General features: G+C 67.3%; 54 protein-coding genes (1 of these 54 running past the window's edge). 24 read left to right on the plus strand and 30 right to left on the minus strand.

Translation table 11 applies throughout. From position 1 onward, the window contains the following. Positions 1-1502 (minus strand): glycerol-3-phosphate dehydrogenase (glpD, locus tag E8M83_RS16235; protein ID WP_137174388.1); only part of this gene is annotated, 1502 nt, incomplete at its 3' end. 114 nt (positions 1503-1616) lie between these two features. Here glpD and E8M83_RS16240 point away from each other — a divergent pair. Together E8M83_RS16240 and E8M83_RS16245 are read left to right on the plus strand one after the other, a co-directional pair. Next, positions 1617-2255 carry a phosphohydrolase gene (locus tag E8M83_RS16240; RefSeq protein WP_229491570.1) on the plus strand — a complete coding sequence of 213 codons (639 nt, stop codon included), beginning with the start codon at positions 1617-1619 and terminating at the stop codon, positions 2253-2255. Next, positions 2248-3063, plus strand: a complete 816-nt coding sequence (locus E8M83_RS16245) for a Sir2 family NAD-dependent protein deacetylase (protein WP_137174389.1) — start codon at positions 2248-2250, stop codon at positions 3061-3063. The genes E8M83_RS16240 and E8M83_RS16245 overlap by 8 nt, the downstream gene beginning before the upstream one ends. A gap of 266 nt (positions 3064-3329) precedes the next feature. Here the strand turns inward: E8M83_RS16245 and E8M83_RS16250 are convergent, their stop codons facing one another. Together E8M83_RS16250 and E8M83_RS16255 are read right to left on the minus strand one after the other, a co-directional pair. Next, positions 3330-5414, minus strand: a complete 2085-nt coding sequence (locus tag E8M83_RS16250; protein WP_137174390.1) for an ATP-dependent helicase — start codon at positions 5412-5414, stop codon at positions 3330-3332. A gap of 378 nt (positions 5415-5792) precedes the next feature. After that, on the minus strand, positions 5793-6011 hold the full coding sequence (locus tag E8M83_RS16255; RefSeq protein ID WP_137174391.1) for a hypothetical protein: 219 nt from the start codon (positions 6009-6011) through the stop codon (positions 5793-5795). Between the two features lie 176 nt (positions 6012-6187). On the opposite strand from E8M83_RS16255, the gene E8M83_RS16260 reads away from it, so the two are divergent. The 4 genes from E8M83_RS16260 to fghA all read left to right on the plus strand — a co-directional run bounded on the left by E8M83_RS16260 (position 6188) and on the right by fghA (position 8548). Further along, positions 6188-6364 carry a hypothetical protein gene (locus E8M83_RS16260; protein ID WP_229491572.1) on the plus strand — a complete coding sequence of 59 codons (177 nt, stop codon included), beginning with the start codon at positions 6188-6190 and terminating at the stop codon, positions 6362-6364. 61 nt (positions 6365-6425) lie between these two features. After that, positions 6426-7055, plus strand: coding sequence for a chromate transporter (locus E8M83_RS16265; RefSeq protein WP_137174393.1), 630 nt, complete (start codon positions 6426-6428; stop codon positions 7053-7055). Beyond that, entirely contained in the window at positions 7052-7642 is a 591-nt protein-coding gene (locus E8M83_RS16270) for a chromate transporter (RefSeq protein ID WP_137174394.1), read from the plus strand. The genes E8M83_RS16265 and E8M83_RS16270 overlap by 4 nt, the downstream gene beginning before the upstream one ends. A 63-nt stretch (positions 7643-7705) precedes the next feature. Then, positions 7706-8548, plus strand: coding sequence for an S-formylglutathione hydrolase (gene fghA / locus E8M83_RS16275; protein WP_137174395.1), 843 nt, complete (start codon positions 7706-7708; stop codon positions 8546-8548). A gap of 11 nt (positions 8549-8559) precedes the next feature. On the opposite strand, the gene E8M83_RS16280 is transcribed toward fghA, so the two are convergent. Then, positions 8560-8748 carry a hypothetical protein gene (locus E8M83_RS16280; RefSeq protein WP_137174396.1) on the minus strand — a complete coding sequence of 63 codons (189 nt, stop codon included), beginning with the start codon at positions 8746-8748 and terminating at the stop codon, positions 8560-8562. Positions 8749-8756: 8 nt separating this feature from the next. On the opposite strand from E8M83_RS16280, the gene E8M83_RS16285 reads away from it, so the two are divergent. Genes E8M83_RS16285 through E8M83_RS16295 form a run of 3 tightly spaced genes read left to right on the plus strand, consistent with a single transcriptional unit; the run spans position 8757 to position 12152 of the window. After that, the gene (locus E8M83_RS16285) at positions 8757-9482 is read left to right on the plus strand and encodes a phosphoribosyltransferase (RefSeq protein ID WP_137174397.1); all 726 of its coding nucleotides are present in this window, start codon (positions 8757-8759) and stop codon (positions 9480-9482) included. Next, entirely contained in the window at positions 9479-10801 is a 1323-nt protein-coding gene (locus tag E8M83_RS16290) for an SRPBCC family protein (RefSeq protein WP_137174398.1), read from the plus strand. The genes E8M83_RS16285 and E8M83_RS16290 overlap by 4 nt, the downstream gene beginning before the upstream one ends. A gap of 1 nt (position 10802) precedes the next feature. Then, complete coding sequence (locus tag E8M83_RS16295) at positions 10803-12152, plus strand: erythromycin esterase family protein (protein WP_170976840.1); 1350 nt, start codon at positions 10803-10805, stop codon at positions 12150-12152. Positions 12153-12159: 7 nt separating this feature from the next. On the opposite strand, the gene E8M83_RS16300 is transcribed toward E8M83_RS16295, so the two are convergent. Beyond that, positions 12160-14151, minus strand: a complete 1992-nt coding sequence (locus tag E8M83_RS16300; protein ID WP_137174400.1) for a diguanylate cyclase domain-containing protein — start codon at positions 14149-14151, stop codon at positions 12160-12162. 183 nt (positions 14152-14334) lie between these two features. Here E8M83_RS16300 and E8M83_RS16305 point away from each other — a divergent pair, with 183 nt between their 5' ends. Then, positions 14335-14814 (plus strand): (2Fe-2S)-binding protein, encoded by a 480-nt coding sequence (locus E8M83_RS16305; protein ID WP_137174401.1) that lies wholly within the window; start codon positions 14335-14337, stop codon positions 14812-14814. After that, the gene (locus E8M83_RS16310) at positions 14811-17054 is read left to right on the plus strand and encodes a xanthine dehydrogenase family protein molybdopterin-binding subunit (RefSeq protein WP_137174402.1); all 2244 of its coding nucleotides are present in this window, start codon (positions 14811-14813) and stop codon (positions 17052-17054) included. Before E8M83_RS16305 ends, E8M83_RS16310 begins: the two co-directional genes overlap by 4 nt. 13 nt (positions 17055-17067) lie before the next feature. Here the strand turns inward: E8M83_RS16310 and E8M83_RS16315 are convergent, their stop codons facing one another. From E8M83_RS16315 to E8M83_RS16335, 5 genes are read right to left on the minus strand one after another with little or no spacing between them, the layout of a single operon-like run. Further along, entirely contained in the window at positions 17068-17406 is a 339-nt protein-coding gene (locus tag E8M83_RS16315; RefSeq protein ID WP_137174403.1) for a hypothetical protein, read from the minus strand. A 59-nt stretch (positions 17407-17465) separates the two neighbouring features. Further along, complete coding sequence (locus tag E8M83_RS16320; RefSeq protein WP_137174404.1) at positions 17466-17858, minus strand: RidA family protein; 393 nt, start codon at positions 17856-17858, stop codon at positions 17466-17468. Positions 17859-17879: 21 nt separating this feature from the next. Next, complete coding sequence (locus E8M83_RS16325; protein WP_137174405.1) at positions 17880-19034, minus strand: acyl-CoA dehydrogenase family protein; 1155 nt, start codon at positions 19032-19034, stop codon at positions 17880-17882. Further along, positions 19034-19900, minus strand: a complete 867-nt coding sequence (locus E8M83_RS16330) for an enoyl-CoA hydratase family protein (protein WP_137174406.1) — start codon at positions 19898-19900, stop codon at positions 19034-19036. The genes E8M83_RS16325 and E8M83_RS16330 overlap by 1 nt, the downstream gene beginning before the upstream one ends. A 24-nt stretch (positions 19901-19924) precedes the next feature. Next, positions 19925-22306: a bifunctional salicylyl-CoA 5-hydroxylase/oxidoreductase gene (locus E8M83_RS16335; protein WP_137174407.1), complete on the minus strand. Its 2382-nt coding sequence runs from the start codon at positions 22304-22306 to the stop codon at positions 19925-19927. Positions 22307-22493: 187 nt separating this feature from the next. On the opposite strand from E8M83_RS16335, the gene E8M83_RS16340 reads away from it, so the two are divergent. The 5 genes from E8M83_RS16340 to E8M83_RS16360 all read left to right on the plus strand — a co-directional run bounded on the left by E8M83_RS16340 (position 22494) and on the right by E8M83_RS16360 (position 31399). Further along, positions 22494-23648: a pyridoxal phosphate-dependent aminotransferase gene (locus E8M83_RS16340; RefSeq protein WP_137174408.1), complete on the plus strand. Its 1155-nt coding sequence runs from the start codon at positions 22494-22496 to the stop codon at positions 23646-23648. Then, positions 23645-25882: an ATP-binding protein gene (locus E8M83_RS16345; protein WP_137174409.1), complete on the plus strand. Its 2238-nt coding sequence runs from the start codon at positions 23645-23647 to the stop codon at positions 25880-25882. Before E8M83_RS16340 ends, E8M83_RS16345 begins: the two co-directional genes overlap by 4 nt. 191 nt (positions 25883-26073) lie before the next feature. After that, complete coding sequence (locus E8M83_RS26530) at positions 26074-28368, plus strand: EAL domain-containing protein (RefSeq protein ID WP_137174410.1); 2295 nt, start codon at positions 26074-26076, stop codon at positions 28366-28368. Between the two features lie 102 nt (positions 28369-28470). Continuing rightward, the gene (locus E8M83_RS16355; protein WP_137174411.1) at positions 28471-30117 is read left to right on the plus strand and encodes a Na+/H+ antiporter; all 1647 of its coding nucleotides are present in this window, start codon (positions 28471-28473) and stop codon (positions 30115-30117) included. 103 nt (positions 30118-30220) lie between these two features. Beyond that, positions 30221-31399 carry a DNA topoisomerase IB gene (locus E8M83_RS16360; RefSeq protein WP_137174412.1) on the plus strand — a complete coding sequence of 393 codons (1179 nt, stop codon included), beginning with the start codon at positions 30221-30223 and terminating at the stop codon, positions 31397-31399. Positions 31400-31422: 23 nt separating this feature from the next. Here the strand turns inward: E8M83_RS16360 and E8M83_RS16365 are convergent, their stop codons facing one another. From E8M83_RS16365 to E8M83_RS16445, 17 genes are all read right to left on the minus strand, one after another. Next, positions 31423-31719 (minus strand): DUF4019 domain-containing protein, encoded by a 297-nt coding sequence (locus E8M83_RS16365; RefSeq protein ID WP_137174413.1) that lies wholly within the window; start codon positions 31717-31719, stop codon positions 31423-31425. 480 nt (positions 31720-32199) lie between these two features. Further along, on the minus strand, positions 32200-32637 hold the full coding sequence (locus E8M83_RS16370) for a hypothetical protein (RefSeq protein WP_137174414.1): 438 nt from the start codon (positions 32635-32637) through the stop codon (positions 32200-32202). Between the two features lie 87 nt (positions 32638-32724). Continuing rightward, complete coding sequence (pncB, locus tag E8M83_RS16375) at positions 32725-33921, minus strand: nicotinate phosphoribosyltransferase (protein WP_137174415.1); 1197 nt, start codon at positions 33919-33921, stop codon at positions 32725-32727. Positions 33922-33957: 36 nt separating this feature from the next. Continuing rightward, the gene (locus tag E8M83_RS16380; RefSeq protein ID WP_170976841.1) at positions 33958-34479 is read right to left on the minus strand and encodes an SET domain-containing protein; all 522 of its coding nucleotides are present in this window, start codon (positions 34477-34479) and stop codon (positions 33958-33960) included. Between the two features lie 73 nt (positions 34480-34552). Continuing rightward, positions 34553-35044: a VOC family protein gene (locus E8M83_RS16385; RefSeq protein ID WP_137174416.1), complete on the minus strand. Its 492-nt coding sequence runs from the start codon at positions 35042-35044 to the stop codon at positions 34553-34555. A gap of 24 nt (positions 35045-35068) precedes the next feature. Next, on the minus strand, positions 35069-36751 hold the full coding sequence (locus tag E8M83_RS16390; RefSeq protein ID WP_137174417.1) for an AMP-binding protein: 1683 nt from the start codon (positions 36749-36751) through the stop codon (positions 35069-35071). Positions 36752-36862: 111 nt separating this feature from the next. Continuing rightward, the gene (locus E8M83_RS16395; protein ID WP_137174418.1) at positions 36863-38551 is read right to left on the minus strand and encodes a 4Fe-4S binding protein; all 1689 of its coding nucleotides are present in this window, start codon (positions 38549-38551) and stop codon (positions 36863-36865) included. Next, positions 38548-39030 carry a DUF3306 domain-containing protein gene (locus tag E8M83_RS16400; protein ID WP_229491574.1) on the minus strand — a complete coding sequence of 161 codons (483 nt, stop codon included), beginning with the start codon at positions 39028-39030 and terminating at the stop codon, positions 38548-38550. Before E8M83_RS16400 ends, E8M83_RS16395 begins: the two co-directional genes overlap by 4 nt. After that, on the minus strand, positions 39027-39470 hold the full coding sequence (locus E8M83_RS16405; RefSeq protein WP_137174419.1) for a DUF3305 domain-containing protein: 444 nt from the start codon (positions 39468-39470) through the stop codon (positions 39027-39029). Before E8M83_RS16405 ends, E8M83_RS16400 begins: the two co-directional genes overlap by 4 nt. Before the next feature lie 10 nt (positions 39471-39480). Next, on the minus strand, positions 39481-40020 hold the full coding sequence (locus E8M83_RS16410; protein WP_137174420.1) for a hypothetical protein: 540 nt from the start codon (positions 40018-40020) through the stop codon (positions 39481-39483). After that, a complete protein-coding gene (locus tag E8M83_RS16415; RefSeq protein ID WP_137174421.1) occupies positions 40017-40469 on the minus strand; it encodes a hypothetical protein in 453 nt (150 codons plus the stop codon). The genes E8M83_RS16410 and E8M83_RS16415 overlap by 4 nt, the downstream gene beginning before the upstream one ends. 9 nt (positions 40470-40478) lie before the next feature. Next, positions 40479-41573 carry a formate dehydrogenase subunit gamma gene (locus tag E8M83_RS16420; RefSeq protein ID WP_137174422.1) on the minus strand — a complete coding sequence of 365 codons (1095 nt, stop codon included), beginning with the start codon at positions 41571-41573 and terminating at the stop codon, positions 40479-40481. 9 nt (positions 41574-41582) lie between these two features. Then, positions 41583-41801: a hypothetical protein gene (locus tag E8M83_RS16425; protein WP_137174423.1), complete on the minus strand. Its 219-nt coding sequence runs from the start codon at positions 41799-41801 to the stop codon at positions 41583-41585. Beyond that, a complete protein-coding gene (fdh3B, locus tag E8M83_RS16430) occupies positions 41798-42469 on the minus strand; it encodes a formate dehydrogenase FDH3 subunit beta (RefSeq protein ID WP_137174424.1) in 672 nt (223 codons plus the stop codon). The genes E8M83_RS16425 and fdh3B overlap by 4 nt, the downstream gene beginning before the upstream one ends. A 29-nt stretch (positions 42470-42498) precedes the next feature. Next, a complete protein-coding gene (locus tag E8M83_RS16435; RefSeq protein ID WP_137174425.1) occupies positions 42499-45318 on the minus strand; it encodes a formate dehydrogenase subunit alpha in 2820 nt (939 codons plus the stop codon). An 18-nt stretch (positions 45319-45336) separates the two neighbouring features. Then, positions 45337-45558: a formate dehydrogenase gene (locus E8M83_RS16440; protein WP_137174426.1), complete on the minus strand. Its 222-nt coding sequence runs from the start codon at positions 45556-45558 to the stop codon at positions 45337-45339. Beyond that, positions 45545-46192 (minus strand): molecular chaperone, encoded by a 648-nt coding sequence (locus E8M83_RS16445; RefSeq protein WP_229491583.1) that lies wholly within the window; start codon positions 46190-46192, stop codon positions 45545-45547. Before E8M83_RS16445 ends, E8M83_RS16440 begins: the two co-directional genes overlap by 14 nt. 266 nt (positions 46193-46458) lie before the next feature. On the opposite strand from E8M83_RS16445, the gene fnr reads away from it, so the two are divergent. The 4 genes from fnr to E8M83_RS16465 all read left to right on the plus strand — a co-directional run bounded on the left by fnr (position 46459) and on the right by E8M83_RS16465 (position 49609). Continuing rightward, complete coding sequence (fnr, locus tag E8M83_RS16450) at positions 46459-47220, plus strand: fumarate/nitrate reduction transcriptional regulator Fnr (protein ID WP_137174428.1); 762 nt, start codon at positions 46459-46461, stop codon at positions 47218-47220. Between the two features lie 4 nt (positions 47221-47224). Then, complete coding sequence (locus E8M83_RS16455) at positions 47225-47983, plus strand: AraC family transcriptional regulator (RefSeq protein WP_137174429.1); 759 nt, start codon at positions 47225-47227, stop codon at positions 47981-47983. A gap of 61 nt (positions 47984-48044) precedes the next feature. After that, positions 48045-49001: a DMT family transporter gene (locus E8M83_RS16460; protein WP_137174430.1), complete on the plus strand. Its 957-nt coding sequence runs from the start codon at positions 48045-48047 to the stop codon at positions 48999-49001. Further along, the gene (locus E8M83_RS16465) at positions 48953-49609 is read left to right on the plus strand and encodes a hypothetical protein (protein ID WP_229491585.1); all 657 of its coding nucleotides are present in this window, start codon (positions 48953-48955) and stop codon (positions 49607-49609) included. The genes E8M83_RS16460 and E8M83_RS16465 overlap by 49 nt, the downstream gene beginning before the upstream one ends. Positions 49610-49750: 141 nt before the next feature. Here the strand turns inward: E8M83_RS16465 and E8M83_RS16470 are convergent, their stop codons facing one another. Next, a complete protein-coding gene (locus E8M83_RS16470) occupies positions 49751-51175 on the minus strand; it encodes a PLP-dependent aminotransferase family protein (protein WP_137174431.1) in 1425 nt (474 codons plus the stop codon). A gap of 85 nt (positions 51176-51260) precedes the next feature. Here E8M83_RS16470 and E8M83_RS16475 point away from each other — a divergent pair, with 85 nt between their 5' ends. The 4 genes from E8M83_RS16475 to E8M83_RS16490 all read left to right on the plus strand — a co-directional run bounded on the left by E8M83_RS16475 (position 51261) and on the right by E8M83_RS16490 (position 55226). Continuing rightward, on the plus strand, positions 51261-51692 hold the full coding sequence (locus E8M83_RS16475; protein WP_137174432.1) for a GNAT family N-acetyltransferase: 432 nt from the start codon (positions 51261-51263) through the stop codon (positions 51690-51692). A gap of 55 nt (positions 51693-51747) precedes the next feature. Continuing rightward, a complete protein-coding gene (locus tag E8M83_RS16480) occupies positions 51748-52182 on the plus strand; it encodes a carboxymuconolactone decarboxylase family protein (RefSeq protein ID WP_137174433.1) in 435 nt (144 codons plus the stop codon). Beyond that, positions 52179-52811 (plus strand): FMN-dependent NADH-azoreductase, encoded by a 633-nt coding sequence (locus tag E8M83_RS16485; protein WP_137174434.1) that lies wholly within the window; start codon positions 52179-52181, stop codon positions 52809-52811. Before E8M83_RS16480 ends, E8M83_RS16485 begins: the two co-directional genes overlap by 4 nt. Before the next feature lie 120 nt (positions 52812-52931). After that, positions 52932-55226, plus strand: a complete 2295-nt coding sequence (locus tag E8M83_RS16490; RefSeq protein ID WP_229491587.1) for a penicillin-binding protein 1A — start codon at positions 52932-52934, stop codon at positions 55224-55226. Here E8M83_RS16490 and E8M83_RS16495 read toward each other — a convergent pair whose 3' ends face one another. Together E8M83_RS16495 and E8M83_RS16500 are read right to left on the minus strand one after the other, a co-directional pair. Continuing rightward, a complete protein-coding gene (locus E8M83_RS16495; protein ID WP_137174435.1) occupies positions 55227-56060 on the minus strand; it encodes a metallophosphoesterase in 834 nt (277 codons plus the stop codon). An 81-nt stretch (positions 56061-56141) separates the two neighbouring features. After that, positions 56142-56183 carry the end of a catecholate siderophore receptor Fiu gene (locus E8M83_RS16500; protein ID WP_137174436.1) on the minus strand. Its footprint extends 2244 nt past the window's final position, so 42 of the gene's 2286 nt are visible here — the last part of the coding sequence; the start codon falls outside the window, past its right edge — the gene reads right to left on this strand; it ends in the stop codon at positions 56142-56144.

Below are 56183 nucleotides of genomic sequence, written 5' to 3' on the forward strand. Positions count from 1 at the left end.
GCGTCGATCTGGTCCGCCACGCCGGGCCGCAGGTGCAAGCCCAGCTTGGTGCGGCGCCACAGCACATCGGTCGCATCCATCGCCCATTCATGCGCCATCAGGTAACGCAGCTCGGCCTCATGCAGGCCCGGCGCCACCTCGGCGCCCAGGTCAGGCAGCGCCCGGCAGCCGTCCAGCAACACTTCCACCCGCGTTCCATAGGCACGCGCATAGCGCAGCGCCAGCGGCTTGGGCAGCCAGGCATGGCGCCGCTGCAGCGCCGCCACCCAGCGGTCGAATTCGAGCACGCCGCGGCTGTCGGGCTGCGGCCCGAACAGGTCGCCGCCAGGCAGCACGGCGTTTGCGGTCCAGGCGCCGCCCGGCGCCTTGCCCAGCAACGGTGCGATCCAGTCGACGGCTTCCTCGGCCAGCTTGCGGTAGGTCGTGATCTTGCCGCCGAAGACGGACAGCAGCGGCGGACCATCGGCGTCGCGCTCCAGATAATAGTCGCGCGTGGCCGCCGCCGCGCTGGTGGCGTCGTCTTCGAGCAGCGGCCGCACGCCCGAATAGCTCCACACCACGTCGCTCGGCGCCAGCTGACGCTTGAAGTAGCGGTTGGCCAGCTCGCACAGGTAACGCGTCTCGCCCTCGCCGATCGCGGCCGTGCCTGGGTCGCCTTCGAAATCGAGGTCGGTGGTGCCGACCAGGGTGAACGTTTCTTCATAGGGAATCGCGAACACGACCCGGCCGTCGGCATGCTGGAACAGGTAGGCGCAGCCGTGCTCGAACAGGCGCGGCACGACGATATGGCTGCCCTTGATCAGGCGCAGCGCGCGGTGCGGGGCCACGCGGTTGGCGCGCTGGGCGAAGCGGGCCGCCCATGGCCCGGTCGCGTTGACCAGGCCGCGGGCGCGCACGGCCAGTTGCGCGCCGCCCTGTTCGATACGCGCTTGCCAGTGCGCGGCGCGCCTGGTCACCTCGTCGCATGACGCATGGGTGAGCACCGTCGCCCCGCGTTCGTGGGCGTCGAGGGCATTGAGCACCACCAGCCGCGCATCGTCGACCCAGCCGTCGGAATAGGCAAAGGCACGCGAAAACTCGGGCTTGAGCGGCGCGCCGGCGCGGTGGCCGGCCAGCTCGATCGCGCTGGAAGCAGGCAGGAAGGCACGCGGCGCCAGGCGGTCGTAGAGGAACAGGCCGGCGCGGATCAGCCACGCCGGCCGTTGCCCGGGCACGTGCGGCATCACGAAGCGCAGCGGACGCATGATGTGCGGCGCGCTCTTGAGCAGGGTCTCGCGCTCGGCCAGCGCCTTGCGGACCAGGCCGAACTCGCGGTATTCGAGATAACGCAGGCCGCCGTGGATCAGCTTGCTGGAAGCGGACGATGTGTGGGCGCCCAGGTCGTCCTTCTCGCACAGAACGACCTTCAAGCCGCGCCCGGCCGCGTCGCGCGCGATGCCGGCGCCGTTGATGCCGCCGCCGACCACCAGCAGGTCGCAATCGATCGTCTTGTTCGCTTGCATATGCCTCCCTCACGGCATGACGCCATCCGGACCAGTGTAGGCAGCCGGGGGCGAACCAGCTTCGCCTGGCTCAATTATGCTGGGAATGGACGGGTCGATGTGTAAAATCGCCACATGCACATCCACCCGAAACAAGACCGGACCCGCGCCTGGGTCCGCATGCCCTCCGGCCGCCGCCTCGACCTGCTCGATCCAACGCCCCTCGACTGGGACGACGCCGACCTGGCGCTCGGCCTGGCCCGCACCTACCGCTGGGGCGGCCATTCGGCCTGGCCCCTGCCCCTGTCGGTGGCCCAGCATTCGATCTCGGTCATGCTGTTGCGCCGCGCCGCCGCGCCCGCGATCACGCCGCTCGAGGAATTGCGCGAACTGCTGCACGACGCCGAGGAAGGCCTGCTCGGCTTCGATGCGATTTCGGTCATCAAGCCCTTCCTGGGCGACGCCTTCCGCGCGCTCACCAAACGGCTGGAGCATATGGTATTTTTGCGCTACGGCCTGCCGGCCTGGGATACGCGCTCGCACGCCGCGCACAAGCGCGCCGACCGCCTGGCCGCCGCCACCGAGGCGGTGCACGTGGCCGGCTGGTCGCGCGAGGAAGTGCGGCGCACGCTCAAGATCCGGGCCGGGGTGCTGGCCGACGATCCGCTCGCCGCCCACTACGATTGCCGGCCGTGGGAGCCGTGGCCGCCGGCCGTGGCCTGCGAACGCTTCTTGCGCGAACTCGACCGGCTCAAGGACAGCGCCCATGCATGAGATCGCACGCGCCTGCGAATTGCTGAGCGAGGCCGACGGTCTCCTGATCGCGGCCGGCGCCGGCATCGGCGTCGATTCGGGCCTGCCCGATTTTCGCGGCAATGCCGGTTTCTGGAAAGCCTATCCGCCGCTGGCCGAGCGTGGCCTGCCGTTCAGGGAGATGGCCAATCCTGCGAGCTTCGCGCGCGATCCGCGCCAGGCCTGGGGTTTTTATGGCCACCGGCTGGACCTGTACCGGCGCACCGCGCCACATGCGGGGTTCGCGATCCTGCGCGCGCTGGGCGAGCGCATGCGGCATGGCAGCTTTGTGTTCACCAGTAATGTCGACGGCCAGTTCCAGCGCGCCGGTTTTGCGAGCGACCGGATCGCCGAATTGCATGGCACCATCCACCACCTGCAGTGCAGCCACCCCTGCGTCGATGCGACCTGGCCGGCCGACGGGGTCGAACCCGAGGTGGACCTGGCGCGCTGCGCGCTGACGTCTCCGCTACCGGCCTGCCCGCACTGCGGGGCGCTGGCGCGGCCGAATATCCTGATGTTCAACGATGTCGCCTGGGTCGATGCGCCGAGCGAGGCCCAGCTCGCCCGGCTGGAGGACTGGCGCGCCAGCGTGTCGCGCCTGGCCGTGATCGAACTGGGTGCCGGCACCGACCTGCCGTCGGTGCGCCGGTTTACCGAGTCGCAAGGCGTGCCCGCTATCCGTATCGACCCGCGCGAACACCGGATCGTGCGCGGCGTGGGACTTTCCATGGGCGCTTTGGCGGCGATGCAGGCAATCGCCCGGGAAATGGATATTACATACGGTTAATTTGAACACTAAGTGGCTGATTTCATTCAGTCTTTTGGCCTATCCACAAGAATTGTGGATAACTGTGTGGAAAAGCGCCACTTGACAAGCCGCAAGCGCAGTATTGATGCGGGTTTCAACAAAATGCCCGTTCTGAAGGCAAAAAAATACCCTCATAAAATCAGTCACTTGCACGTGCACCACTTCTGCGCGTTCATGTCATATGCGGCAAACTCCTACAAAAGTGGCGCATGGGGGATAAGTCGTCAATTTGCCCGCATCTGCCGTCATTTCCACGCGTTCCGGGCCCGGTCGCGCACCATCATGCGGACACTGTCGGGCATCGGCGTGCGCAGCTCGCGCTTGTCGGCGCTGAGCCAGGGAGATTCTTCGAAATGCTTGAGCATGACCGGGGTGATGAACCGCGTGCGCGCCGCATACACATGGCGGTCGCCCATGCTGGACTGCTGCTTGATGAAGAAGCGGTTCGGCACCACCAGGTGCAGGTTTTCGCGTGCCCGCGTCATCGCTACGTACAGCAGGCGCCGCTCTTCTTCGATGTCTTCCTGGCTGCCGGTCGCCATGTCCGACGGGATGCAGCCGTCGACCACGTTCAGCACGTGCACCGAGTTCCATTCTTGCCCCTTGCTCGAATGGATGGTCGACAGGATCACATAGTCTTCGTCGAGCAGCGGGGCGCCGGCGCGGTCGCTGGTCGCCTCGGGCGGGTCGAGCGTGATCTCGGCCAGGAAGCTCTCGCGGTTGCCGTAGCCGCCGGACAGCGCCACCAGTTGATCGAGGTCGGCCGCGCGTACCTGCGCATCGTCGTGCAGCCGCTCCAGGTGCGGCTGGTACCACTGGCGCGCCAGCTCGAGGTCGAGCGGCCAGGACAGGCCCGGCGTGCGCAGGCGCCGGTACAGCGCGCAAAACGCCACCCAGTCGGCCTTGCAGCGCGCCGGCACCGCAAAGGTGTCGAGCGCGCCGATGGGATCGTCGCTGCTGCCGGCTGCCTCGACGATCCGGGTGGCGGTCGCCTGGCCGATGCCGGGGATGAGCTGCAGCGCCCTGAAACCGGCCAGGCGCCCGCTCGGGTTCTGGGCGAAGCGCAGCAGCGCCAGCACGTCCTTGATATGGGCCGCCTCCAGGAATTTCAGGCCGCCGAACTTCACGAACGGGATATTGCGGCGCATGAGTTCGAGTTCGAGCGCGGCGCTGTGGCTGGCGGCGCGAAACAGCACTGCCTGCGATTTCAGGGTCACGCCGGCTTCGCGCTGCTCGAGGATGCGGTTGCAGACCCAGCGCGCCTGCTCGGCTTCGTCGGGGATCAGGACCAGTTGCGGCTTGACGCTCGACACCTTGTCGGTCCACAAGGTCTTGGCATGGCGCTCGAGCGCGGCGCCGATCACCGCGTTCGACGCGTCCAGGATAGTCTGCGTGGAGCGGTAGTTGCGCTCCAGGGTGATCAACTGCGCCGGCTGCGAGAACTGCTTCGGGAAATCGAGGATATTGCGCACCGTGGCGCCGCGAAAACCGTAGATCGACTGGGCGTCATCGCCTACCACCATCACGCCGCGGCCGTCGGGCTTCATGCCGGTGACGATCGCCGCCTGCAGGCGGTTGGTGTCCTGGTATTCGTCGACCAGCACGTGGTCGAACAGCGCGCCGAGCTCGAGCCCCAATACCGGATCGGCCGCCATCTCGGCCCAGAACAGCAGCAGGTCGTCGTAGTCGAGCACGTTCTGCTCCTGCTTGGCGTCGACGTAGGCGCCGAACAAGGTCTTGAGCTGGGCTTCCCACTCGCTGCACCAGGGGAAAAATGCCTGCAATACTACATCGAGCGGCTCGCGGCCGTTGACCACGCGCGAATAGATCGACAGGCAGGTGCCTTTCAGCGGAAAGCGCTTTTCAAGCTGGCCCAGGCCAACGTCGTGGCGCACCATCCCCATCAGGTCTTCGGAATCGCCGCGGTCGTGGATCGTGAACTGGGGGTCGAGGCCGATGCGGCCCGCGAACTCGCGCAGCAGGCGCGCGCCGATGCTGTGGAAGGTGCCGGCCCAGGGCAAGGTGATCTGTGATTGCGTGCCCCTGAGCCCGAACAGCCGGTGCAGCACGCCGCCGGCGCGCTGGGTCATCTCGGTGGCGGCGCGGCGCGAGAACGTCAGCAGCAGGATGCGCTGCGGATCGGCGCCGGACTGGATCAGGCGCGCCACCCGATGCGCCAATGTATTGGTCTTGCCGGAACCGGCGCCGGCCACCACCAGCAGCGGACGCGGCGCCGCCACGCCGACGTCATGCTCGACCGCCGCCCTTTGCTCGGGGTTGAGGCTGGCGAACGGGTCTTCGGTGGCGGGCTGATCGGCGACGGCGGACATGGGCTGGATCTGGAAAATGCCACACTGTACATTTATCCAGTCCCGAGCCGCAAGCGGAAAATGCGCCCTCCGCCGATGCTGTCAAAAGGTTATCGGAAATGACATCAGCCATGACCTCAGCATTCGCTGCCAAGTCACGGATCCGCAAGGCGTTTTTTGGATATCCACAAAGTCTGTGAATAAGTGTGTGGAAAAGCGGGGGCTTGACACGCTGGATGCGGCCTACCGTGCGGGTTTCAACAATTTGCCTATTGGGAAGGCAATCTCGTTTATGCTGAAAATCAAGGGTTTACGTGAAGTTGCCGTGAGCCCACACCGTATCTGCCATAAATAATTCGCCCATCGCATTTGTGCACAACCGGAGGACCTGCGCTCTCCTCAGGCGAGCGTCCGGCGGCGCCCAGGTTCGAGCAACACGCGCTCGATCACCTGCGCCCGCACCCCATGCGACTTGAGGTATTCGACGGCGGGCATGGTGCCGGAATCGCGCAGGGTGGCGATGCCATGCGACACGATGTCGCGCTGTCGGCTATTGCACCTGAGCTCGGATGAAGCGGCAAGGCAGTGGTTGATTTCCTGGGCGCGGAATGGGCTCATGGGGCGTATCTCCGGTGAGTGATGTCGCTGACGCACCACGAGTATTGGCGATGCCAGCTCGAAGTCAATGTCAAACCTGTATCAATACGCGAAAACCGTTTTTGTGGCCTGCGCTGCGCCACCTCACCCGCGTCCTCCCTACAATCGTCGGCAACCACCCCACGATGAGGACTACCATGCGCACCCAGACCGATCCCACCCTGAATCCCGGCGATGAAGCCGCCCCCGGCACCCCTGGCGCCGGCGAAGACATCTGCGACGCCTGCGCGGGCAGCGGCACCCTTGCCGACGGCAAGCCCTGCCCGCAGTGCGGCGGGACCGGCCGCGTGATGGAAGGCATCGGCGGCGGCTGAACGCCTATCCAGCGCGGGTACCTCGTGGACAGGACGCGGGCCGAGCGGCGATAATCGGCGGATGAGCGCTTCACCTTCCCCCGTTCCTCCCGATCTCCCTGTACCGCCAGCCACCGCCTTGCCCACGCCGGACCCCGAGCGCCCGCGGCCGGCCTCGCTGACCGACCTGTTCGTTTCATTCACGCTGATCGCCCTGCAGGGCTTCGGCGGCGTGCTGGCCGTGATCCAGCAGCAGGTCGTCGAGCGCAAGCGCTGGATGAGCAATGAGGAATTCATCGAGGAGTGGTCGGTAGCCCAGATCATGCCGGGCCCCAACGTCTGCAACCTGGCGATGATGATCGGCACCCGCCATTTTGGCCTGGCCGGCGCCATGAGCGCGCTGGCCGGCATCCTCACCGTGCCGCTGATCCTGGTGCTGTGCCTGGCCCTGGTCTACGCGCAGTTCTCGGCCCAGCCCCAGGTGCAGGGCGCGCTGCGCGGCATGGCCGCCGTCGCCGCCGGCCTGATCGCCGCCACCGGCCTGCGCATGTCGGTGGCGCTGTCGAACAACGTGATCCCGCTCGCCGCCTGCGTCGCGATCGCCGCCACCGGCTTCGTGCTGCTGGCCTGGATCCGGGTGCCGCTGGCGGCCGTCATCGCCGTGCTTGGCGGACTGGGCTGCGTGCTGGCCTGGCGCGGGCTCAAGCCATGAACGCGCCTGTGCTCGTGTTCGGCTGGCACGACTGGCTGAACCTGTTCGTCCATTTCCTGATGCTGTCCATGATGTCGCTGGGCGGCGCGATCTCGACCACCTCCGAGATGCAGCGCTACCTGGTCGAGCGCCAGGGCTGGCTGAGCCAGTCCCAGTTCGCCGATTCCGTGGCTTTAGCCCAGTCATCGCCGGGGCCGAACGTGCTCTTCGTGGCCCTGCTGGGCTGGCACGTCGGGCTCAACTCCGGCAGCATGACGGCGGCGCTGGGCGGGGTCGTGTTGTCGATGATCGGCATCATGCTGCCCTCGACCGTCTTTACTTACCAGGTGGCGCAATGGGCACACCGTAACCGCGCGCTGCGCGCCGTGCGCGCCTTCAAGCAGGGCATGGCGCCGCTGGTGATCGCCATGCTGCTGTCGACCGCCTGGCTGCTGGCGACCGGTGGCGGCAAGGGCGGCGAACACATGGACAACTGGCCCCTGTGGCTGCTGACGATCGCGAGCTGCCTCGTCATCTGGCGCACCCGCCTGCACCTGCTGTGGATGCTGGCGGCCGGCGCGCTGCTGGGGGCGCTGGGCGTGGTGTAGTTGGCAAGCTTTGTCGGTAGGCGGCATACTGGCGTCATTCCTGTTACCACGAACGACACGACAATGCCCCAACTCCTGAATGAACATGCCTGCTTCGGCGGGGTGCAGCGCTTCTACCAGCACGACTCGGCCGCGATCGGCTTGCCGATGAAGTTCTCGGTCTACCTGCCGCCGGCGGCGGGCGATAAGAAGCTGCCGGTGCTGTTCTACCTGGCCGGCCTGACCTGCACCGAAGAGACCTTCATGACCAAGGCCGGCGCCCAGCGCCTGGCAAGCGAACTGGGCATCATCCTGGTCGCGCCCGACACCAGCCCGCGCGGCGCCAATGTCCCCGGCGAAAACGACAGCTGGGACTTCGGCGCGGGCGCCGGCTTCTATCTCGACGCCACCCAGGAACCGTGGGCGCGCCACTACCGCATGCACAGCTATCTGCTGGAACTGCATGCGCTGGTGCTGGCGACCTTCCAGGCCGATCCGGCGCGGGTCGGCATCTTCGGCCACTCGATGGGCGGCCATGGCGCGCTGACCATGGCGCTGAAGCATCCAGACCTGTTCCGCTCGGTCTCGGCCTTCGCACCGATCGCCGCGCCGAGCCGTTGCCCGTGGGGCAAGAAGGCCTTCGGCGGCTATCTGGGCGCAGACGAAAGCAGCTGGCAGCAGTATGACGCCAGCGCCCTGATGGCACGCCACGACACGGCGCCCTTCCCTGGTGGCATCCTGATCGACCAGGGCCTGGGCGACAAGTTCCTGGTCGAGCAACTGCTGCCGGAAACCTTCGAGCAAGCCTGCGCCAAGGCCGGCCAGCCGCTCACGCTGCGCCGCCATGCCGGCTACGACCACGGCTATTACTTCATCTCGACTTTCGTCGAAGACCACCTGCGTTTCCACAGCCGCCAGCTCGGCTGATTGTCGGCGGCTCATCCTGTAACTCGTTTTGGTTCGTCACCGGACCATGTAGGGTTGGCAGCTTCGCTGCCGACGCGGTGATGGTTGTCGGTGCCGCTCTCGTTCCGGATGATCTTGCCGCCAACTATCACCGCGTCGGCGGCGTAGCTGCCGACCCTACGCATCATTCCTGACGGCAAAGGAACGACGCCCAGCTTCATCCCTGTGTATGCTGGAAGTTAACAACTTCATCATCATGCAACAGCTCGAACCATTCAAAGACCGCGGCGACGCGGGCCGGCAACTGGCGCAGGCGATGTCCCTTACCCACGCCGGCTACCGCGACGTGCTGGTACTCGCACTGCCGCGCGGTGGCGTGCCGGTAGCGGTACCGGTCGCCCAGGCGCTGCATGCCGAACTCGACCTGATGCTGGTACGCAAGCTCGGCCTGCCGAACCATCCTGAATTCGCGATGGGTGCGATCGGCAGCGGTGGCGTGCGCATCCTGCAGCCTGGCGTGCCAGGCCTGATGGGCGTCACCCAGCGCGAGGTCGATGCGGTCAGCGCCGCCGAGCAGGCCGAACTGGCCCGGCGCGAACGCCAGTATCGGGGCGCGCGGGCACCGGCGCTGCTCGACGGCCGCTGCGTCATCCTGGTCGACGATGGCGTCGCCACCGGCGCCACTATGCTGGCCGCGGTCGAAGTGGCGCGGCGCCGGCATCCGGCGCGGCTCGTGGTGGCAGTGCCGGTGGCAGCGCGCGACGCCTTCGAGGCGCTGTCCGTTGCCGCCGACGAAGTCGCCTGCCTCGCCTTGCCCGCGCGCTTTCGCGCCGTCGGGCAGTGGTACCGCAGCTTCGGGCAGACCACCGATGAAGAAGTGCAGTCCCTGCTGGCGCAGGCGTGGGCGCAGTCGCGCGACGCCGCCAGTCAACCCTACCCAAAGGAGCCGACATGAACGATACGAACAATGAACAAGCAACGAACGTAGGCAAGTGGATCGGCGCAGCAGTCGCAGGCGCATTGCTGATGTATGCATTCGACCCGGAACGCGGGGCCAAGCGCCGCGCCCACGCCCGCGGCGCCCTGCGCGATGCGCGCGACCGCACCGGTGACCGTCTTGAACATGCCTGGCACAACGCCGGCGACCGCCTCGATTCGGCGCGCGTGCGCGCCTCCGTCGCCGCGGCCCGTGCCGGCGAACGCCTGGCCGGCGCCGCCCATGCTGCGGGCGACCGCCTGGCCGAAGCCTCGCACCACGCGCGCGACCGCCTGGAGCACGCCCGCGAGCGCCTGGCCGACGCCTCGTACGAGGCGAAAGACCGCGCCAGCCACCTGGCCCACGAGGCCAAGGATCGCGCCAGGCACGCCGCCTACGAGGCGCGCGACCGCGCCAGCCATGCGGCGCACGACGCGCGCGAGCAGGCCGAATATGCCGCCGACAAGGCGCGCGACCGCGCGGACTACGCCGCCGAACGCGCCCGCGAACGGGCCGACCAGGCGCGCGAGCGCCTCGAACAGACCGCCTACAGCGTGAAGGCCGACGCCCGCTCGCGCTTTAACGCCGCCGGCAACCAGGTGCGCGAATGGACCGACCACCTGGCCCAGGCCTTCGGTTCGCACAGCCCGACGCTGGCCAATTCGGCCCTGCTGGGCACTGGCGCCCTGAGCGTGGTAGGCCTGGCGCGCCGCTCGCCGGTCGCCGCCCTGCTCGGCCTCGGCGCGCTGGCGGTGCTGCTGCGCAGCGACCGTGGCCGCCACCTGGTCGACTCGCTGCGCCAGCGCGGCGCGGCCAGCCAGGTCGACGTCGAAAATTCAATCCACATCGACGCGTCGCCCAGGGAGGTATTCGACGCCTGGTCCGAAGTCGAGAACTTCCCGCGCTTCATGTCGCACGTGACCGAGGTGCGCGACCTCGGCCACCGTCGCTCGCACTGGGTGGTGCGCGGCCCGGGCGGCCTGGAATACGCGTGGAATGCGGTCATGACCGAGCAGTCGCGTCCCGACCGCCTGTCGTGGCGCAGCGAACCGGGCTCGGAAATCGAGCAAGAAGGCACGGTGACCTTCGCGCCGTCGGGTAACGGCACCCGCGTCACGGTGCGCATGAGCTATTCGCCGCCGGCCGGCGCCCTTGGCCACGGCATTGCGCGCATGCTGGGCGCCGACCCGCAGCGCCAGATGGACGACGACCTGGCGCGCATGAAGGAGTTCATCGAACGCGGCGGCGCCCATTATGCCGGCCACCAATCGGCGCCGAGCCACAGCTTCATGCATTGATGTGGCCATCGTCACCAACGCCACCCTCGACGCGGTGCGCGCCAGTGCCCGCCCCCTGACCGGGGGCGCGGATGACTACGACGCACTGCTCGACATGGTCGGCAACGCCCGCTTCGTGCTGCTCGGGGAAGCCACCCACGGCAGCCACGAGTTCTACGCCGAGCGGGCGCGCATCACCCAGCTGTTGATCGAGAAAAAAGGCTTTACCGCGGTGGCGGTCGAAGCCGACTGGCCCGATGCCTGGCGCGTCAACCGCTATGTGCGTGGCGAAGGCGCCGGTGGTCCCCAGGACGGCGACGGCCGCGCCGCCCTCTCGGGCTTCGAGCGCTTTCCGGCCTGGATGTGGCGCAACACGGCGGTGCTCGACTTCGTCGAGTGGCTGCGCGCACACAACGACGGCCTCGCCGCCGGCGCCATCAAGACAGGTTTCTATGGCCTCGACCTGTACAGCATGTATACCTCGATCCACGAAGTGCTGCGCTACCTGGACGCGGTCGATCCGAACGCCGCACATGAGGCGCGCAAGGTCTATGCCTGCTTCGACCACTACGAGCGCGACAGCCAGCAATACGGCTATGAGGCCAGCTTCGGCATGTCGGCGTCGTGCCAGGAGGGCGTGCTCGACACCCTGCGCGCGCTGCAGCAGCGCGCGTTCGACTACGTGCAGGCTGACGGCGCCGACGACGCCTACTTCTACGCCCAGCAGAACGCGCGCCTGGTCAAGAACGCCGAAGAATATTACCGCACCATGTTCAAGGGCCGCATCTCGTCCTGGAACCTGCGCGACAGCCACATGGCCGAGACCCTGGACGCCGTGGCGGGCCACCTGTCGCAGGGCGGCAAGCCGGCCCGCATCGTGGTGTGGGAACATAACTCCCATATCGGCGACGCACGCGCGACCGAAATCGGCCGCCAGGGCGAATGGACGCTGGGCGAACTGGCGCGCAAGGCCCATGGCCAGGATGTCCTGTTGGTCGGCTTTACCACCTACGAGGGCCGGGTCACGGCGGCCTCGGAATGGGATGGCGAAGGCCAGCACAAGCACGTGCGGCCGGGCCTGCGCAACAGCTACGAGCACCTGCTGCACAGCACCGGCATCGAGCGCTTCTTCTTGCCGCTGCGCGAACCCTCCTCGGCGCGCGACGCGCTGATGGAAGAGCGGCTCGAACGCGCCATCGGCGTGCTGTACCTGCCGCGCAGCGAACGCCAGAGCCATTACTTCATGGCCCAGCTGCCGCGCCAGTTCGACGCCGTGATCCATATCGACCGCACCACGGCGGTGGAACCGCTCGATGCAGGCAGCGGCTGGCATTCGGGCGAGCCGCCGGAGACGTATCCGGACGGGTTGTAACGCAAGATTATCGGGTGTCGATCGGGCCGCCACCACCGACCGCATACCCATCCCGCCCATTCGCCTTGGCGACATACAAGGCCCCATCCGCCGCCGCCAGCAAGGCATCTTCGTCCTGCCCCTGCCGCCACAGGGCCACGCCCACGCTGGCCGACACCGCCAGCATCCCGGCGCCGGTCGCGAACGGCGCGCGCATCGCGGCCACGATCTTGGCGGCGATGCGCTCGGCTTCCGCGGCGCTGCCGATTTCTTCCAGGATCACCACGAACTCGTCGCCCGACAGCCGCGCCGGCGTGTCGCTGGCACGCACGCCGGCGCGCAGGCGCTCGCCGAATTCCTTCAGCACCTCGTCGCCCACGCCGTGGCCGTGGCTGTCGTTGATGCGCTTGAAATGATCGACGTCCAGGTAGGCCAGCGCCAGCGCCCGCTCGTGGCGCGCCGCGCGCGCCAGCGCCTGCTGCAGCGTCTCGTTGAAGCTGCGCCGGTTCGCCAGGCCGGTCAGGGTGTCGATGCGCGCCAGCCGGGTCAGCTGCTCCTCGACCTCTTTCACGTGCGTCATATCGTGCTTGAGCGCGTACACGCCGGCCACGCTGCCGTCGGGTTGCAGGTCGGGGATGTAGACACCCTCGAGCACCCGCGCCGCGCCCTGGAGCCGCAGCCGCATCTGGCAGGTGGTGGCGTGGCCGGCGAAGGCGCCTTCCAGGCTGCCGGCGCCCTGGCGCGCAGCATCCTCGCCCATCAGCTCGGCGATCGACATGCCGACCAGCCGCTCGGGCGTCACGCCGAACCAGCGCTCGAAGGTCGCGTTGCCGAAGCGAAAACGCTGGTCGCGATCGAGATAGGCGATCAGCACCGGCAGGTTGTCGGTGATCAGGCGCAGCCGCTTTTCGCTCGCCGCGCGCAGGCCCTCGGCGTTCTCGCGCTCGGCCATCAGCTGGTAGAAGGCATTGCCCAATTCGCCGATCTCGTCGCGCCGGGTGTCGTGCAGCACCGCGATGTCGGCGCCGTCGTGGCGGATCGCACGGATCCGGTCGCGCAGCCGCTGCAGTGGCGCCAGCAGCCGGAACACCACCGCCCAGGCCAGCACGCCCGAGGCCAGCGCCAGGCCGGTCGCGCCGAAGATGGCGTTGCGGCGCATTTCCGCGAGCGGGGCGAAGGCTTCCTCGGTAGGATAGCGGGCGCCCAGGATCCAGCCGGTGGTGCGCAGGCGCTGGTAGGCATAGATCGATGGCCGCCCATCGAGGCCGGCCGCCTCGACCCAGCCCTCGAAGCCGTCCAGGGCGCGGTCCAGTCCGGACGCCCCCAAGCCGATCGGCTGCGGCAGGCGGCGCGGGTCGGGATGGTCGATCATGGTGCCGTCGGGCGTCATCAGGAACAGGTAGCCCGAGGCGCCGGGCTTGAGGGCGCTGATCTGGCGCAGGAAGCCGGTCGCCTGCAGGTCCATGCTGGCGGTCAGTACGCCCGCCCGCTTGCCGCCGGCGTCGAACACGGGAGCGCTGATGATGACGATCTTGCGATTCGAGATGCGGCTCACGACCGGCCGCGACATGAAGCCGCGGCCGCTCTTCATGGGCCGCTCGAAGTACTCGAGCCCGGCCGCGTCGAGGCGCCGGTCATTTCCGAATGAACGCAGCGACACCACCTGCTGCCCGCGCGCGTCGAGCAGGATCAGGTTCAGGTATTCGTGTTCCCACATCGGCCCGCGCGCCTCCAGGATGCGCCGGATGGCCGCCGGATCGCCCGAGGCCTCTGGCGGCAGGCTGGCCGCCAGCGACTCCACCTGCGCCACGCGCGCCACGATGCGATCGTCCATGAACGACGCGGCGCTGGCCAGCATCGCATACTGCTGGTCGCCAATCACCGATTTCATGCCGCGCTCGGCCACCGCCAGGGAGGCCAGCGTGACGAGCAGGGTGGCCACGAGCACCAGGATCGCGGCGACGCAGGCCATGCGAAGCTTCAGGTTCGCCGGCATCAGGCGCAGACCGCGTGTAAGCATAAGAATATTGTCGACTGCAATGCGACAAAGTATTACATATCCACTCCGGCCGACCAAGGCACGTCTATCGCAAGCGGGCCATAAACTGTTCAATAGGCAACAGAGTATGGCTTGCAATACTGTTGAAGTAACGAAATTTCCGCTAGGATGAGCAGCTTGTTCGGACTGTTTTGAAGGAGCGTCATGAGTACATACACCCTGAATGTCAACGGCAAGGCGCAGGCCGTCGATGTCGAAGCCGATACTCCGCTGCTGTGGGCGCTGCGCGATACCCTGGGCCTGGTCGGCACCAAGTACGGCTGCGGCCTGGGCCAGTGCGGCGCCTGCACGATCCACCTCGACGGCGTGGCGACCCGCGCCTGCGTGCTCCCGGTCTCGGCCATCGGCGACCAGAAGATCACCACCATCGAGGGCCTCGACGCCAACGCCCGCCATCCCTTGCAAGTGGCCTGGCAAGAGCTGGACGTGCCGCAATGCGGCTACTGTCAATCGGGCCAGATCATGAGCGCCTGCGCCCTGCTCAAGCAGCATCCGAAACCGACCGACGCCCAGATCGACGAAGCCATGGCCGGCAACCTGTGCCGCTGCGCCACCTATATGCGGATCCGCAAGGGCATCCACCGCGCCGCCGAAATCGGCTCTGCCAAAGGAGAGAAGGCATGACGCTCGTTTCCACTTCGCGGCGCGGTTTCCTGCTCGCCGGCGCCGCCGGCGGCGCCCTCCTGATCGGCATGTCGGCGCAGGGCGTACTGGCCGCGGTCGGCAATCCCGCCGCGGCGCCGGCTGGCGCCGACTTCGTGCCGAATGCCTTCATCCGCATCGTGCGCGACGGCAGCGTGACCCTGATTTCCAAGCAGCCCGAGATCGGCCAGGGCATCAAGACCTCGCTGCCGATGGTGATCGCCGAAGAGCTCGACGTCGCCTGGGAAAGCGTGCGCGTGGTCCAGGGCGACCTGGACCTGGAAGCCTATGGCAGCCAGGGCGCCGGCGGCTCCAACTCGACCCCGAACAACTACGAAAACTTCCGCCGCCTGGGCGCCACCGCGCGCGCGGTGCTGGTGCAGGCCGCGGCGCAGACGTGGAAGGTGGCGGCCGCCGAATGCACGACCGATGGCGGCTTCGTGCTGCATGCGCGCAGCAAGCGGCGCCTGGCCTACGGCGCCCTGGTCGACGCGGCGGCGAAGCTGCCGCTCCCCGAGGCGGCGAGCGTCGCGCTCAAGGACCCGGCCAATTTCAAATTGCTGGGCAAGCGCATCGGCGGCGTCGACAATGCCGCCATCGTCAGCGGCAAGCCGCTGTTCGGCATCGACATCCAGCTGCCCGGCATGCTGCACGCGCAATACGTCAAGTGCCCGGTCTTCGGCGGCAAGCCGCTGCGCGCCAACCTGGACGCGGTGCGCGCCCTGCCCGGCGTCAGGGATGCCTTCATCATCGAGGGCACGAACAACCTGAATGGCCTGCGGCCCGGCGTGGCGATCGTCGCCACCTCGACCTGGGCCGCGATCCGCGCGCGCCGCGCGCTGGAAGTGGAATGGGACGAAGGCGGCGCTGCCAAACACAGCTGGGCCGACTTCACGGCCCAGGCCAGGGCGGCGAGCAAGCAGCCGGGCGCCACCGTGCTGCGCAAGGACGGCGACGTCGCCGGCGCGCTCCAGGGCGCGGCCAGGACCGTGGAAGCGGCCTACAGCTACCCCTTCATCTCGCACGCCAGCATGGAGCCGCAGAACTGCACCGCCTGGCTCAAGCCGGACGGCGCGCTCGAACTGTGGGCCCCGACCCAGAACCCGAATGCGGGCCAGGCGCTGGTCTCCACCACCTTCGGCATCCCGAAGGAAAAGATCACGATGCACATCATCCGCAGCGGCGGCGGCTTCGGCCGGCGCCTGAGCTCGGACTTCATCGTCGAGGTCACCGCGATCGCCCAGCGCATGAAGGACAAGGCGCCGGTCAAGCTGACCTGGACCCGCGAGGACGACCTGCAGCACGACCACTTCCGTCCGGGCGGCTTCCACTTCCTGCGCGGCGGGGTCGACAAGACCGGCAAGGTCGTCGGATGGCACAACCATTTCGTGACCTTCGCCAACCGCGTGGAGCAGGACGGCAAGAGCACCTTGCGCAACGGCAGCGGCGGCAGCCTGTCGCCCGACGAGTTCCCGGGGCGCTGGCTGGCCAACTGCCAACTCGAGCAGACCGCGCTCGAGTGCAGCGTGCCGATGGGACCGTGGCGCGCACCGGGCAGCTGCGTGTTCGCCTGGGCCTTCCACAGCTTCATCGACGAGCTGGCGCATGCGGGCGGCCGCGATCCGCTGGCCTTCCGCCTCGAGCTGCTGGGCGACAAGGACATCGTGCCGCCGAGCGTCGAGCGCGGCCAGCCGTACAACGTGGCGCGCATGCGCGCGGTGCTGCAGACCGCCGCCGACAAGGCCGGCTGGGGCAAGAAGAAGTTCGCGCGCGGCCAGGGGCAAGGCATCGCCTTCCACTTCAGCCACCGCGGCTATGTGGCGCAGGTGGCCGAGGTGACGGTGTCGAAGGACGGCAAGGTCAAGGTCGACCGGGTGGTGGTGGCGAGCGACGTCGGCCCGACCATCATCAACCTGTCGGGCGCCGAGAACCAGGTCGAGGGTTCCGTGATCGACGGCCTGTCGACCCTGATGTTCCCGGAGCTGAACCTCGAGAACGGCCGCATCGTGCAGAGCAACTTCCACGATTACCAGCTGCTGCGCATCGGCGACGCGCCGGCAAGGATCGAGATGCACTTCGTGAAGTCGGACCAACCGGTAACGGGCCTGGGCGAGCCGCCGCTGCCGCCACTGGCGCCGGCGGTGTGTAATGCGATCTTCGCCGCCACCGGCAAGCGGGTGCGCGAGCTCCCGCTCAGCAAGGTCGACCTGAGCTGGAGCTGAGCCTCTACCAGGCTTATGGCACGCGCTGCTCGCTCAGCGCGTGCGGCGCCGCTGCGCGGTGGCGCTCGACGATGGCGCGCGCCAGCTCTTCCTGGCGCGCGTCCTGGGCCAGCACCCGCAGGATGCAGGCGCCGTGGATATCGCCTTCCGGGCGAAAGACGTCGTTGTAGTCGGTGCCGCCCTTGGCCGAGGGCGAATCGCCGACCGTGAAATTGGATTGGCCCGGCCCCGCCTCGTCGCCGATGGGCGAAAGCGCGACGCTGTCTTGCGGGAGGCCGGCGGCCAGCAGGTCGGCCCGCAACTGCTCGGCGATGGCGAAGTCCCGGATGACGTGGACGATAGGGTTGTTCATGAGTCGCTCCTTCGGTTCACTGTTAACTCAAGTTACCAGAAAGGTCCCCATGACGGCGCTCATTCCGGGATCACCGCCGTGACCTCGATCTCGACCCGGGCCCGCTCTTCCATCAGTCCCGCCACCTGCACCGCGCTCATGGCCGGATAATGCCGCCCCAGCACCTCGCGGTAGGCAGCGCCCAGCGCGCTCCCGGCCTCCGTGTACTCACGCTTGTCGAGCACATACCAGGTCATGCGCACGATGTGTTCCGGGCCGGCGCCCGCCTCGCGCAGCACGGCCACGATGTTTTGCAGCGCCTGGCGCGACTGGCCGACGAAGTCGTCGGTATGGAAGCGCCCCTCGGCATCCCAGCCGATCATGCCGCTGACAAAGACCTGGCGCCCGCTGCATGCGACGCCGTTGGCATAGCCCTTCGGACGCGGCCAGCCCGGCGGTTGAAGAATGTCCATCCCTGCTCCAGACAGTATTGGTTAAACCGGCGGCGCGAGCAGCTCGCGCGCGATGATCAGGAGCTGCACTTCGCTTGCTCCCTCGTAGATGCGCAGCGCGCGGATTTCGCGGTACAGGCTTTCAACCACCTGCCCGCTCTGCACGCCCTGGCCGCCGAACAGCTGCACCGCGCTGTCGATCACGCGCTGCGCCGACTCGGTGGCGGCCAGCTTGGCCATCGCCGCCTCTTTCGTCACGCGCTTGCCTGCATCGCGCAGCCAGGCGGCGCGATAGGTCAGCAGCGCGGCGGCGTCGATCTCCAGCGCCATCTGGGCGAGCCTGGCCTGGGTGAGCTGGAAGTCGGAAAGCAGCTTGCCGAACATGGGCCGCGCCTGGGCGCGCGCCAGTGCTTCTTCCATCGCGCGCCGCGCAAAGCCCAGCGCGGCGGCGGCGACCGAGGTGCGGAACACGTCCAGCGTCGCCATCGCCACCTTGAAGCCCTGGCCTTCGGCGCCGACCAGGCAGCTTGCAGGCACCCGGCAATTCGTAAAACGCAGGCGCGCCAGCGGATGCGGGGCGATCACGTCGATGCGCTCCGCGATCTCGAGGCCGGGATTGGATGCTTCGACGATGAACGCCGAAATACCTTTCGATCCGCGGCCGCCCTCGCCACCGCCATCGCCGCTCCTGGCAAAGACGACGTAGAAGTCGGCGATGCCGCCATTCGAGATCCAGGTCTTTTCGCCATCGAGTACCCATTCGTCCCCCTCGCGCCGCGCCGCACACGCCATGGCGGCGACGTCGGAACCGGCTTCTGGCTCGGACAGCGCGAAGGCGGCGATCGCTTCGCCGCTGGCCACGCGCGGCAGCCAGTGCTGCTGCTGTTCCTCGGTGCCGAACAGCGAGATCGCGCCGCTGCCCAGGCCCTGCATCGCGAAGGCGAAGTCGGCCAGGCCGGCGTGGCGCGCCAGGGTTTCGCGGATCAGGCAGATGGCGCGGGTGTCGATCGTGTCCTTGCCGACGGCATGGCGCAGCCACCCGTCGCGGCCCAGGCGCGCGACCAGGGCCCGGCAGACCGCATCGACGTCAGCGCCATGCGCGTCGCCCAAGTTATCAAGCGCCCAGGCGTCGAGCGCACGCGCCAGCTCGGCGTGGCGCGGCTCGAAGAAAGGCCAATCGAGGTAGTCGTGCGCCATCAATCCCCCTCGAACCGCGGCCGTTCCCTGGCCACGAAGGCGTGGTAGGCACGGTGGAAATCGTTGGTGGCCATGCAGATCGCCTGGGCCTGGGCCTCGGCCTCGATCGCTTCGTCGACGCCCATATTCCACTCTTGCTGCAGCATCTTCTTGGTCATGCCGTGGGCGAAAGTCGGGCCGTTGGCCAGGGTCGCGGCGAAGGCCTGCGCTTCGCCCAGCAACTGCTCGGGCGTGCACAGGCGGTTGAAGAAGCCCCAGCGCTCGCCCTCCTCGCCATCGATCGAGCGGCCCGTGTACAGCAGTTCGGCGGCCCGGCCCTGGCCGATCACGCGCGGCAGCAAGGCGCAGGCGCCCATATCGCAGCCGGCCAGGCCGACGCGGGTAAACAGGAACGCGGTGCGGCTGCGCGCCGTGCCGTAACGGATGTCCGAGGCCAATGCCAGGATCGCCCCGGCGCCGGCGCACACGCCGTCGACCGCGGCCACGACCGGCTGCGGACAGGCGCGCATGGCTTTCACCAGGTCGCCCGTCATTCGGGTAAAAGCCAGCAGGCCGGGCATGTCCAGCCTGGTCAGCGGGCCGATGATCTCGTGGACGTCGCCGCCCGAACAGAAGTTGTCGCCGGCGCCGGTGACCACGACCGCCTTCACGTCATCGGCATAGGCCAGCGCGCGGAACAGGTCGCGCAACTCGGCATAGGAATCGAAGGTCAGCGGGTTCTTGCGCTCGGGCCGGCTCAGCGTGATGGTGGCGACGCCCGCATCGAGCGCGAAGCCGAAGTGCTGCGCCGCGTAGCCGGCAAGGCTGTTGCGCCCGCCCGGCAGGCGGTGCCGTGCGCCGCTAATATCGCCCGGTAGATAATGCATGTGTGGCTCCTGATGATTGATAAGTCAGCCTTCGAGCAGGCGCGCGGCCAGCTGTTGCGGCGACAGGCCGCCGGACGCCGCCTGCAGCTGGCGTTCGCGTTCCAGGTTGCGCTCCAGTTGCTGCTTGCCGGCCTGGTACTGGCGCGGCCAGGCTGCGCCAGTGTAGCCGATGCGTGCCGCCTCCATCAGCGTCCAGGCCGGGTTGGCAAGGTGCGGACGCGCCACGGCGCACAGGTCGGCGCGGCCGGCGGCGATGATGCCGTTCACGTGGTCGGCTTCATAGATGCTGCCGACGGCGATGGTCGCGATGCCGGCCTCGTTGCGGATGCGGTCCGAGAACGGCGTCTGGAACATGCGGCCGAACACGGGCTTTTCCAGCTTGCTGACCTGGCCCGAGGAGCAGTCGATCATGTCGGCGCCAGCCTCCCGGAACAGGCGCGCGATCTCCACCGCATCCTGCGGCGTTATGCCGCCTTCCACCCAATCGTGGCTCGAGATGCGCACGCTGATCGGCAAGTGGGCCGGCCAGGCCGCGCGCACCGCCGCGAACACCTCCAGTGGATAGCGGCAGCGGTTTTCCAGGCTGCCGCCATAGGCGTCCTGGCGCCGGTTGGTCAGGGGAGAAATAAAGCTCGACAGCAGGTAGCCATGCGCGCAGTGCAGTTCGAGCCAGTCGAAACCGGCCTCGCATGCGGCTTGCGTCGCGCGCACGAAGTCGTCCTTGATGCGCGCGAGCTCGTCCAGGGTCGCTTCGCGCGCAAGCTGCGACACCCCGTCGATGTACTGCTGGCTGGACGCCGACAGCAGCGGCCAGTTGCCGTGCTCCAGGGGCAGGTCGATGCCGTCCCACATCGGACGGGTCGAGCCCTTGGCGCCCGCGTGGCCGAGCTGGATGCCGATCTTCGCGTCGCTGGCCGTGTGGACGAAGCCGACGATGCGCTGCCACGCCAGCGTCTGCTCGCGCGTGTAAAGGCCGGGGCAGCCCGGCGTGATGCGGGCGTCGGCCGAGACGCAGGTCATCTCGGCCATCACCAGCGCAGCCCCGCCCAGCGCCCGCGCGCCGAGATGGGCCAGGTGGAAGTCGCCGACCACGCCATCGACCGCACAGTACTGCGCCATCGGCGAGACCACCACCCGGTTCTTGAGCACCACGCTGCGCACCTTATGGGGCGTGAACATCGGCGGCGCCGCGCACAAGGGCGGCGCCACGCCGGCCTGGCGTGCAGCGGCCCAGGCCAGGTGCAGCTCGAAGTCCTCGACATAGGCCGGATCGCGCAGGCGCAGGTTTTCGTGCGACAAACGCTGGCTGCGCGTGAGCAGCGAATAGGCGAACTGGCCCGCTTCCATCGCCGTGTAGCGCGCCACGTTCTCGAACCATTCCATCGAATTGCGGGCGGCGCTCTGCAATTTGAGTACCTCGACCAGGCGCGCATCCTGGTAGCGCGCCAGGGCTGATTGCAAGTCGCCCTCGCCGTCCAGCGCATCGGCAAGGCCGATCGCATCCTCCAGCGCCAGCTTGGTGCCGGAACCGATCGAGAAATGGGCGGTATGAGCGGCGTCGCCCATCAATACCAGCGGCACGCGCCGCCCATCCACTTCGATGGCATGCGTCCAGTGTCGGCAGGCCAGGCGAGGGAAACGGATCCACATGCTCGAGCCGCGCAGGTGGGCGGCGTTCGCCATCAGCGGCTGGCCATCGAGGTGGCGCGCGAACAGGCGCTCGCAGAACGCCAGCGCTTCAGGCTGCTCCATGTCGGCCAGGCCGCTCGCGCGCCAGGTGGCGTCGGGCGTCTCGATGATGAAGGTCGAGGTCTCGCCATCGTATTGATAGGCGTGGGCCTGGAACCAGCCGTGTTCGGTCTCCTCGAAGGCGAAGGTGAAGGCGTCGAAGCGCTTCTTCGTGCCCAGCCACACGAAGCGGCACAGCCGCTCCTCGACCTCGGGCTGGAACACGTCGGCATATTGCTGGCGGATCGCGCTGTGGACACCATCGGCGGCTACCACCAGGTCGGCCCGGTAGCGGCGCGCGACATCATCCACGTCTTCGACCCGGGTGTCGAACGCCAGTTCCACGCCCAGCGCGCGGCAGCGTTCCTGGAGGATGTCGAGCAGGCGCTTGCGCCCGATGCCGCAAAAGCCGTGGCCGTGCGAGGTGACGGTAGCGCCCTTGAAGTGAACGTCGATCGCATCCCAGTGGTTGAAGGACTGCAGGATGGCGCGCGCGCTCGGCTCGTCGGCCTGGGCCAGGTGGCCCAGCGTCTGGTCCGAAAACACCACGCCCCAGCCGAAGGTGTCGCCCAGACGGTTGCGCTCGACGACGGTCACCGCATGCGTCGGGTGGCGCAGTTTCATGAGCAGGCCGAAGTACAGGCCGGCCGGGCCGCCGCCAACGCAAACGATGTTCATTTTCTCTCCCGGTGCTGGTTTGGCGTCCAGTTTACCTGCCCCAATGCTTGAGGTGTCAACTACTTGTTGACTCGTAAGAATCGCCCTCTGAAAAAGCGAGAATGTTTAGTACAATTCAGAAAGAACAGTAGCGAAAGCCCGGACCTTGCGCGGCCGGCCACCCACCTTGGATAATTCGCCAGACACCATGAAGATTTCAGACCGGATCGCGCATTCCCGCCCCCTCGCCACCACCGCCATGCATGGTCGCGCCGAAGCGCTGCGCAATGCGGGTGAGCGCGTAATCGATTTCTCGATCGCGATTTCGCACTTCCCGGCCCCGCCGCCGGTCATCGATGCCGTCGCTGAAGCCATCGAGCGCGAGCGCACCCTGCCCTATACCGAGGTGGGCGGCGCGCTGAAGGTGCGCGAGGCGCTGCGCGCCAAGCTCGCCGGCGAGAACCGGATCGACGCGCAAGTCGACGAAATCATCGTGACCAACGGCTGCAAGCAGGCCTATTACCAGGCGCTGTACGCGATGACCGATCCGGGCGACCGCATCGCCGTGTTCCGCCCGCACTGGCCGGCGTATCTCGCGACCGCCGGACTGCTGGGGCTCGAGGTGACGCTGGCCGACCTCCCCGACACCGTCACGCGGGCGACGCTCGACGCCCTCGGCCAGGTCAGGGTGCTGGTGCTGAACAATCCGCACAACCCGACCGGCAAGGTATTCACCCGCCCAGAGCTCGAGACCATCCGCGACTGGGCCCAGGCCGGCGGCGTGCACGTGATCGTCGACGAAAGCTACGAACACCTGGTCTTCGATGGCGAACATGCCACGCTGGCGGCGCTGTGCGACTGGCGCGCGTTGGGCGTGGTCACCCTGTTCTCGGCCTCGCAAAGCTATGCGATGATGGGCTGGCGGATCGGCTTCGCGCTTGCCCCGGCCCATCTGGTGCAGGCAATGCAGACCCTGCAGGGACCGATCACGGCCGCCGCGCCCCATCTGTCGCAAGTGGCGGCGGTGGCGGCCTTCGCCACCGGCACGCCGCATGCACTGCTGGCCGATTACCGCGCGCGGCGCGACCTGGTGGTGCGCCATTTCGCGGACGTTCCCTGGATCGCGATGGCGGCACCGGCGTCCGGTCCCTATCTGTGGGGCGACGTGCGCGCGCTCACCATGGACACGGTCGGCTTCGCCGAACGCCTGCTGGATGAACAGCGGGTGGCCCTGATGCCGGGCGATGCGCTCGGCCGGCCGGGCTTCATCCGCATCGGCTATATTTCCGACGACGTCGAGACCCTGATGGAAGGCGTGCGCCGCATCGTCGATTTCGGCACCCGGCTGGCGGAGAATCGATGAGCAGTGTGCTGGGCCGATTCCGCCTGAACAGCTTGCGCAGCCGCCTGATGCTGCTGGTGCTGCTGGCGATCACGCCGATCGCGATCGTCACGGTGCTGGGCGGCTTGCGCGAGCGCGAGGCGGCGATCCGCGCCTCGGAAGAAAACCTCAAGCGCCTGACCGCGCTGGCCGCCGCCAACGAGGCGCAGTCGATCGACCGTGCGCGCCAGATCCTGGTCGACCTGGTCAGCGTGCCCGACCTGATGGGCCCGACCGCCGGCTGCAATGCCCTGCTGGCCAATGTCCTCGACCGCAACGAGGGCTATGTCAACTTCGGCCTGATCCAGCTGAACGGCGAAGTGTCGTGCAGCGCGGTGCCGATGCTGCACCCGGTGAACCTGGGCGACCGCAGCCACTTCAAACGCGCCATCGCCGAACGCCGCTTCATCGCCAGCGACTATGTGTTCGGACGCGTGATCCGCAAGCACACGATCAACCTTACCTATCCGGTCATCGACCGTTCGGGCGACGTGGTGGCGGTGGTGTTCGCGGCGATGGACCTGGCCGGCCTGGACACCTTCGTCAACGACATCAGCATGCCACCCGGCTCGATCCTGGAGACGGCCGACGCCTCGGGCAACCTGATCTCGCGCCGCCCCGACCCGGAGCGCTGGTTCGGCCAGCGCGTCACCGGGCCGCTGCTGGACGCCATGCGCGGTCCGCACGGACGCGCGCTCGTGGTGCAAGGCGAGGACGGCGTCGACCGCCTGCATGCCTTCGCCCGCGTCGGCGCGCCGACCCTGACCGATTACACGGTCACGATCGGCGTGCCGACCGACCTGATCACCCAGGTGGCGCGCGACGCCCAGTTCATGTCCCTGCTCGGCCTGGGCGCGACCACCCTGCTGGCCCTGCTGGCGGCCTGGCTCGCGGGCGACAAGCTGATCGTGCAGCGGGTGCGCGGCCTGACCTCGGTCGCACGCCGCATCGCCGCCGGCGAACTCGATACCCGCACCGGCATCGAGTACGGCAACGAAGAGATCGGGCGGCTGGCGGCGGCGCTGGACGAAATGGCCGAGAACCTGCAGAAGAAGGAAAGTGCGCGCAGCCAGGCCGAGCGCGAGCTGCGCGCGGCCGACCAGCGCAAGGACGAATTCCTGGCAATGCTGGCGCACGAGCTGCGCAATCCCCTGGCGCCGATCAGCACCGGCGCCCACCTGCTCAAGCTGCTGCACTCCGATAATGCCCAGATCACCCAGACCTGCGCCATCATCGCGCGCCAGGTCGAGCACATGACCAGCCTGGTCGACGACCTGCTCGACGTGTCGCGCGTCACGCGCGGCCTGGTCTCGCTATCGACCCAGGTGCTGGACCTGCGCAGCGTGATCGACGACGCCGCCGAGCAGATCCGGCCCTTGATCCTGGCCCGGCGCCACAAGGTGGTGCTCGACCTGCCGGCCGGCCCGGCCCATGCCAAGGGCGATCACAAGCGCCTGGTGCAGGTGGTCGCCAACCTGCTGGGCAACGCCACCAAGTACACGCCCGAGGGCGGCCATATCCAGCTGCAGCTGCGCGAGGCCGGCGGCGAATGGGAACTGAGCGTCAGCGACGACGGCATCGGCATGGATGCGCGCCTGGTCGAGCGCGTGTTCGACCTGTTCACCCAGGCCGAGCGCACCCCGGACCGCTCGCAGGGCGGCCTGGGCCTGGGCCTGGCGCTGGCCAAGAGCCTGGTCGAGCTGCACGGCGGCAGCGTCGGCGCCCACAGCGCCGGCCCGAACCAGGGCAGCACCTTCACCGTGCGCCTGCCGCGCCACCAGCAGGAAAGCGTCCCCCTGCTCGGCAAACTGCCCGGCGGCCTGCCCGCCATAGAGTCCGCACCGGCGAGCCCGCTGCGCATCCTGGTGGTGGACGACAACCTGGATGCCGCGCACACGCTCAACCTGTTCCTGCGCGCCTCGGGCCACGAAGTCGAGATCGCCTATTGCGGCCTCGATGCGATCGAGATCGCCAAGGTATTCGCGCCCCAGGCCTGCATCCTCGACATCGGCCTGCCGGACATGGACGGCAACGAACTGGCGCGCCGCCTGCGCCGGCTGCCGCAGGCCAGCGGCGCGACCCTGATCGCGGCCACCGGCTACGGCCGCCAGCAGGACCGGGAGGCCGCGAGCCAGGCCGGGTTCGACCATTACATGGTCAAGCCCGTCAATACCATCCAACTGGGCGATATGCTGGGGGCGGTCAGTCATTCCTGACCGGCGGCGGGCGCACCTGGGCGAATACTTCGTGTCAGCACGAGCGTTCGCCTGAAACACTTGGTCGTTTTGACACAACAGGGAAGAAATATCGCGTGACAGGTATCATGTAGCCTACATAGAATTTGCACACAAGCAAATTTATGCACTCTGGAGAACTTCCTTGGGCATGCTGAACCGGACGCTGCCTGATGCTGCCTTCTAACGACCTCGCCCAGTGGCGCGCGCGTGTCTTCTTGACACTGCTGCCGATCGTCCTGGCACTGGGTGTCATTGCCGCCATTCCAAGTGTCACCCTAGTCTTGTACCAGGGAAGATGGCCGGTCGCCTTGATGGATGTGCTGGCCCTCGCATGGCTGGTCGCCATCTGGCGCTGCACGCGGCTCTCCTATACGGCCCGCGTCTTGAACTTCCTGGCCATGCTCTACCTGGTCGCGCTCGGACTCATGCTCGCGGTAGGCCCGGTGAGCCTGAACTACCTTATGGCGCCGCCTGCCATGGCGGTGATCCTGCTGGGTAATCGCGCCGCCCTGTGCGCATTGGCGCTGTGCGCCGCCTGCATCGTCCTGCTCGGCGCGAACGGGTATGCCCAGCTCTACGTCCCCGGCCTGGAAGACAATGCCCTGGTGTCATCGCTGGTCGTCGCCCTGAATTTCACCTGCGTCGGCGCCCTGATCACCTTCACCAGCGGAACCCTGCTCAAGGGCATCGCCAATTCCCTTGCCGAGTCGCGCGCCGCGACTGGCGAACTCGAGGCTGGCCAGGCGCGCCTGCGCGACGTGAATGCCGAACTGCGCCTGACCTCGGAAGCCGTCGCTCGCCTGAACGACATGGTGCTGATCGCCCGCATGGTCGATTTGCCTGGCGCCGAGCAGCCCATCATCTTCGCCAACGATGCATTTTTGCGGCACACGGGCTATACCCGTGAACAGGTAATCGGACGCAGCATGCGCATGCTGGAAGGCCCCGATACCGATCAGGCCACGGTAGCCCGGGTACTGGCGTCGGTGGTCCGCAAGGAAGCGGTCAGCACCGAACTGCTCCTGTACACCAGCCGCGCAGAGCCCTACTGGGTCGAGGCGGAAATGGTGCCGTTCGCCGGCGACCTGGGCGCGATCACGCACTGGGTCGTCGTCAGCCGCGACATCACCGAGCGACGCAACGCCGCCGACGCCATCCACCGCCTGGCGTTCTACGATGTGTTGACCGGCCTTCCCAACCGCCGCCTGCTGATGGACCGCCTGGAGCGGATGGTCTGCGCGGCGCAGGATTCCCTGACGCTGGGGGCAGTGCTGTACGTCGATCTCGACAACTTCAAGACCGTCAACGATGCCCGCGGCCACGGGGTCGGCGACCAGTTGCTCTGCATCGCCGCCGAGCGCCTGGTCGCGGTGGTCGAAGCGCGGGGAAGCGTGGCGCGCCTGGGCGGCGACGAATTCGTGGTCCTGCTCGACGACCTGGGGCTGGACACATGCGTCGCCACGGCGCACGCCCTGGCCGTGGCGGAGCGGATACGCGCAGCGCTGGCCGACAGGATGCTTGTCGAAGACCAGCGCTACTACGCGACGACCAGCATCGGGGTCGCACTGACCGCGCGCCTCCCGTCGGTCGAGTCGGTCCATGACCTGCTGCGCGAGGCGGACACTGCGATGTACCACGCCAAGGCGCGTGGCAGGAATGGCGTAGTGATGTTCGAGCCCGGCATGCTGCGCGACGCCGAGCGCCGCCTGACGCTCGAGCGCGACCTCGGCCTGGCGCTCGAGAACCAGGAACTGGAAATGCACCTCCAGTTGCAGGTCGATGCCTCGCAACAGCCATGCGGCGCTGAACTCCTGATGCGCTGGCGACGCAAGGATGGCAGTAGCGTGCCGCCCGACCACTTCATTCCGGTGGCCGAGTCGAGCGGCCTGATCGTCCCGCTGGGCGAGTGGGCGCTGCGCCAGGCCTGCCTCGCATGGCATGCGCTGGATGCCATCGGCCGTGCGCTGCCGCTGTCGGTCAACGTCAGCCCCATGCAGTTCCGCCAGCCGGAGTTCGTGACGCGGGTCGAAGCCATCCTGGCCGAGACTGGCGTGCCGCCCGGCCAGCTGATTTTCGAAGTGACCGAAGGCCTGCTGGTCGGCCGCCTCGACCAGACCGTCGACCGCATGCACGCATTGGCGGCGCTCGGCATCCGGATCTCGGTCGACGACTTCGGCACCGGCTATTCGAGCCTGGCCTACCTGACCCGCATGCCGTTGTACGAGCTCAAGATCGATAAGGCCTTCATCCGGGACACCCCGCACGACAAGGGGGGCACCGCGATCGTGCAGTCGGTGCTGGCGATGGCCGGCCATTTGGGGCTGCGCGTGGTGGCCGAAGGCGTCGAGACGCAGGCCCAGGCCGAATACCTCGCCAACCAGGGCAACGCCTGCATGCAGGGTTACCTGTTCCACCGCCCGATGCCGCTGGAAGACCTGCTCGATCACCTGCGCGTCGACGCCTGAACCCGTCGCGGCCGGAAGGTAGCGCAACGGCACGCCTCGGCACACCTCGGCACGATTCGCCGCGATCCCTTATCATGCATTTTTTGAATGGGAGCCACGTCGATGGATGAGATAGGAATCGTACTGGCCATGCTGCTGGCGGTGGTGGCGAGCGGCTACCTGGTGCGGATACTGCCCTTCGCCGTGCCCCTGCCGCTGGTCCAGATCGCGCTCGGCGCGGCGATCTCCGGCACCACCAGCCACGGCGTGCGCCTCGAGCCGCATATCTTCTTCCTGCTGTTCCTGCCGCCGCTATTGTTCCTGGACGGCTGGCGCATCCCCAAGGTCGGCCTGTTCCGCGACCGCTCGACCATCCTCGAACTCGCGCTCGGCCTGGTGCTGTTCACCGTCATCGGCGCCGGCTTCCTGATCCACTGGCTGATCCCGTCGCTGCCGCTGGCGGTGTCGTTCGCGCTGGCCGCGATCCTGGCGCCGACCGATCCGGTCGCCGTGTCCTCGATCGCGGCGCGCGTCCCCATTCCGCCGCGCCTGATGCACATCCTCGAAGGCGAATCGCTGCTCAACGACGCCAGCGGCCTGGTGTGCTTCCGCTTCGCGGTGGCGGCCGCCCTCACCGGCACCTTCTCGCCGGGCGAAGCCGCCCTGACCTTCCTGTGGGTGGCGCTGGCGGGGATCGCGATCGGCGTCGGCCTGACCGTCGGCGTCAGCTGGGCCCAGCGCCTGCTGGCGGCGCGCATCGGCGAGGAAAGCGGCTCGCCGATCCTGGTCAACCTGCTGCTGCCCTTCGGCGCCTATCTCGCGGCCGAGCATGTGGAAGCCTCGGGCATCCTGGCGGCGGTGGCGGCCGGCATCACGATGAGCTACGTCGAGCTGAGCGGACGCGCGCTGGCCACCACCCGCGTGCGCCGCGCCGTGGTGTGGGACACCGTGCAGTTCGCGCTGAACGGCATCATGTTCGTGCTGCTGGGCGAGCAGTTGCCGAACATCGTCAAGGCCGCCCTGGTCGCGCCCGAGCTGCCGGCGGCCCACGACGTCTGGTGGCTGCTCGGTAATGCGCTGGCGATCAGCGTCGGCCTGATCCTGCTGCGCTTCATCTGGGTCTGGGTGTCGCTGCGCCTGACCCTGCTGGCCGCGCGGCGCCAGCAGCAGGCCGTGTACCGCCCGAATCCGCGCCTGATCCTGGCCACCTCGCTGGCCGGCGTGCGCGGCGCGATCACCCTGGCCGGCGTGCTGACCTTGCCGCTGGCGATGCCGGGCGGCGCGCCGTTCCCGGGACGCGACCTGGTGATCTTCCTGGCCAGCGCGGTGATCGTGGTGTCGCTGGTGCTGGCCAGCGTCGGCCTGCCGCGCGTGCTGCGCGGCCTGGAATTGCCGGCCGAGGCGGCCCATGAGAGCGAGGAAGACCAGGCGCGCCACGCCGCCGCGCTGGCGGCGCTGGAAGGGATCGCCGCGGCGCCCGCGCCGCCGCCCACGGTCGGCTGCGATCTTGAGGCCGCAGCCGAGATGCACGCCAGCGCGGCCGACCAGGTGCGCAGCCTGTACCAGTACCGGCTCGACGGCGGCACCGGCGCCGGCATCGATCCCGACCAGGCGCGCGCTGCAGAGAGCGCCGAACGCCACTACCGTCTCGCCGCGCTCGGGCAGGAACGCGCGGTATTGCTGCGCATGGCGCGTCACAACCAGCTGTCGGACGAAATCGCGCGCAAGCTGCTGCGCGAAATCGACCTAGTAGAGGCCCGCTACCGCTGAGCGCAGCCCCCACGGGTGTTGCGCCTCCGTTACCTTGCGTACAGTGAGCGCAGGATCGTGCGCGTAGCATCGGCTGGAAGAACAACCTTTCACCGACCCTGCCATGCCCAGCGCAAAGCCCGACGACGATACCGTTACCATCGAACCACCCGCCGCCGCACGCGCGGCCGGCCTGCGTCATGTCCATGACGACCGGCCCGGCATCCGGCGCGAAACCGTCAAGGATGGCTTTCGCTACCTCGACGCCCGCGGCGAGCCGGTCGCCGACGAGAATACGCTGGCGCGCATCAAGGGCCTCGTGATTCCACCGGCCTGGACCGAGGTGTGGATCTGCCCCCAGGCCAACGGCCACCTGCAGGCGACCGGGCGCGACGCCCGCGGACGCAAGCAATACCGCTACCACCCCAAATGGCGCGAGGCGCGCGACGAGGTCAAGTACGAGCGCATGCTCAAGTTCGGCCAGGCCCTGCCGGCCATCCGCGCCGAGGTCGACCGCGGCCTGGGGTTGCCCGGCCTGCCGCGCGAAAAAGTGCTGGCGACGATCGTCTACCTGCTCGAAGCGACCATGATGCGGGTCGGTAACGAGGAATATGCGCGTACCAATAAATCGTTCGGGTTGACGACGCTACGCAATCGCCATGCGAAAGTCGACGGCAGCGACGTCGAGTTCAGCTTCCGCGGCAAGAGCGGGGTCTATCACAAGGTCAAGGTACACGACCGGCGCCTGGCGCGCATCGTGGCGCGCTCGCGCGACCTGCCGGGCCAGGAGCTGTTCCAGTACGTGGATGAGGACGGCCAGACCCACAGCATCGATTCGAGCGACGTCAACGACTACCTGCGCGCGATCAGCGGCGAGGATTACACGGCCAAGGATTTCCGCACCTGGTCGGGCACCGTGCTGGCGGCGCTGGCCTTGCAAGAATTTGAAAAGTTCGACTCAGAAGCCCAGGCCAAGAAGAATATCGTGCGCGCGATCGAGTCGGTGGCCGAAAAGCTCGGCAATACCCCCTCGATCTGCCGCAAATGCTATGTGCACCCGGCGGTGCTGGACGCCTATCTCGACGGCGCCGCCCTCGAGGTGCTGCGCGAGCGCACCGAAGAAACGCTGCAGGAAGACCTGCACGCGCTGCAGCCCGAGGAGGCGGCAGTGCTGGCCATGCTCCAGCAGCGCCTGAGACACGAACAGGAACATCCACGGGCGCCGGCGCCGCGCAAGAATGCCGCGCCGAAGAAGCCAGCCGCCCGCAAACCGTCGCGTCCCGCCGCCCGCGCGGCCCCATGAGGCGGGACGGACTGGTCGCCGGCCTATTGGACCATATACGTGACGACTTTCCAGCTGCCGTCCGCTTCGCGCGCCGTGACCACGGTTTCGGTGGCGCCCGGGCGCTTGGCGTATGTCGCACCGTACTGGATCACCACGTAATCGGCTTCCGGTGCGCCGGGCAGCGTGCGCGTGTAGCGCGCACTGCTCAGGGATCGCGACTTCAGCTCGCCAAGCGGCGCACGGGCGCCATGCAGCATCCCGGTCCACTGCTCGGCGGTGACGGCGGCGCGGAAGGCGGTCCCGGCTGCACTCCCAGGTATCGAGGCCCTTGCCCGCATCGGCGAGCTTGAGCCACGCTTCGGCAGCCGCCACACCCGCCTTGCTATGGTCGGTTTCCTGCGCGTGGACGGCGGCGACGGGCAAGGCGAGCATCACGGCGATGGCAATCGGGGCGAGCTGCTTCATGGAGGACTCCGTCTGGTAGAGCGTTGGCAAGCCGACAGCATAGCGCGTCTGGCCGACGCACAGTCTCACACATTCTCGCAGCGCCACCGAGCCGGCTCGGTCACCTGCAAATCTGCTGCAGACGATAGAAAAACACAAGCGGACATGAAAAAGCCCCGGCTCGTACGCGAGCTGAGGCCTCAAGATTGGAACGAACCGCAGTGAGCGTTTCTCTAGTAGTTCAGCAGAGCACTAAGGAAAATGATTCCAGCGCCTACCACTGCGATCGTCAGGCTAGTCACCGAAATCGCAGTCATGGCGTGCTTCGGGTCACGAAACTGCTGTTTTACCCAAGGCGTCATTTTTCACTCCTGCTAGGTGAGTCCAGGCTTTAATAGGCAAAAGTTTACCACCGTATAGGCGCCGCCTGCGAGGATCGTCAACGTCAAGGATGTAGCAAGTGTTTCATAGTACTTGTACCAAGGCCCGATTAATGGCGAAGCAACAGAGATAGGAAACACAGCCCCGGCAGCAGCCATCATGGCGGAAGGAACCATTATCAGTACGAAACCCGCGTTAGCGTATCCTCGTAAGCCTTCCGCCACCAGCGTCCCCCCTGCGCCTGGTTCGGCAATCTCGTACATTGCCAGTGCACAGAAAGCAACCGCGCCCCAACAAAGCTGACCATCTTTGATCGGAACCAAAAGGCTCTTTTGCGTCCAAGGAACAGGCAGGCGACAACGTTGTAGGACCCACATGGCAGCAATCGGCGCTGCCAAAGGCAACAAAATGCTGACCAAAAACCAACCCACATCCGCTCCAAGCTATCGATAGGCAGACAGGTATGAATCTTAAGTGCCTAATGCTTCAGCAGGATTGCGATTGGCTCAACTGTCAGTTCAGTCGCCGGAATCGTATTTGTTGAACACCTGGCGCAGGTAGGCGATGAAGGTCTCGTCGGTGCTCTGCGACTTGCCCTTGGTGTCGGAGAGCTTGGCCACCGGCTGGCCGTTGCAGCGCACGAGTTTCATGACGATGTTCAGCGGCTTGTGCGGCGTGTCGTTGGTGAGCTTGGTGCCGATGCCGAAGCCGGTCATCACGCGGTCGGCGAAATGGCGGTACAGCTCGAGCGCCTTGGGCACGGTCAGCGCATCCGAAAACACCAGGCGCTTGGTGCGCGCATCGATGCGCAGCTTGCCGTAGTGCGCCAGCGCCTTCTCGCCCCACACGACCGGATCGCCCGAGTCCTGGCGCAGGCCGTCGAACAGCTTGGCGAAATACAGGTCGAAGTCGGCTAGAAAGGCATCCATGCCCACCACGTCGGTCAGGGCCGTGCCCAGGTCGCCGCGGTATTCCTGCACCCAGTTCTCGAGCGCAGCCTTCTGGAAGTCGCGCAGGCGGGTGCCGAATGACTGGTGGGCCTGCAGGTATTCGTGGGCCATGGTGCCGATCGGCGTCAGCTTGAGCTTATAGGCCAGGTAGACGTTCGAGGTGCCCTTGAAGTATTGCGGCAGCTCGCGCGCCATGGTGGAGACCACCTCGTCGTGCCACTCGCCGGAATAGCGGCGGCGCACGCCGAAATCGAAGAACTCGAAGGGATTGGCGCGCGGCGGCTCATAGGCGAAGGCGCGCAGCTCGTCGATCTTTTGCCGCAGGCGCAAACGCGCTTCGAGCAGCGCCTCTTGCTGGTCGAAGCGGCGGAAGTACAGCTCGTTGACGATGTAGAGCACGAAGATCTCGAAGCCCATCACGTGCACCAGCGGGCCGCTGGCGCGGATCACCAGGTGCGGGCCGTTGGTGGAGACCTGGATGAACTTGCGCTGGAAGCGGAACAGCGTGAGGAAGTCGGCGAAGTCGCTCTTGATGAAGCGCAGGCCGCGCAGGTAGGCGACCTCGCCCTCGGTGAACATCATGCCGCACAGGTAATCGAGCTCGCGGTCGACGTCGTGTTGCAGCTCGGCCAGCGGATAGGCCGGCTCGTTACGGCAGCGGAATTCATACTCGCCGGTGGCGCCCGGGTGGCTGTGCAACAGGGCCTGCCACATCGTGAACTTGTAAAGATCGGTCTCCAGCAGGCTGCGGACTACGGGTGTCATCAAGGCTCCAGGCATACGCGCAACGGGCGCGGCAGGCTATATTGTCGCCGACTTCTTCGCGCGGCGCTTGGGCGCCAGCATGGTGCCGGTGCAGCCCGGCGTGCCGCAGCGGCAGGCGAACAGCTTCTTGAGCGCCGGCGTGTGGCGCTCGTCGTAGATCAGCGCGTAATTATAGTTCAGCTCTTCGCCGGCCTCGATATCCTGCATGGCGTGGATATACACCTTTCCTTCGTCCTCGAAGGCTTCGCAATTGGGCGAGCAGGCATGGTTGATCCAGCGCGCCTCGTTGCCCTTGCGGCCGCCGTCGATCACGCGGCCGTCGGCCAGGCTGAAGTAAAAGGTGTGGTTGATCGGGCCGCCCGCCTTCTCGGCGCGCCGGGTCGCCTTGTCCCAGCTGATGCGCTGGCCCTTGTACTCGATGATGCGTTCACCGGCGCCGATGGCCCGGCGCGCGAACACGCCGTTGCCGTGGACGGGCGACTCGCGCACTTCGAACAGTGGGTCTTTCTTGCCGGAGCGTTTTTTATCGCGTTCTTTGGAGCGTTCTTTGGTGGTCATCTGGCGCCGCATGGATGATTGAAGGAATACATCCATTATGGCCGCAATTGCGGCGCCCTGGCCGCACACCTCATCAAGAAATGCCGGCCGCGGCGCGCAAGACGGCGATATCGATCTTTTTCATCGGTAGCAGCGCCACCATCACGGCGTCGGCATGCGGGCCGGCCATCCACGAGATGATCCCGGTCGGCGTCACCTGCCACGACAGGCCGAACTTGTCCTTGAGCCAGCCGCACTGGCGCGCCGCTTCGTCGCCGCCTTCGCCCAGGCGCTCCCAGTAATAATCGATCTGCGCCTGGTCGTCGCACATCACCATGAACGACACCGCCTCGGTGAAGTGGAACTGCGGGCCGCCGTTCATGGCGATGCAGGGCTGGCCATCGACCTCGAACTGCACCGCCATCGCGCTGCCGGGCTGCATCCGGTGCATGTCCCGGCCTGCCTCGCTGTAATGCGAGACATGCGTGATGCGCGAGTCGGGAAAGATCGCAATATAGTGCCTGGCCGCTTCTTCGGCCTGGGTGTCGAACCACAGGCAGGGCTGGATCGGTGCGTGCAGTTGCATGGCTTTCTCCTGTGAGCGGTAACGCTATCTGACAACATCCTCTTCGCGGTATTCCACGCCCGCATCCGACGCGCCGTCGCCCTTGTTCGCTTCTGCGCGGCGCAGCTCCACGCGCCGGATCTTGCCCGAGATGGTCTTGGGCAGCTCGCGAAACTCGATGCGGCGGATGCGCGCATACGGCGCCAGGCGCTCGCGCGTGAAAGCGAACAGCGCGGCCGCCATCTCGCGGCTCGGCTCCACCCCGGAGCGCAGGGTCACGAAGGCCTTCGGCACCGACAGCCGCAGCGGGTCGGGGCTCGGCACGATGGCTGCCTCGAGCACGCTATCGTGCTCGATCAGCACGCTCTCGAGCTCGAACGGGCTGATGCGGTAGTCGGACGACTTGAACACATCGTCGTTGCGGCCGACGTAGAAATAGTAGCCATCGTCGTCCACGCTCGCCGTGTCGCCCGTGTGGTAGTGGCCGGCCCGCATGACCTCAAGTGTCTTTTCCTCGTTGCCTTCGTAGCCGACCATGAGACCGATCGGATTCGCCGCAAGTTCCACCGATATCTCGCCCTCGCGCGCCGGCCGGTCGTCGATGTCGAGCAGCGCGATGCGGTAGCCAGGCAGCGGGCGGCCCATCGAGCCCGGCTTGATCGGCTGGCCCGGCGAGTTCCCGATCTGGCAGCTCGATTCGGACTGGCCGAAGCCGTCGCGGATGCGGATGCCCCAGGCGCGCTCGACCTGCTCGATCACTTCCGGGTTGAGCGGTTCGCCGGCGCCGACCAGCTCGCGCAGCGCCGGCTTCCAGGCCGCCAGGTCTTCCTTGATCAGCATGCGCCACACGGTCGGCGGCGCGCACAGCGAGGTCACGCCGCAGCGCACGATGGTGTCGAGCACGGCGCGGCTGGCGAAGCGCTCGTAGTTGTAGACGAAGACGGTGGCGCCCGCATTCCACGGCGCGAAGAAGCAGCTCCAGGCATGCTTGGCCCAGCCGGGCGAGCTGATGTTCCAGTGCACATCGCCCGGCTGCAGGCCGATCCAGTACATGGTCGACAGGTGGCCGACCGGATAGCTCTGGTGGGTATGCAGCACGAGTTTGGGCTTGGCCGTGGTGCCGGACGTGAAGTACAGCAGCAAGGGGTCGGTGGCGCGGGTCTCGCCTTCGGGCACGAACACGCTGGCCACCGTGCGGCTGTCGTCGTAGTCATGCCAGCCATCCGGGGCGCCGCCGACCGCGATCCGGGTATGGCTGCCGGCCAGCACCTCGAATTTATGGGCTTCGCTGGCCTGGGCGATCACGTGTTTCACATTGCCGCGCTCCAGGCGGTCGGCCAGGTCGTCGCCTGCGAGCAGCATCGTGGTCGGCACCAGCACCGCGCCCAGCTTGATCCCGGCCAGCATGATTTCCCACAGCTCGACCCGGTTCGGCAGCATCAGGAGCACCCGCTCGCCACGCCGCACGCCCAGGTTGCGCAGATACTCCGCCACCTGGCTCGAGCGCGCCGCCATGTCGGCGAACGAGACCTCGCGTTCGCGGCCGTCTTCCTCGACCACCCACAGGGCGGTACGATGGTTGTCCCTTGCCTGCTGGTCGAAGAAGTCGAGCGCCCAGTTGAACCGGTCGAGTTCGGGCTTCTGGAAATCGCGGTAGGCGGTGTCGTAGTCGAGCCGGTGCTGCTGGAGGAAGTCGCGCGCCTGCACGAAGCGCTGGGTTGGCGTCATGGGGTGTCTCCTGGTCGCTATTGCCTGCGGGTGGCAAGTCGCCCCCGCTGTTCTGGTGTCACGACCATTCTGCCACCGAATCGCCGTCCGGTGGCGTCTTCCTCGGCCGCGTCAGAGACGGCGCAGCGGCGTAACCTGCATCTCGTCGGCCGGCGCCATCATGTCGATCACGCGACAGTCGCCGCACATGCGCAGGCGATCGAGGTTGGCGGCGAAGGCCGGGTGGGCGCCCAGGCGGCCCAGCATGTTCTCGACCATCTGCAGGGTGCCGAAGGCCTTGTCGCAGCGGATGCAGTGGAAGGGCTGCGACTCGTTGAGCACCACCGCGCCCATGCGCTCGGGCGCGAACGACATGCGCGGCACCAGAGATATCGCGTTCTCGGGGCAGGTGTTGGCGCACAGGCCGCACTGGACGCAGTTCTTCTCGATGAAGCGCAGCTGCGGCGCGCCCTGCCCGTCCTGCAGCGCATTGGCCGGGCAGGCGCCGACGCAGGACATGCACAGGCTGCAGGCCTGGCGGTCGACGGCCAGCGTGCCGAATGGCGCATTGGGCGGCAAGTCGATGTGCAGCGGCTGGCGCGGCGCGTGGCGGTGCAGGTGGTCGAGAGCGTAGTCGAGCGTATTGCGCTTGTCCGCCGCCAGGTGGAACACCGCTGGCGCCGAAGGCACCTCGCCGCGTGGCGCATGGCCGAGGGCCAGCGCCAGCTCTTGCGCCCCCGCCAGCGGCGACGCTTGTAGCCCGTCAGCCAGCTGCAGCAGCTGGAAATGCGGCCCGGCATAGCCCAGGCCATCGACGACCGCCTGGGCGATCGCCATCTGCTCGCCCAGCGCCTGCACGTATTGCGGCGCTTCGTCGCCCGTGACCAGGATCGCGATGCCGGCCGCGCCATAGGCCAGCGCCGCCAGCCAGACGTCGATGCCGGTCGAAGCCACGTGGTGCAGCGAGAACGGCAGGATGCGGCCCGGGAGGCTGTCGCCCAGGCGCTCGACGATCCCGGCGCCGTGCGCGTCGTGCAGCAGCAGCACCGGTTGGGCGCCACCGGCCTCGCCGAAGGCGCGCAGCGCGGCCTGGATCCGCTTGCCGGTGAGCGGCGCCGGCGGATAGGCATAGCTCATGGCCCCGGTCGGGCACACGGTGCCGCAGGCACCGCAGCCGGCGCACAGGTAGGGATTGACCTTGACCCGGTCGCCGTCGCTGGCGATCGCCTTGGCCGAGCAGATGTCGACGCAGGCGGTGCAGGCATGGATGCCGTTGCGGCCGTGGGCGCAGATGCGTTCCTTGTAGCTGAAGTATTTCGGCTTCTCGAAGTCGCCGACCATGTCGAGCAGCTCCGTGAGCGCCGCCTGGCGCGCCGCCTCGTCATCGCCGGGGGCGTAGTAACCGTGCGGACGCTGGTGGCTGGCGATCAGGCGCGCCGGACACAGGTCGAGCACCAGGTCGAACCTGCCCTCGCCCACCGGCTGCCCGGCCGCGCGCCAGCGCGCTTCGAAGGCGCCAAGCCAGCCCGCCACCGCCACCGTCTGCGCCGCGTGCACCGGGTACAGGCGCAACTTGCCATCGGGTTCGTCCAGCAGCAGTACCGTGACCGACAGGGCGCCGGACAAGCGATCGGCCAGCGGCAATGCATCGCGCGCGCTGCCGACCACCAGCGTGCGTCCGTGCGAACGGTAGTCGACCGTGACGGCCGGCTCGAAGCCGGACATCTCCCTGGCGGCCTGCAGGGCGGCCAGGCGCGCGGCACGGTCGCGGCCTTCCTGGACGGGGTCTGCGGCCGCCCCGTCATTGAATCGAATATTCATGTGGTCCCTTGTGATGGCGCGTCCGGCTCGCTTGCGGCTGCCGGATCGAGATGGTCTTCATGCCCGGCGTCGGCCTTGCCTGGCTGCTCATCGTCCAGCAAGCGGCCCAACACGCCCGGCGCATGCTTGAGCGAGGCCAGCATCGCCTCGGTGAGCGGCGCTGCCTTGTTGTAGTCGCTGATATAGATGTCCAGGCCGTCCATCACCGCAAAGTTCGGATCGGCGAACAGTTTTTTGAGCGCCATGCGTTGCACCGCCTTGTCGACGCCCTTGGCGACGAAAGCCGAGTAGTCGGATTCCGGCGTCAGGCGCGCGACGTCGTCCAGGGTCGGCAGCGGCCGCGCTTCTTCCTCGCTCGGCGGCTGGACGACGGCAACCGGCGCCTCGACGGTCACGGCCTGGTCCACCGTCTCCGGCGCCGATTTCAAGCGCGCCCAACGGCGCAGGAATCCTTCCTCGGCCATCGTGTCGGTGCTCATCCGTGCTGGCGGCCCTTGCGCGGGCGCGGCGTGAAGTTCTCGCGCAGGTAGCCCGCGACCCAGCTATAGATCTCGGCCGGCATGGTCACACCGTCGGCCGACTCGCCCGAATCGAACATGCGCGTCCCCTCGACATAGCTGACCGAGGCGCGCGCCGGCATCGCGCGGCCGTCTTCCATGCGCCACAACACGAAGACCTTCGATTCCGGCGCCATGATGTTCTCGTAATAGCCTTCGTGTTCGTCGGTATACAGCTCCAGCTCGAGGCCCGAGACCAGGTAATAGTCGCGCTCCGCGCTTTCGCTCAGCATGGACAGGCGCGGCAGCTCGCCGCGATCCGGCACGATGCCCACCGCGGCCCAGCTGTCCATCTCGCCCCAGCGGTGCTGCACCGCGCGCCGCTGCATGATGATGGCGACCGGCATGCCTCCCTTTTTCATCGCGATTCCTTCATTGCTTGGGGGCGTTCTTGGGGACGCCTTTCTTGTTGACGGTCGGCGATGCCCCGGCCGGCTCGGCGCGGGTCGGTCCCTGCTTGACGTCTTCGCTCGGACGGGCCGTGCCCAGTTTCTCGCTCTTGACCGGCACATTGGCCGCGTGCAGGGCGCGTGCGCCCAGTGGCGCGGCGGCCGTGGCGGGCGCCGCGCCCGAGGTGCCGGGCGTCGCGCCCGCCGGGGCCGGAGCCGGCACGCCGGCGCTGGCCGGCGTGGGATCGGACGCGGCGATGCCAGTCGGACCCGTGACAGGTGGCGGGGGCTGGATGGTCCAGCCCTCCTGCGCGGCGCGCTGGCGCCATTGGCCGCTGATCCGGTCCATCGAGGAAGCCAGCGCTTGCTTATCGCGCGCCGCCTTGGCGTCGGCCTCGGCCTTCTTGGCCGCCGCGGCCTGGGCCTGGGCCGGCGATGGCGGCGGCAGCGCCGCCCAGGATCCGCCCGTGATGCTCAAGCCAAGCGCCAGCGCCAACAGGGATTGCAATCGCTTCGGCTTCATCGTGTTCCTCCTGCTTGCCCCTGCGGCGCAGCATTATTGGCGGCCGGGGCTTCGGTTGTACCTGGCGCCGGCGCGGCCGGGCGGTTCTCACCCGACGGCAGGTCGCTGCCCGGACGGCCGGCGCTGGACGGCTGGGTGACGCCGCTCGACGGTCCCTGGCCGGTTTCACGGGTCTCGCCACCGGTTTCGGCGCCGCTGGTGTTGCCGCCCGACCCGCCAGCAATGCCCGGCGTGCCCCCGGCATAGGTGGCGTCGGTCTCCGGACGCGCCGTCTGCGCCATGAGCTGGCCGCTGCTCAAGCCACCGGCCGACACCTGCCCCGGATACTTGGTCTGGATCACGCCGTTGGCCGCCGGCGCCTGGCCCCGGTCACAGGCGGTGAGCAGCATGGCCGCCAGCGCGGTCAGCAGCGCCCCCGCGCCGAGTTTCGATGCATCACGTAGTTTCATCGTCATTCCTTAGTGCGCGGGGCCGGGTTGCGGCCGGCCGCCCTGGCCGGGAACATCGCGCCCTGGCACCATCTTGCCGTCCTGGTCCATGCCAGGCGGGACCCCGGTCTTCATCTGTTCGTACCACAGCTGGTGGTGGGCCTTGGCCCAGTTCTCGTCCACCGTGCCGTAGCGCATGGCCTCATAGGCGCCCGGCGTGCCCCAGGTCCCGATATAGGCATGCCCCATGGCGGCCGCCATATAGACCGCCGCCGCCCCCACGTGCAGGACGTTCGCCACCTGCATCACATAGCGGGTCTGGCCGACGGCGAAATCGAGCACCAGGCCGGTGACCGACATGACCAGCCCCAGCAGTGCAACGCCGCCCCAGAACCAGGTTTTTTCGCCGGCATTGAAGAAGCCGGCCGGCACGTGCTTGTGGCTGACGATGCCGCCGCCCTTCTTGACCCACTGCCAGTCGGCGCGATTATAAAAATTGCGCTTGAGGAAAGTGAAGAACATCAGGATCGAGCACAGGATGAATAGCGGCCCGACGAAGTTGTGCAGGTATTTGGAGACGATCGCCACCCACGAAAACAGATTGTGTCCCATCCACGGCAGCATGATGTTCTTGCCGTACATGATGACGATGCCAGTGATGCCCAGCGCAATGAAGCTGAACGCCGTGGCCCAGTGCACCTGGCGCTCCCAGCGGTTAAAGCGCTGCATCTTGCGGCCCGCCTCGGCCACCTGGTTGGCCGGGCCGATGGTCCGGTAAAACACGAAGATCGCCAGCGGCACCGCCAGCAGGATGAAGCCGGCGATCGTCGCCAGCGGCCCGTTGCGCAGGTGGCGCCAGGTATTGCCCCCGCGCTGGACGATGACATTGCCTTCCTTGCTGCCGTACTGGCCCAGGTAGTGGCGGTCCATGTGCACCCGGCCCGAGGCCGAGCTGGTCATGCCGGGATCGGGCACGACTGAATCGGCCTCGATCTGCAGCATCGTCTGTTCTTCGGCGTAGGCCGGCGTGGCATCCTGGTTCTTGACGCCGGCCCAGCTGGCGGAAAAGACCAGGGCCGCCACCAGGAACAGCATGGCGCGCAGCGTATTCAGATTCGCTCGCATGGTGCCTCCTCAGGGATTGGCCCGGTTGTATTCGTTCTGCTTGCCGTTGCGGTTCTCGACCGTGGCCCACCAGGCCAGGCGGTCGTTGTGGAAGCGGCGCTGGTAAGGCCGGTCGTCCTTCTTGCCGGCATATTCACCATGGATCCAGGCTGGGTGCTGGTCTACTTCCAGGCAGCCGGCCAGCAATACGAGCGGAAGGATCAGTGCACAGGTCTTGATGAGCTTCATGTCGGGAACCTCCCCGCGTGGTTCTGCGAATCGCGCAGGTCCTGGTTGACGCGCGGCGAATCGCCCTTGACCTTCATCTCGCCGCCGCGCTTGGGCTTGCCGTAGGCGATCTTCCAGCCCCACAGCTGCGGACCGTAGCCGCGCGTCTCGACGCGCTGGCGGTAGATGTCGGCGATGATGTTGGCGTCGCCGCCCAGCAGCGCCTTGGTGCCGCATTGCTCGGCGCAGGCCGGTAGCTTCCCTTCGGCGATGCGGTTGCGGCCGTATTTCTTGAATTCGGCTTCCGAAGTATCCGGCTCCGGGCCGCCGGCGCAGAAGGTACATTTGTCCATCTTGCCGCGGTGGTTGAACAGGCCCGTCTCGGGGAACTGCGGCGCGCCGAACGGACAGGCGTAGTAGCAGTAGCCGCAGCCGATGCACTGGTCCTTGCTGTGCAGGACGATGCCGTCCTCGGTGTGATAGATGCAGTTGGTCGGGCATACGGCCAGGCATGGCGCGTCGGTGCAGTGCATGCAGGCGATCGACACCGAGCGCTCGCCCGGGATCCCGTCGTTGATGGTCACCACGCGGCGCCGGTTGATGCCCCAGGCCAGCTCGTGCTCGTTCTTGCATGCGGTCACGCAGCCGTTGCAGTCGATGCAGCGCTCCGTGTCGCAGATAAACTTCATTCTTGCTGCCATAGTCGCTCTCCTCCTCGTCAGGCCCGCACCACACGGCACAGCGAGACCTTGGTTTCCTGCATCATGGTCACGGCATCATAGCCATAGGTCCAGCCGGTATTGATGGCCTCGCCACGTACGATCGGCGCCCCGTGTTCGGGATAGTGCTGTTCCAGGTCTTCGCCCATCCACCAGCCGCCGAAGTGGAATGGCGCCCACACCAGTCCCACCGGCACCCGCTCGGTGACCATCGCCATCATCTTCAGGCGGGCGCCGGTCGGCGTTTCGAGCCAGACGTATTCGCCGATCTTGGCGCCGATCTGGACGGCGTCGCGCGGATTGATCTCGACGAACATGTTTTGCTGCAGCTCGGCCAGCCAGGGATTGGAACGGGTTTCCTCGCCACCGCCTTCGTATTCGACCAGGCGGCCCGAGGTCATGATCAGCGGGAAGTCTTTCGAATAATCGACCGCCTGCACCGATTTATACAGCGTCGGCAGGCGCCAGTGGTTGGCCTTGTCGTCATAGGTCGGGTACTTGGCCACCAGGTCGCGCCGCGGCGTCGCCAGCGGTTCGCGGTGCACCGGCACCGGATCGGGGAAGTTCCAGACATTGCAGCGTGCCCGCGCATTGCCGTACGGCGCGCAGCCGTGGGCGATGACGACCCGGATGATCCCGCCCGACAGGTCGGTCTTCCAGTTCTTGCCCTCGGCCATGGCCTGCTCGGCCGGCGTGAGCTCGGCCCACCAGCCGAGTTTCTTCAGGAACACGTGATCGAACTCGGGGTAGCCGAAGTCGAGCTCGCTGTGCTTGGTGGTCGAGCCGTCGGCCGCGAGCAGGCTCGAGCCGTTGTGCTCGACGCCCCAGTTGGCGCGGAACGGCAGGCCGCCTTCGGCCACGCTCTTGCTCAGGTCATACAGGATCGGCGTGCCCGGGTGCTTCATTTCGGGCGTGCCCCAGCAGGGCCACGGCAGGCCGTAGTAATCGCCCTTGCACGGACCCGAATCGGCGCGCAAGGTGGTCGGATTGAAGGTGTGCTTGTTCTCCATGTGCAGCTTGAGCCGCTCGGGCGAACAGCCCGTGTAGCCGATGGTCCAGCACGAGCGGTTGATCTCGCGCAGGATGTCCTCGACCACCGGTTCGTTGTGCACCACCTTGATATTCTTGCAGAGTTCGTCGGCGAAGCCGAGCTTGCGCGCGAACAGGTACATGATCTCGTGGTCGGTCTTGCACTCGAACAGCGGCTGGATGACCCGCTCGCGCCACTGGATCGAACGATTGGACGCCGTGCACGAACCCTGGGTCTCGAATTGCGAGGCGGCCGGCAGCAGGTACACACCATCGGTGCGGCCGTGCATCGAGGCCGTCATGCTCGGGTACGGGTCGATCACCACCATCAGGTCGAGCTTCTGCATTGCCGCCTTCATGTCCGGCAGGCGGGTCTGGCTGTTGGGCGCGTGGCCCCAGTACAGCACCGCACGCAGCTTGCTCGGCTGGTCGATGAACTGTTCCTGCTCGTTGACGGCGTCGAACCAGCGCGATACCGTGATCCCGGGCTTTTCCATCAGTTCCTTGGAACCGAAGCGCGACTTGATCCACTCGTAGTCGACACCCCAGACCTCGGCGAAGTGCTTCCAGGCGCCTTCGGCGATGCCATAGTAGCCGGGCAGCGAGTCGCCATTGGGGCCGACGTCGGTCGCGCCCTGGACGTTGTCATGGCCGCGGTAGATATTGGCGCCGCCGCCCGGGATACCGATATTGCCGAGCGCCAGCTGCAGGATCGATAGCGCGCGCACATTGGCGGTGCCCACGTGGTGCTGGGTGATGCCCATGCACCAGACCACCGACGACGGACGGTTGGTGGCCAGCATCTCGGCCGCGAGGCGCACGGCCGATTCAGGCACGCCGGTGACATCCGCCACCTTGTCGGGCGTCCATTTCATGACCTCGGCACGCACGTCTTCCATGCCCCAGGTGCGCTCTTCGATGAACTTCTTGTCTTCCCAGCCGTTGTTGAAGATGTGGTACAGGATGCCCCAGACCAGCGGGATGTCGGTGCCGGGCCGTACCCGCACATAGTGGTCGGCAAAGCGCGCGGTACGGGTAAAGCGCGGATCGATCACGATCATCTTGGCGCCCAGTTCCTTGGCGTGCAGGAAGTGCAGCATCGAGATCGGGTGCGCCTCGGCCGGGTTGGAACCGATGAACAGCACCGCCTTGCTGTGGTGCAAGTCGTTGAACGAATTCGTCATCGCACCATAGCCGAAGGTCTGGGCCACGCCCGCCACCGTGGTCGAGTGACAGATGCGGGCCTGGTGGTCGCAGTTATTGGTGCCGAAGAACGAGACCCATTTGCGCAGCAAATAGGCCTGCTCGTTATTGTGCTTGGAGCTGCCGATCACCATCAGAGCGTCCGGCCCGGCCTCCTTGCGCAACTGCAGCAGCTTGTCGCCGATCTCGTCGATCGCCTGGTCCCAGGAGATGCGCTGGTACTTGCCGTTCACCAGCTTCATCGGATAGCGCAGGCGGTGTTCGCCGAACGCGTGCTCGCGCACCGAGGCGCCCTTGGCGCAGTGGGCGCCCATATTGATCGGCGAATCGAAGGCGGCCTCTTGCCGCACCCAGACGCCGTTGGCGACCACCGCGTCGACCGAGCAGCCGACCGAGCAATGGCTGCACACGGTGCGCTTGACCTCGGTCGGCACCGGGGTGTTCGGCACCGGATCGGCCTGGGCCGGCTCGATCACGTTCAGCGGCAGGTGGCGCGCCATGGCGCCGGCGCCGGCGGCAACGCCGGCCCCGACCAGGAAGCGGCGCCGTTTCAACGCGCTGTCGCGCGTGGACTTGACCAATGACATAGCGATTCCTCGGTTTGCCTACCAGTAGGCGGCGGTCTCGTAATAGCGGCGGATGTGATCCGTCTCGTGGTAGCCGCGCTTGGCCTTGGGATCGGGCGCGGCCGGGGCAGCGTCTGGCGCGGCAGTCGCCGGGGCGGCGGCCGCGGCCACCACCAGGGCGCCCAGCGGGGCGGCTTTCAGGAAGCCGCGCCGCGCGGGATCGGGCCGGTCGGGCGCGGCCTGTGGGTCATGCTTGTTCATCGCTCTCCTCTCCTACGGCGAATGCTTCCGCCTCGATTGCCAGGAATGCCTGCGCGAAGCGGGCGACCAGGCGGTAATAGTTGGCGCCTTCGGCATTGGCGATGTCGTCCAGCGCGCGCATGCACCAGGAGCCGAGATGGGCCTCGAAGAAGCTGCGCTGCACTGCCAGCGGCTGGCGCCGGATGCCGGGCGCGCCGGCAACCAGCACGCGCATGGTCTCGCACAGCGCGCCGAGGTGGTCTTCGAAGTCGCCGCGGCTGCGCATGCGCGCCACGCCGAGCCGGGCCAGGTCCTGGCGCAGGTGCGCCAGCGGCGTGTCGTTCATGTAGCCGGCCAGGTAGCGCGAACCATAGGGGTCGACCGGCGGCGTGCCGATGCTGACGAACAGCGCGGTGAATTCATCGTGGACGAGCCCGGGGTCCATGACGCCGGACGCCACGGTCAGCTGCTCCCAGGCGCGCTCGAGCGCCGGATCGCCGCCTTCGGCCAGGATCGGATCGCTCGACGCGAGGGCCTCGAGCAGCGCGGCGTCGGGCGCCGCGAGCAGCAGGCGCGACAGCAAGGCGTAGAGGTCGGCGCGGGCCTGGTCTTCGCCGCTGGGTGGCATGCCCGTGATCGGGGCTGCAGCGTCCATGGCAGGTTTGACGGACGTGCTCGCACTTGTAGGTGACACTGTCGATCACTCCAGTTGTTCAAATTGTATCGGTAGTGTAGACCCCGATTCGCATTGAGCGCGCACAGTTGCCGGAGCGATCGAGGGAACCGTGGCGGCGCCGCCCGGCATTCAGACCGTAACACAACGATTTGTTTCTACATTGCAAATAAATGGCATCGGTTTGTCCAATTTGATGCTGCAACGCGTCTATAATCTTGGTGTACTGAATTTACCGACCATCCCTCATGACCCAGCCCCTGATCCAGCACGCCGAGCCGCCCCTGAATCTCCATGCGCTCAAGTCCTGCGCGCAGTGCAGCATGCACCAGCTGTGCCTGCCGATGGGACTGGAAGACGCCGAGATCGACCGCCTGGACAAGATCATCGGGCGCCGCCGCCGCCTCGAGCGCGACGAGCGCCTGTACGGCGTGGGCGAATCGTTCCGCAACCTGTACGCGGTGCGCTTCGGCCACTTCAAGACCTACCAGGTGAACGCCGCCGGCGAAGCCCAGATCACCGGCTTCCAGATGGCCGGCGAGCTGCTGGGCATGGACGCGATCAGCGGCACCCACCATTGCGACGCGGTGGCGCTGGAGGATTCCGAGGTATGCGAGATTCCGTTTGCGCGCCTGGAAGACCTGTTCGGCGAAGTGCCGACCCTGCTGCGCCACTTCCACCGCATCATGAGCCAGGAGATCACGCGCGAGCAGAACGTCATGCTCCTGCTCGGGAATATGCGCGCCGAGCAGCGCTTCGCCGTCTTCCTGGTGAACCTGTCGGCGCGCTACGCTACCCGCGGCTATGCGGCCAACCGCTTCCAGCTGCGCATGTCGCGCGAAGACATCGGCAACTACCTGGGCCTGACCATCGAGAGCATCAGCCGCCTGCTGTCGCGCTTCAAGAAACAGGGCTGGCTCGAAGTCGACAAGCGCGAACTCACCCTGCTCGATCCGGTCAAGCTCAAGGCGCTGGCAGCCGGCACCGACGTGTGCAGCCCGATGGCGTGAGCGCATGACGCCGCAGCCCTCGTGCGACCTGCACCTGCGCAGCTACGATCGCGTGCACTGGGGAGACCGCCACGACTTCGCCCAGCTGGTCCTGCCGGTGCACGGCGACGTGCTGCTCGACATCGGGGAGCGGCGCGGCCGGCTCGATCCGCTGCATGGCGCGCTGGTGGCGCCCGGCGCCTGGCATGCGCAATCGAGCCAGGGCGCCAATCAGTCCTTGATCGTCGACGTCGACGGCGCCGCCTTCGGGCACGGTCCCTGGCAGGATCTGGTGGAGCGGCCCTTCGTCGCGCTCGGGCCGGCGGCGCGCAAGCTGGTCGAATTCATGGGACTCTTGGCGCGCGAGGCCGCCCCGCCGCGCGCGCTGGTGCAGGGTTGGGTGCCGCTGCTGCTCGACACCCTGAGCCTGGCGACGCCGCGTGCCAACTCGCGCCTGGCCGCCCTGCTGGCGCGCATCGAAGCCGCGCCCGGGCTCGCGTGGACCACCGAATCGATGGCGCGCGCCGCCAACCTGAGCGTCAGTCGCCTGCATGCCGTATTTCGCGAAGAATTGGACAGCACCCCGCATGCCTGGCTGCTGGGCTGCCGCCTCGATCGTGCGCGCGCTCTGCTGGCCGAGAGCCACCGCACTGTGGCCGATATCGCGCTGGCCTGCGGGTTTTCGGACCAGGCCAGCCTGACGCGGGCCATGCGCCGCGCGTTCGACACCACGCCCGCCGCCTATCGGCGTAAAAGTCAGGAGAACGCGTCAAAGGCGCAGTAGTCCCGGCCAAGACCGTCGCTCGTCGATCCCCGAGAATCTCCATTCATCAAAGGAGATCCACATGTTCATCGTTACCGGCGCGGGCGGCCTGTCCCGCCCCACCCTGCTCGGCATCGGCGCCGGGATCGCCGCCGGCGCACTCTGGGGGCTGGTGTTCCTGGCGCCGGAACTGGCGCCCGGATTCCTGCCGATCCAGCTCTCGGCCGGGCGCTACCTGGCTTATGGATTGATCGCCGCCCTTCTCATCTACCCGGCCTGGGGCCGGCTGCGCCGCCAGCTCGGCTGGCAAGCCTGGCGCACGCTGGTTGGGCTCAGCCTGACCGGCAACATCGTCTATTACATGTTCCTGGCCAATGCGGTGCAACTGGGCGGCGTGGCCATGGCCTCGATCGTGATCGGGCTGCTGCCGATCGCGGTCACCCTGGTGGGGTCGCGCGACCGCCATGCAGTGCCGCTGCGGCGGCTACTGCCTTCGCTGCTGCTGAGCGGCGCGGGCCTGGCCTGCATCGGCTGGGAGTCGCTGTCGGCGTCCGGCACCGGCTCGCTGGCCGGCCTGGCCTGCGCCTTCGGCGCGCTGCTGTCGTGGACGATCTTCGCGGTGCATAACAGCCGCTGGCTGGCGCGCATCGACGGCGTGTCGTCGCATGAGTGGAACCTGCTGGTGGGTGTGGTGACGGGCCTGATGGCGCTGGTGCTGGCGGTGCCGGCCTTCGTGCTGGCGCCGGGAGAGCACAGCCTGCCGGCGTGGCTGCAGTTCTGGGCCCTGGTGACCGCAGTGGCGGTCCTGTGCTCGGTGGTAGGCAACGCCTTGTGGAACCACGCCAGCCGCGCCCTGCCCTTGAGCCTGATGGGACAGATGATCGTGTTCGAGACCGTCTTCGCGGCGCTGTATGGATTCCTGTGGGAGGCGCGCTGGCCGACCGGGTTCGAGACGGCGGCCATGGTGCTGCTGGTGGGGGGCGTGGTGTCATGTGCATCGGCGCACCGAAAGAACAGGGTGGCCATGCGAAAAGCGTAGGTAACTTGCAACAACGTGAAAAATTGAATCGTGCGCGCAACAAAAATCTTCTCTTATCTTACTATACGCATTATCAATTTTTTAACAACCAAGGAAATGTTGCAATGAAGACTGTCTCAATCCGCCTACTGTCCAGCCTGCTCCTGATGGCCGCATCGTTCCCGGCCTCGGCCGCTCCGACCGTGGTCGCGGCGCTTGAAGTGAAAGGCGTATTCAATGAAAAAATTGGTCCTGCGCCGCAATGTGCGTCCACCCTCGGCGGCAAGCTTGCCGGCCATGGTGAGACGGCCGAAGGAACGCCGGTTGCGTTCGTCGGCGGAGATTGCTTCGCCCAGTCTGGCACGACATTCACCTTCAGCAATGGCAAGTTCATCCTGCTGTATCCAAACGGCGACCAGATCTTTGCCAACTACGGTGGCCAGTTCATTCCCACCGGTGTAGGCACTGCCTACATCATGAACGGCGGCACCTTCACCATCACCGGCGGCTCCGGCACCTATTCCGGTGCACGCGGGGGCGGCTACCTGAGCGGCACCGAAGACCTGTCCAACGGCGCCGGTACGATCGTGTTATCGGGTCGTGTACAGTACAAGCCGAAGAATCGCTGAAGCAGCGCCAGGCCGCACTGACACTGCGTCGTAACGGCCCAGGGAAAAAGCGGCATGTGGTCTCCCGCTCGTTTTTCATGTCCCAGCGGGTGGGTTGACGAGGATCTGCCGGTGACGTCATCAAGAGATCCTGCAAGTACGTCAACGCGCATCCATCACGGCGCGCAGATGCCGCACCGCCGCCAAGGCCATCTCGGGCGTCGCAAAATTGGTGAACCCCATCAACAGCCCACCGCGATCCGCCCTGCCCACCCGCCAGTCGCCCAGCGCCTGCAGACCCAAACCGCGCGCCTGGGCCGCCGCCGTCAGCGCCCGGTCGTCTTGCCCGGCCCCGAGCCGCGCCAGCACATGGATGCCACCGGCCTGCGGCTGGACCTCGATCCGCTCGCCCAGTTCCGACACCAGCGCCGCGACCAGGTAAGCACGCCGCTCGGCATACAGCAGACGCATCTTGCGCAGGTGGCGCGCAAAATGCCCCTGCTCCATGAAATCGGCCACGGTCGCCTGCGGCAGGATCGAACCCGGGCCAGGCAGGTAGTCGACCTGCGCGCGCGTGCGCGCCATTTGCGACTCGGGCACGACCAGGTAGGCCAGCCGCAGTCCGGGCAGCAGCACCTTGCTGAAGGTGCCGGTGTACAGCACCCGTCCGTGGCGGTCGAGGCTCTTCAGCGCCGGCAGTGGCCGGCCGTGGTAGCGGAACTCGCTGTCGTAGTCGTCCTCGACGATCCAGGCGCGGTTGGAGCGCGCCCATTCCAGCAGCTCCAGGCGCCTTGGCAGCGACATCGCCATGCCCATCGGGCTCTGGTGGGTCGGCGTCACCACCGCGAAGCGCGCATCCGGCGCGCGCTGCATGCCGCGCACCACGTCCAGGCCCTGGTCATCGACCGGCACCGGCTCCAGGCGCAGGCCGGATTGCAGCAGGAAGCGGCGCGCGAGGACATAGCCCGGGTCTTCATACCAGCCGGTGTCGCCATCCTGCAGCACGACGCGCCGCGCCAGCTCCAGCGCGCCGTGGTAGCCGGCGGTGACGAACACCTGCTCGGGCGTACAGTCGATGCCGCGCGCGATGCCGAGATAGGTGGCGATGCTGCGCCGCAGGGCGCCGTAGCCGGCCGGATCGGGGTAGGTCATCGCCATCGCCTCCAGTGCACGCAGGTTGCGCCCGGCCAGGCGCGCCCAGGTCTTGCGCGGGAACGCGTCCAGCGCCGGCAAGCCGAGCTGGAACGGCAGGGCTTCGCCCGGCGCGCCTTGCGGGGAACTGGCATTCGGCGCGCGGTGCGCCGCGATCCTGGGCCTGGTCGCGCCGGCCAGCTTCGCCAACTGCGGCGAGACGACCGTCCCGGCCGCCCCGCGCGCCACGAAATAGCCTTCGCCGACCAGCATTTGATAGGCCGCTTCCACGGTGCCGCGCGCCAGGTTCAATTCGCTGGCCAGGCTGCGCACCGACGGCACCCGGTCGCCCGGCTTGAGCTTGCCGGCGGCGATCGCTTCGCAATAGCGGCGATACAGCTGCAGGTAGATCGGCTCGCAATGGTCGCGGCTCGGCTTCAGGTTCTGGATATCCATGATGTCCTATTCATTTCTTCAATTCTTGCACCTATCGGGTAGGCCATTAGCCGCCTATAGTACGCGTATTGAATGAGGAGCGACGATGGATACTTTTACACTGAGCCTGATCGAGACCGACGACGACTACCGCGCCGCCTTTGGCGTGATGCGCGAACTGCGCCCGAACCTGCCCGATGCCGACGCCTTCGCCACCCAGGCGCGGCGCCAGGGCGGGCAGGGATACCGCCTGCTCGCGGCCTGGCAGGATGGCCAGGTCAAGGCGCTGGCCGGCTACCGCATCCTCGAGAACCTGATGAACGGACGCTTCCTGTACGTCGACGACCTGGTCACCACCGCCAGCGCCCGCCGTCATGGACTGGGCGCCCGACTGATCGATGCCCTGCGCGACGAATCCAAGCGCCAGGGCTGCGAAAACTTCGTGCTCGACACGGGCTTGCACATGCCCCTCGCGCAGCGCTTCTATTACCGGCAAGGCCTGCTGGCAATGGGAATGCAGTTTGTCCAGCCACGATGACCCGCAGGCGCCGCGCCTGCGACCGACTGTTTTTTGACCTGACCGGAGTTGTTTTATGAGTGCCCCGAAACGCCTGCCCTATTATTCCCTCTCGCCCGCCGCCTACCAGGGCTTCGGCGCCACCAAGAAGGCGCTCGACGGCAGCTCGCTCGGAAAGGAGCTGATCGAACTGGCCTGGCTGCGCATGTCGCAGATGAACGGCTGCGCCTTCTGCCTGGAGATGCACGCCAAGGCGCTGCGCGCCGACGGCGTGCCTGAAGCGAAGCTCGACACCCTGGCCGGCTGGCGCGTCGCCGACCATTTCAGCGCGCGCGAACGCGCCGCGCTGGCCTGGACCGAAGCGCTGACCCTGGTCGACCGCACCGGCGCGCCCGATGCCGACTACGAGCCGCTCAAGGAATACTTCAGCGAGGTCGAGATCTCCGACCTGACCTTCGCCATCGCCCTGATGAGCGCCTTCAACCGCCTCGCGATCGGGATGCGCCAATGAATATCCTCCATATCGATTGCAGTCCGCGCATCGAGTCGCACAGCCGCGCGTTATCGGGCGCGATGGTTCAGGAGCTGCTGGCGCGCCATCCCCACGCCACCGTGCTGCGGCGCGACCTGGGCCTGGAGCCGATTGCTCACCCGGATGGCGCCTACGCCGCCGCGCTGGCCACGCCTGGCGCCATGGCGGCCGGCATTGCCAACGGCGATGTGCAGCTGTCCGAATGGCTGATCCAGGAAGTCGAGGCGGCCGACGTGCTGGTGATCGGCACGCCGATGAACAACTTCACCCTGCCGTCGGTGTTCAAGGCCTGGATCGACCAGCTGCTGCGCGTCGGCCGCAGCATCGGAGTGAGCGCAAGCGGCGAGAAGGTCGGGCTATTGAAGGACAAGCCGGTCTACATCGGCATTGCCTCGGGCGGCGTGTTCAGCGGAAATCAGGCGCGCCAGCCGGATTTCCTGACGCCCTACCTGACGGCGGCCTTCGGCTGCATCGGTCTGAAGTCGCTCCAGTTCCTTCCGCTGCAGGCGACGGCCTTCCTCGATCCGGCCCAACTGGAGGCGAACCGCGAGACCATGCTCGCCACGATGGACCTGGCGAAAGTCGCGGAGCTGGCGCGCGCCGCCTGACCAGTCCACGGTAGCGTTGCCTGCACCCCGCGGTGCCAGGTGGCGCTACCGCGCGCTTATCGCAAGCCAGGGCGGCCGGCCGCCAGTAAGATCGGCGCACTTCTTTCAGAGCGTGCCGCCATGTCCACTTTCCCCGTCCTGCCCACGCGCGCCGCGCTGGTGCTTTCCGCCAGCGCCCTGCTGCCCCTGATCGCCGTCCCGCACGGAGCGGCCGCCTCGATCCTGCCGGAGGTGCCCGACATCAAGGCCGTCACCGACTACCGGCCCAAGATCCCGCTGCGCGTCTACACCGCCGACAAGGTCCTGATCGGCGAGTTCGGCGCCGAGCGGCGCGAATTCGTCCCCATTGCCAAGGTGCCGGCGCTGATGAAGTCGGCCGTGCTGGCGATCGAGGACACCCGCTTCTACGAGCACGGCGGCGTGGACTGGATCCGCGCGCTCGGCGCGGCCAAGGCGAATATCGGCGACTTCGGCAGCCAGGGCGCGTCCACGATCACGATGCAGGTGGCGCGCAACTTCTTTCTCTCGCGCGACAAGACCCTGCCGAGAAAGCTCACCGAAGTCGCCCTGGCCTACAAGATCGAGAAGGCGCTCACCAAGGACCAGATCCTCGAGGTCTACCTGAACCAGATCTACCTGGGCCAGCGCGCCTACGGTTTCGCCAGCGCCGCGCGCACCTATTTCGGCAAGCCGCTGGCCGGGCTCTCCCTGGCCGAGATCGCGATGCTGGCTGGCCTGCCGCAAAACCCTTCCAGCAGCAATCCGGTGTCGAACCCGCAGGCGGCGCGCAAGCGCCAGCATGTCGTCTTGAGGCGCATGCGCGAGCTGGCGATGATCAGCGAGCCCCAATACCGCCGCGCGCTGGCCGAACCCTTGCAGGTGCGCAGCCACGGCGCCAGCTTCAATCCGCGCGCGGCCTGGGTCGCCGAGATCGCGCGCCAGGCCGTCCATGCGCGCCTGGGCCAGGCCGCCTACGAGCGCGGCATCACCGTCACCACCACCATCGTCGCGGCCGAGCAGGACGCGGCCCATGAATCGGTGCGCCGCAATGTGCTCGCCTACGACCGCCGCCACGGCTACCGCGGCCCGGAAACGCGCATCGCCCTGCCGGCCGGCGCTGCAGAACGCGAGGATGCGATCGCAACCGCCCTGCACAAGCGCCCTGCGGTGGACGGCCTGGCGCCGGCGGTGGTCACCGCGGCGTCCGGCAAACGGGTGCGCGCCCTGCTGGCCAACGGCGAAGAGGTCGAGATCACCGGCCCGGGCCTGGCCTTCGCCGCCGGCGCCCTGTCGGCCAAGACCAGGCCGGCATTGAAACTGGCGCCCGGCGCCGTGATCCGCGTGACCCGCCCTGCCGGCGGCGCCTGGGCGATCGCCCAACTGCCCGAAGTCGCCGCGGCCTTCGTCGCACTCGATACCGACACCGGCGCCTACCGCGCCCTGGTCGGCGGCTTCGATTATTCGCTGCACAAGTTCAACCACGTGACCCAGGCCTGGCGCCAGCCGGGATCGAGCATCAAGCCCTTCGTGTATTCGGCCGGCCTCGAGCGCGGCTTCTTTCCCGGCACGCAGATCCTCGACGAACCGCTCGACTTCAGCGCCGAGAAGGCCTATGCCAACTGGTCGCCGCGCAATGACGACAATGTGTTCGAGGGCCCGGTCACGGTGCGCCACGCGCTCTCGCGCTCACGCAATGTGCCCACGGTGCGCATGCTGCGCGCGCTGGACGTCGACTATGCCCGCGAGCACCTGGCCCGTTTCGGCTTCAACGCCGCGCGCCAGCCGCGCAACCTCACGCTCGGCCTGGGCACCGGCGCCGTCACGCCGCTCCAGATGGCCGGCGCCTATGCGGTGCTGGCTAATGGCGGCTATCGGGTCGAGCCATGGCTGATCGCGCGCATCGAGGATGGCGACGGCAAGGTGCTCCACGAGCAGTTGGCGCCGCAGCCACGGCAAGAAGCCGCACGCGTGCTGGACGAGCGCAACGCCTTCATCGTCGACAGCATGCTGCGCGACGTCACCCGCGTCGGTACCGCGACGGCGGCCTCGCGCCAGTTGCAGCGGCAAGACCTGGCGGGCAAGACCGGCACCACCAGCAACGCGGTCGACGGCTGGTTCGCCGGCTACGGCGGCCAGGTGGCGGCGGTGGCCTGGATGGGTTACGACGAACCGCGCTCGCTGGGCGGGCGCGAATTCGGCTCCACGCTGGCGCTGCCGATGTGGGTCGATTTCATGCGCGTCGCATTGGCGAAGACGCCGCAGCACGAGCCGCTGCCGCCCGAGGGCGTGGCGCGCGCGGGCGGCGACTGGGTATATGCCGAGTATGCGGAGCAAGAGCGCGCGCCCGAGCCAGTCGACGGCCTCGAGACGCTGATAGGGACGCTTTCAGCGGATGACGAGAGGATGTTGCCTTGATCAGAGCTCGATCAGCAAGTCCTGGCGGAAGCCTTCCTGCTCGCCCTTGCTCAGGTAGCCGAGCGGGTTGGCCACCACCCGGCACGACCAGGACAAGGGGCCGTCGCGGCCCTCGACCAGATAGTCGTTCATGCAGTGCAGGTGGCCGTGCATCCATAGCTGGGCACTCTTGAACATGTCGTCGAGCGTGTTGCAAAAGCCCGCCGTGCCGGGCGTGAGGCCGTAGCGCGGGTCGGCGCTCATCAGGCTCGGCGCAAAATGGGTGACCACGGCCGTCTTGCCCTCGAATGGCGTGGCCAGCGCCGCGCGCAACCAGGCCTGGCAATCGAGCGACATGGCGCGGATGCCTTCGGCCAGCACTTGCTCGCCATCCTTCAGCGTCGTGTTCTTGCTGAGGTAGTAGTTCGCCGCGCGGAAGGCCTTGTTACGTTGCTGCAGCTGCTTGGCCAGGTCGGTGTCGCGCAGCGCCAGCGCATCGAAGTCGCTCCACAAGGTGGTGCCGATGAAACGCACGTCGCCGATGGTGACGATCTCGCGGTCGAGCCACGTGATGCCCAGGCGCTCGCAGGTCGCGCGCAGCCGCGCATGGGTAGCGTCGTAGTCGAGCGAATCGAATTCGTGGTTGCCGGGGATGAACAGCACCTGCTTGCCGGCCAGCGCCGGCAGCGCGGTCGAAAAGCGCTCGAGCCCGAAGTCTTGCGTTTCCAGGCGCGAGCCGGCCTGGTAGGAGCCGATGTCGCCGGCCAGCACCACCACGTCGGCGCCAGGCAGGATGTGCGGCTGGAAGCCGGGATAGCGTTCGAGGTGGAGGTCGGAGAAAAGCTGTATGCGCATGGGCGCCGAGTATAGCGCAAGCGCCGCCCGGCTTCAGGCACGCGGGACGCACATGAGCGTCCCGCGCGATCCGCTTTCTGCCTAGAAGCGGATATTCGCCGTCAGGCTGGCCGAGCGCGGCGT

The organism is Massilia sp. HP4, from assembly GCF_005222695.1.
GTDB lineage: Bacteria > Pseudomonadota > Gammaproteobacteria > Burkholderiales > Burkholderiaceae_D > Telluria.

Coding starts and splice junctions, on each gene's coding strand:
- E8M83_RS16385 (WP_137174416.1), bottom strand. CDS start 35,044: ATGCAACTGCACGCACCGATCCAGCCCTGCCTGTGGTTCGACACCCAG.
- E8M83_RS16355 (WP_137174411.1), top strand. CDS start 28,471: ATGGATGAGATAGGAATCGTACTGGCCATGCTGCTGGCGGTGGTGGCG.
- E8M83_RS16335 (WP_137174407.1), bottom strand. CDS start 22,306: ATGAACATCGTTTGCGTTGGCGGCGGCCCGGCCGGCCTGTACTTCGGC.
- fnr (WP_137174428.1), top strand. CDS start 46,459: ATGACCCAGCCCCTGATCCAGCACGCCGAGCCGCCCCTGAATCTCCAT.
- E8M83_RS16260 (WP_229491572.1), top strand. CDS start 6,188: ATGCGCACCCAGACCGATCCCACCCTGAATCCCGGCGATGAAGCCGCC.
- E8M83_RS16330 (WP_137174406.1), bottom strand. CDS start 19,900: ATGCATTATCTACCGGGCGATATTAGCGGCGCACGGCACCGCCTGCCG.
- E8M83_RS16320 (WP_137174404.1), bottom strand. CDS start 17,858: ATGGACATTCTTCAACCGCCGGGCTGGCCGCGTCCGAAGGGCTATGCC.
- E8M83_RS16270 (WP_137174394.1), top strand. CDS start 7,052: ATGAACGCGCCTGTGCTCGTGTTCGGCTGGCACGACTGGCTGAACCTG.
- E8M83_RS16435 (WP_137174425.1), bottom strand. CDS start 45,318: ATGTCATTGGTCAAGTCCACGCGCGACAGCGCGTTGAAACGGCGCCGC.
- E8M83_RS16360 (WP_137174412.1), top strand. CDS start 30,221: ATGCCCAGCGCAAAGCCCGACGACGATACCGTTACCATCGAACCACCC.
- E8M83_RS16290 (WP_137174398.1), top strand. CDS start 9,479: ATGAACGATACGAACAATGAACAAGCAACGAACGTAGGCAAGTGGATC.
- E8M83_RS16240 (WP_229491570.1), top strand. CDS start 1,617: ATGCACATCCACCCGAAACAAGACCGGACCCGCGCCTGGGTCCGCATG.
- E8M83_RS16305 (WP_137174401.1), top strand. CDS start 14,335: ATGAGTACATACACCCTGAATGTCAACGGCAAGGCGCAGGCCGTCGAT.
- E8M83_RS16425 (WP_137174423.1), bottom strand. CDS start 41,801: ATGAAGCTCATCAAGACCTGTGCACTGATCCTTCCGCTCGTATTGCTG.
- E8M83_RS16420 (WP_137174422.1), bottom strand. CDS start 41,573: ATGCGAGCGAATCTGAATACGCTGCGCGCCATGCTGTTCCTGGTGGCG.
- E8M83_RS16410 (WP_137174420.1), bottom strand. CDS start 40,020: ATGAAGCCGAAGCGATTGCAATCCCTGTTGGCGCTGGCGCTTGGCTTG.
- E8M83_RS16310 (WP_137174402.1), top strand. CDS start 14,811: ATGACGCTCGTTTCCACTTCGCGGCGCGGTTTCCTGCTCGCCGGCGCC.
- E8M83_RS16415 (WP_137174421.1), bottom strand. CDS start 40,469: ATGAAACTACGTGATGCATCGAAACTCGGCGCGGGGGCGCTGCTGACC.
- E8M83_RS16265 (WP_137174393.1), top strand. CDS start 6,426: ATGAGCGCTTCACCTTCCCCCGTTCCTCCCGATCTCCCTGTACCGCCA.
- E8M83_RS16485 (WP_137174434.1), top strand. CDS start 52,179: ATGAATATCCTCCATATCGATTGCAGTCCGCGCATCGAGTCGCACAGC.
- E8M83_RS16345 (WP_137174409.1), top strand. CDS start 23,645: ATGAGCAGTGTGCTGGGCCGATTCCGCCTGAACAGCTTGCGCAGCCGC.
- E8M83_RS16380 (WP_170976841.1), bottom strand. CDS start 34,479: ATGACCACCAAAGAACGCTCCAAAGAACGCGATAAAAAACGCTCCGGC.
- E8M83_RS16300 (WP_137174400.1), bottom strand. CDS start 14,151: ATGCTTACACGCGGTCTGCGCCTGATGCCGGCGAACCTGAAGCTTCGC.
- E8M83_RS16455 (WP_137174429.1), top strand. CDS start 47,225: ATGACGCCGCAGCCCTCGTGCGACCTGCACCTGCGCAGCTACGATCGC.
- E8M83_RS16250 (WP_137174390.1), bottom strand. CDS start 5,414: ATGTCCGCCGTCGCCGATCAGCCCGCCACCGAAGACCCGTTCGCCAGC.
- E8M83_RS16390 (WP_137174417.1), bottom strand. CDS start 36,751: ATGACGCCAACCCAGCGCTTCGTGCAGGCGCGCGACTTCCTCCAGCAG.
- E8M83_RS16255 (WP_137174391.1), bottom strand. CDS start 6,011: ATGAGCCCATTCCGCGCCCAGGAAATCAACCACTGCCTTGCCGCTTCA.
- pncB (WP_137174415.1), bottom strand. CDS start 33,921: ATGACACCCGTAGTCCGCAGCCTGCTGGAGACCGATCTTTACAAGTTC.
- E8M83_RS16495 (WP_137174435.1), bottom strand. CDS start 56,060: ATGCGCATACAGCTTTTCTCCGACCTCCACCTCGAACGCTATCCCGGC.
- E8M83_RS16280 (WP_137174396.1), bottom strand. CDS start 8,748: ATGAAGCTGGGCGTCGTTCCTTTGCCGTCAGGAATGATGCGTAGGGTC.
- E8M83_RS16365 (WP_137174413.1), bottom strand. CDS start 31,719: ATGCGGGCAAGGGCCTCGATACCTGGGAGTGCAGCCGGGACCGCCTTC.
- E8M83_RS16480 (WP_137174433.1), top strand. CDS start 51,748: ATGAGTGCCCCGAAACGCCTGCCCTATTATTCCCTCTCGCCCGCCGCC.
- E8M83_RS16315 (WP_137174403.1), bottom strand. CDS start 17,406: ATGAACAACCCTATCGTCCACGTCATCCGGGACTTCGCCATCGCCGAG.
- E8M83_RS16490 (WP_229491587.1), top strand. CDS start 52,932: ATGTCCACTTTCCCCGTCCTGCCCACGCGCGCCGCGCTGGTGCTTTCC.
- E8M83_RS16445 (WP_229491583.1), bottom strand. CDS start 46,192: ATGGACGCTGCAGCCCCGATCACGGGCATGCCACCCAGCGGCGAAGAC.
- E8M83_RS16285 (WP_137174397.1), top strand. CDS start 8,757: ATGCTGGAAGTTAACAACTTCATCATCATGCAACAGCTCGAACCATTC.
- E8M83_RS16470 (WP_137174431.1), bottom strand. CDS start 51,175: ATGGATATCCAGAACCTGAAGCCGAGCCGCGACCATTGCGAGCCGATC.
- E8M83_RS16465 (WP_229491585.1), top strand. CDS start 48,953: ATGTGCATCGGCGCACCGAAAGAACAGGGTGGCCATGCGAAAAGCGTA.
- E8M83_RS16440 (WP_137174426.1), bottom strand. CDS start 45,558: ATGAACAAGCATGACCCACAGGCCGCGCCCGACCGGCCCGATCCCGCG.
- E8M83_RS16395 (WP_137174418.1), bottom strand. CDS start 38,551: ATGAATATTCGATTCAATGACGGGGCGGCCGCAGACCCCGTCCAGGAA.
- E8M83_RS16340 (WP_137174408.1), top strand. CDS start 22,494: ATGAAGATTTCAGACCGGATCGCGCATTCCCGCCCCCTCGCCACCACC.
- E8M83_RS16325 (WP_137174405.1), bottom strand. CDS start 19,034: ATGGCGCACGACTACCTCGATTGGCCTTTCTTCGAGCCGCGCCACGCC.
- E8M83_RS26530 (WP_137174410.1), top strand. CDS start 26,074: ATGCTGCCTTCTAACGACCTCGCCCAGTGGCGCGCGCGTGTCTTCTTG.
- E8M83_RS16475 (WP_137174432.1), top strand. CDS start 51,261: ATGGATACTTTTACACTGAGCCTGATCGAGACCGACGACGACTACCGC.
- E8M83_RS16405 (WP_137174419.1), bottom strand. CDS start 39,470: ATGAAAAAGGGAGGCATGCCGGTCGCCATCATCATGCAGCGGCGCGCG.
- E8M83_RS16245 (WP_137174389.1), top strand. CDS start 2,248: ATGCATGAGATCGCACGCGCCTGCGAATTGCTGAGCGAGGCCGACGGT.
- E8M83_RS16400 (WP_229491574.1), bottom strand. CDS start 39,030: ATGAGCACCGACACGATGGCCGAGGAAGGATTCCTGCGCCGTTGGGCG.
- fdh3B (WP_137174424.1), bottom strand. CDS start 42,469: ATGAAGTTTATCTGCGACACGGAGCGCTGCATCGACTGCAACGGCTGC.
- fghA (WP_137174395.1), top strand. CDS start 7,706: ATGCCCCAACTCCTGAATGAACATGCCTGCTTCGGCGGGGTGCAGCGC.
- E8M83_RS16460 (WP_137174430.1), top strand. CDS start 48,045: ATGTTCATCGTTACCGGCGCGGGCGGCCTGTCCCGCCCCACCCTGCTC.